The following is a 57671-nucleotide window of genomic DNA, read 5'->3' as shown; positions in this document are numbered from 1 at the left end:
AATCCGAGGGACCCGCTTGAGAATGCGCCCCACGCCTCTATCCACCTCGCTGCCTGCGGGTATGCCGGCTCGTTGCTTTCCTCGGTTCCGGGAATTCCTCCCAGAACACGTCCGGGGAAGCGAACCCGCGGACGCTTCTCACGACCACGGGGCGGCCGGCTTCCCCAAAGGATTTCGAGGGAAGCCGACCGCCCTGGTCGGCACGGTGTCCGTGACCTACTTGCCGCGCAGACCCGCCAGGTAGGCGTTCAGACGAGGTCGGTCGGTCTCGATGCGGTCGAGTACGGCCTCGGCCGTCTCCCGGCGCCGGGTGCCCAGCTCGCGGTACACGAGCCACAGGCCGTTGCGAGCGGCCGTCCGGCACCGGTCGCCGAGATCGGCGTCGCCGAGAGCCGCCTCGTCCGCATCCGCCTCGCCCATCACGATCTGCTGAAGCAGTTCGAGGACCAGGTCACGAGCGTCCGGCGACAGATCGTCGAGGAGCGCGGCCAGCAGCACCTGCACGGTCGGCACAGCCGCGCTGTACAACTGCCCCTGGACCACGACGACGTTCTCGAGCCCCCAGTACGCGCCGAACGCGTCGTCCTCCGTGGTGGCGTCGACCAACTTCCGCAACGCATCGGCCACGGCGCCCGAGCGGTCGCCCGACGCCCTGTAGTCCTGCCATGGAACACGCGCGATCTCGATTTCGGCGAAGCGCTTACTCACCCGGACTCCGTTCGTTTCGTTCCGCCCAGTCTCACCGGGACCAGTCCCCTCCCTCGTCGTACGTGACGTCCGGTGGGAACTGCTTTTTGTCGTACCGGGACTGACACTTCACACATACCGGGATCTCCACCCACCGCTTGGCACGCCAGCCGAACGCCTTGGTGAAGACCACGTGTCGCGGCCCCTTGCCCGCCTGGCGCTCCACGTCCCGCTCGGCGCACCCCTCGGGGTTGGACGAGCAGCCGATGAACACCTGGCCAGGGTTGTCCGGGTCGAAGCCTGCGGTGTACGTCGAGTGGTTACGGCCTCTGTCCTCGTGCCCTTGCAGGTCACGAGCATAGCGAGCCGCACCGGCCGGGTCCTCCTGGCCTTCGCTCCACTCCGCGGCCCGCTGCTGAACCGCGTCCTGCGCCTGCTCCTTGAGCTCGGACTTCACCTCTTCCGCGACCCGTTTGGCGCCCTTCTGCGCCGCCCGCTTCACCTGCGACGGCTTCGGGCGCGGCTTCGGCTGGGAACGGGGCTTGGCGCGGGGCTTCGGGCGGGCCGCCGCCTTGCGGGCGGCCGCCCGGCGCGCCGCCGCCTTCTTCGCCGCCGCCCGGGCCGCGCGGGCGCGGGCCTGGGAGGCGGCCCTGCGGGCTGCCGCCCGTTTCGCCGCCGCGCGGGCCGCCGCCCGCTTGGCCGCCGCCCGCTTCGCCGCGGCCGCCTTGCGGGCCGCTTCCCGCTTCGCCTTCGCCGCCGCGCGCTTCGCGGCCTCGAGGGCGCGCTTGCGGGCGAGGGCCGCCGCCCGGCGGGCCGCCGCCTGGGCCGCCTTGCGGGCCGCGATGATCGCCGCGCGGCGGGCTGCCGCGCGGATCGCCGCCTGGATGGCGATGCGGGCCGCGATGCCGATGAGGATCGGGAAGAACTCGCCGGACGGGTCGGAGAACGTCGCCGGGGCGTTGTTGCTGTAGGCGTACGGGTTCATGGTGGCCGGCTGGCCGTAGTCGACCATCGGGTCGACCGTGAGGAACCGGCCCGTCGCCGGGTCGTAGTCGCGGGCGCCGAGGCGGGTCAGGCCCGTGTCCTTGTCGACCGTGCCGCCGACGAAGCCGCGCTGTCCGGGCCAGGCGGTGGGCTGCTCGCCCCTCGCCTCGCCGAACGGCATCGACTTGCGGCGGGTGACGCCCATCGCCGGGTCGACCATGTCCACGACCGTGTGGGACGTGCCGTGGTGGTCGGCCAGCATCAGTTGGCGGACGCCGCCGGTCGCGCGGACCGTCGTCGAGCCGTCGGGGTGCGGATAGAAGCGTTCCGCCTTCGCGGTCGAGTTGGCCGCGTCGACCGTCAGCTCGGCTTCCGCCAGGTACAGCGTGCGGCTGCCGTCCGCGCCGGTGCGGATGAGGCGTTCGCCGTCCGCGCCGTACAGGTACGACGTGGACTTGGTGCCGCCGCCCTCGACCGGCTCGGTCACCTTGCGCAACTGGCCCTCGATGTCGTACTCGAGGGTCTGGTTGGTGCCGCCGTTCTGGCGGCCGACGGTGTTGCCGGCCTTGTCGTAGGCGAAGGTGTTGAGGCGTTCGCCCTGCGGGCCGGTCGACTTGATCTCGGCCAGCGCGTTGGGGCCGCCGACCCCCGCCTTGCCGTACAGGTACGAGCGGGTGACGTCCTTCGCCGGGTCGCCCGTCGTGTCGTGCTCGACGAGCGTCTTGCGGTTGCCCGCCTCGTCGTACTGGTACGACTGCCAGTAGGCGTCCGGGCCGCCGACCGTGTCCTTGGTCGGGGCCGCCGCGCACTCCTCCGTCCTCGCGGTCCACGCCGAGGTCATCTGGCGCAGCTTGTCGTAGACGAAGCACTGGGTGTCCGTCTTGCCCGCGTCGGGCGCCGCGCTGCCGGGCACGTCGGTGATCTTCGTGACGTTGCCGGCCTCGTCGTAGCCGTACCGGGTCTCGCTGATGCGGGCCGGGGCGAGCGAGCGGTCGAAGGTGGCCGTCTGGAGGCGACGGGTGAACTCGTCGTAGACGTAGGAGCCGTAGACCTTCTTGCCGGCCGGTCCGGCGTCCGTGCGCAGGATCTCGCCGAACGCCGAGTAGTCCACGCCCGCCAGGTAGGCGGAGGCTCCGCCGATGGCGATCGGCAGGCCGTCGGAGTTGTAGCGGAAGACGACCCGTTCGGTCACCAGGCCGCCCAGGCCCGGGACTTCGGCCCAGGCGAGGTTGCCGGTCGGGGTGTACTCGTACTTGTAGGTGTAGGTGCCCGCGAGGCCGGTCTCCTCGACCGGGATCACCGTCTTGGACGACTTCACCCGGTAGGCGTCGTCGTAGCCGGTGATCTCCTCCCGGTACTCACGGCCGCCCTCGTAGCGGATCTGCGCGGTGGGCAGGCCCTTGCCGAGGGAGTCGTACGTCCACTCCAGGCGCTTGGGGCCGGTGTCGCCGCCCTCGCGCAGGGTGGTCGGACGGCCGCCGTCGTCGTACGTGGTGACCAGGGTCCGCTGGAGCGGGTCGACGGTCGCGATCACGTTGTCCGCGTTGTCGTACCGCATCTCGGTGCGGCCGCCGTCGGGGTCGGTGACCGCGGTCTGGCGGCCCCGCTTGTCGTACTCGAAGGAGGTGGCGGCGCCACCGGGCGCGGTCACCTTCCTCAGGTTGTCGAGGTCGTCGTACTCGTAGACGGTGTCCCGCCACTTCGTACGCGCGCTGTCGCTGTACTCGCGCAGCCGCTCCGTGCGGCCCTCGGCGTCCTCGAAGACGGCCGTGACGGTGTCGCCGCCCGGCGGGACCGTCGTGGAGACGTCGCCGTCGCGTTCGGTCGTGGTGCGCAGCTTCTCCGTGCCGCGGTTGTAGGTGATCTCGGCGGTGGGCTGGCCCATGCCGTCGAAGGTGGTGCGGTTCTGGGACGGGACCGCGTTGTCGCCGACCTGGAGGAGCTTGGCCTCGGGCTCAGCCGCGTTGTAATACCCCTCGTTCTGCTTCCAGTTGCGGCCCGCGCTGTCGTAGAAGGTGTCGTTGACGACGCGGCCCGCGCCGACCGCCTCGTCCTGCGTCTGCCGCTCGCGCAGCAGGCCGTCGAGGATCTCGTACGAGACGGCGTACTCGCCGTTGTCCTTCAGCAGGCGCGAGGTGACGATCGTCGGGCCGTCGCGGCGGACGGTGTAGTCGTAGGTGGCCGTCGGGGTCTGGGTCGCCGGGTCGCGGTCGATCTCCCAGACCTTCAGGAGCCGGCCCAGCGGGTCGTACTCCATGGTGGACGACTTGCCGTTGGCGTCCGTCTCGGTCAGCGGCAGGCCGCGGACGTCGTCGAAGACCGTGGTGTCGGTGTGCAGCAGCGGGTCCGTGGCGACCGTCTTCGTCGGCCGGGCCACGGTCGTGGGCGTGTACTCGACGGACGTCTTACGGTTGTCGGCGTCCCAGGTCGTCGTCTCGCGGCCGTGGATGTCGTACGCGGTCCTGTCGATGGTGATGTAGCCGTCGCCGGTGGCGTTCAGCTCCTGGACCTCGGTGGGCAGACCCTTGGTAGGGGCGGCGCCGAAGGCCAGGTTGTCGTACAACGTGCGGGTGTCCTCGACGACTTCGCCGCCGGTGGTCCCGCACGCGCCCAGCGTCGTCCTCTCACGCGACTCCGACTCGATCAGGTGCGCCGTGGTGTTGCGGGCGTAACTGACGGTCGAACAGCGGACCTTGCCGCCGGGCGTCTTCTCCTCGACCTCGTACGGCAGGCCGTAGCCGTCGTACTTGGTGGTCTCGGTGGAGGTGCGCCAGGTGTCGCCCTTGACGCGCTCGCGGGTGCGGGCGGTCTCCGGGCGGCTCATCCATGCCTCGAGAGGCGTGGTTCCGGCGCGGGTTCGGGTGGCGGTCTTCACCGCCCAGGGGGTGGTGACGGTCGCCGAGTCGACGGGGCCGCCGTCCGAGGCGTAGCTGATCTGCTCCAGCAACTGGCCCTGGTACTGCGGGAGATCGGCGTACGTCTTGCTCTCGCTGTCGGTCACGGCCGAACTGCGGGTGCCGGACGGCAACTTGTCGCCGTGCAGGCCGCGGAAGTAGCGGTGCTCGGTGAGCTGCTTGACGTCGTCGCCGGCGCCCTGGCGGGTGCGGACGCGTTCGTAGCCGCGGTACTGCGACCAGGTGCGGTGCTTGTTCGCGGTGAACTCGCTGTCGTCGTACGCCCATCCGGCGCCGCCGAGGAACTCGTACGAGGTCACCTTGGCGGGGCTGTCGGTGACCAGGTCCTCTTCGCGGACCTCGGTGACGAGGTACTTGTGGAACCAGTCCTGCACCGGGTTGAGGGCGCCCCCCGGCGTCCAGTACTGCGGGAAGCAGCGCAGGGTGTTGGACTCGGGGGACGCGGGCAGCCGCTTCGGCTCCAGGGCCTGGCAGTCGCGCGGCGAGTAGGTGACGCCGATCCGGCCGCCGGTCTCGGTGTCGATGGCGTGCACCCGGTAGCGGGAGAAGGGCGGCAGGCCCTCCACGCCGTCGACCCGGTTGTCGAGCTGGATGCCGGCGAAGGTGACCTTCGGCATGGCGGCGGTGGCTCCCGCGCCGTGGCCGGTGCGGGCGATGGCGTCCAGCCACAGGGCCGGGGAGGTGCCGTCGCCGGTGGCCGGGTAGGACTGCTCCAGCGCCCACGAGTCGACGGTCTTCAGGGCGCTGCCGGAGAGCACGCTCGTGGTGATCTTCGTGAGGCGCTTGGTCGTCCAGAACGTCGGGGAGAACTTGTCGGTGCACTTGGCGCCCGACGCGCACTCCTGGTCCAGCGGGGTGTCCGGCCAGTTCTTGGCGTTGGCGGTGGTCCGCTTGGCCTCGGCGCAGTCGAACGCCGTGGTGGGGACGCAGCGTTCGGCGGTGGTGAAGGCGACCCGGCCGGCCGGCAGGACGCCGAACAGCTTGTCGGAGCGCAGGCCGTAGTCGATGCGGGCGAGCTGCGCGGAGCGGGTGTAGGAGATCTGCTGGTCGGCCTTCATGTTCTGGCCGTAGAAGTTGGTCTCCTTGGCCCACCACAGGGTCATGGCGTCGCCGAGCGGGTCGACGACGTAGTCCAGGTTCCAGCGGTACGCCTGCGCGCAGTCGGAGTCCAGGAACGCGGTGGCGTGGCAGGGCTCGCCCGGGTGGTTGCCGAACACCGGAACCGTGAGGGCCGAGTGGGTGACGGTGCCGTCGGGGGCGCCGGGCAGCTTGTTCAGGCCGAAGTGGTACTGGGTGCCGTCGGTGGTGGTCAGGACCCAGTGCTCGCCGTCCTTGGCGCCGTTGGCCGCGCCGGTCCTGCGCTGGAGGCGGGAGCCGTCGTCGTCGGCGGGGCGCCAGTCGTCGGTGCCGTCCTTCTTGACGAGTTCGGTGGTGTTGCCGCCCAGGGACATCACGACATGGTCGGAGCCCCAGCACAGGTCGCCGCTGTCACCGGTGTTGTTGGGCTTCTGCTCGACGCCCTTGTCGTCCTTGATCGCGCCCTTGTCGTCCGAGCAGGAGCGGAAGCGGCGCTCGATGTAGCCGGGCTCGTAGTCCCAGCCCTCGGCGATCCAGGAGGACTGCGCGTTGGTGGAGGCGGTGCGTCCGTCGACCGCCTGGGAGGAGTAGGAGAGTTCGACCTCGGGCTGCGGGCCGCCGGGGACCTCGGGCGCCTCGATCGGGTAGCTCCAGGAGAAGCCGCCGGAGGACGAGCCCGCCGTCCAGGAGCCGGACGGCGACAGCGAGGTCGCCGCGTGACTGCCGCCGGGGCCGGAGGCCTCGGCCGCCGCCGCGAACACGACGGGCGCGGCGCTCGCGGTGACCAGCGCGGCGCTGCCCGAAACGGTGTGCGCGGACGCGTCGTTGGCGCCCGGCAGCGCGGTGCGGGTACGGCAGCGCTCCAGCGCAGGCGTGGTCAGCGCGCAGGCCGGAAGCCGGTAGAGGCGGAGCCGGGAACCCCAGTCGCCGCCGTAGGTGTCCTTGAACGACGCGTAGTCCAGCTCCAGTTCGACGGAGCCGGACGCGGCGGGACCCATGCCGTTCGTCGCGGGAGCCGCCGTGAACAGCAGCCCCTGCACGCCGGCCTTGCGGGCGGCGGCGGCGTCCTTGACCTGCACCTGCACGGCGCTCCCGGCGGCGGCAGCACGGGCCGCCTTGGCCGTCCTGCCCGCCTTGCTCGCGGCGGCGGCGGGCTGACGGACCTTCACCAGGCTGTTCAGTACGGGAGTTGTAGAAGTCGCCCCCGGTACGGCGCCTGCGGCGAGCGGCGCCCGCTTCGGCGGCTTGCCGCTCCGGTCCGTGACCAGGGTCGTGAAGGTACGGGCGGGGACGGTCCCCGCGGCGGGCTTGAAGGCGCCCGTGGCCTCGTCGCGCGTCGCGGGCCGCTTCTTGTCGAAGTCCCGGCCCGGGACGGACGGATCGCGCTTGACGTCGGCGATCCGGGTGCTCCCCGAGGCGGCGCTCGCGTCGTCGGGTATCAGCCCGACGAACAGCACGAGCCCCACGAACAGGGACGTGGATCTGGTCCAGTGCCCGAAATATCGCAACTGTCTTATCAGTTGGTCCACAAACAACCTCCCCGTAGTGAACACAGCTAGCGGACAGTAAGCGCTGTCGATCACCCTGGCAAGTAAAGGCAAGGCAATGCGACAATCCCCACTTCAGCCATGGAGAGGCAAAGTTTTGACCGGGTCGCGGTGTACTGTTCGGCGTCGCGGCCCAGGTCAAGGGCTCGCAGGCAACGGACTCCGGGGGGATTCGCCCATGCCAGAAACATCTCGAAGACAGCGCCGGACGCGCCGGAACAGGCGCTCCGCGGGCTCCGCGCTCGTCGCGGTACTCGTCGGCGGGGCACTCGGGCTGACGCCGGTGACACCACTGACGACTCCGGTGGCGCAGGCCGCGGACTCGACCACCTCGGCCGCGGACGCCGAGCAGGACGCCCTCCGGCAGGCCGCCGAGACCGGCGAGCCCGTGGAGGTGGCGTCCGAGCGCACCGAGACCAGCGAGACGCACGCCCTGCCCAACGGCAACTTCCGCCACACCCAGCACTCGCTGCCCGTCCGGGTGAAGCGCGAGGGCGTCTGGACGCCGGTGGACACCACGCTCGCCGAGACGGCGGGCCGGATCCGGCCGAAGGCGGCGCCCGGCCGGGTCACGTTCTCGGCGGGCGGCGACAACCGTCTCGTCACCCTGTCCGACCGGGGCGGCGAACTCGCCCTGACCTGGCCGACGGCGCTTCCCGAGCCGGTGCTCGACGGCGCGACGGCGACCTACCGGGAGGTCTTCCCGGGCGTCGACCTTGCGGTGAAGGCGAGCCTGGACGGGTTCAGTCAGGCGCTGATCGTGAAGACGCCCGAGGCGGCCGACCGCCCGGAGCTCACGGAGATCGACTTCGGCCTGCGCACCGAGGGCCTGGACCTGCGCAAGGACGCCGAGACGGGCACGCTCACCGCGGTCAACGCGGCCGGCCAGACCGTGTTCGCCTCCTCCACGGCCCGGATGTGGGACTCGTCGGGAACGACGGAGGAGGCGGCGGCCCCGGTCAAGGCACCGGCGGCGGCCTCGGCCGCGAAGTCGGCACAGTCGGCGACGTCGGCGCAGTCGTCCGGCGCGGCGAAGTCGCTGTCGTCCCGCACGGCAAGCACGGCAAGCACGGCGACCACCACCGCCGAGACCACCGACACCACAGGGCCCGCCACAGGCCCCTCCGACGGCCCCGCCGCCGATCCCTCCCCGCTCACCCCGGGCACCAAGAGCAGCGAGGTGGGCGTCGAAGTCGGCGCGAACCACCTCTCCCTGACGCCTGATCAGAAACTGCTCGACGCCCCGGACACCGAGTTCCCGGTCTACATCGACCCGCGGATGACCGGTACCCGCGAGGCCTGGACGATCGCCTACAAGCCGCACCCGACCAGCAGTTACTGGAACGGCACCGGCTGGGACGGCGGTACGACGAGCGAGGCGCGCGTCGGCTACGAGTCGTCCACGGGCGGCACGGCCCGCTCCTTCTTCCGCGTGGGTTCGAAGTTCCTGGCGGGCGTGAAGGTGATCGACGCGCAGTTCCAGATCACCGAGACGCACTCCTGGTCCTGCACGGCCAAGCCGGTCGAGCTGTATCTGACGAACCCGATCAGCTCGTCGACCACCTGGAACAAGCAGCCGACCTGGTCGACGCGCCAGGACAGCCGCAGCGTCGCGCACGGCAACGAGACCTTCGGCTGTCCGAACGCGGCGGTCGACTTCAACGCCAAGGACGCGGCGGTCAAGGCGGCGGCGAACAAGTGGTCGAACATCACCTTCGGTCTGCGCGCCCCGCAGAGCGCGGAGGACAACAAGGACGAGTTCTCCTGGAAGAAGTTCAAGCCGGACGCCAAGCTGATCGTCGAGTTCAACCGCCCGCCGAAGGCCCCGTGGGCGCTGGACACCATCCCCAGCACCAAGGTCGGCACGAACGAGTGCGGCAACGGCTCCTCGTACGTGACGGTCGGCAACACGGACGTGACGCTGACGGCGCAGGTGTGGGACCCGGACGGCGGTTCGGTCAACGTGCAGTTCCACCTGTGGGCGACCGGCAAGCACGCGGTGTCGCCGGGGATCATCTTCGACAAGCGGGTGAAGGTCACCGTCAAGTCGACCGACTCCAAGGGCGCGCAGGCGCGGATCGTCGTGCCCAAGGCGCTGCTCGACCAGCACAAGGGCGCGAGCGGTGGGCAGTTCTCGTGGAAGGCGCAGGCCGAGGACACCGCGGACGCGGCGTTCGCCTCCGACTGGACGCCGACGGCGGGCGCGGCCGGCTGCCGGTTCGGCTTCGACCCGAACGCGCCGAAGGTGATGCCGACGGTCGGCTCCAAGGACGACGTGTATCCCGAGACGACGCCCGACATCGAGCCGGTCGAGGGCGCGTTGGCGCGCACCGAGGGCACGTTCGAGTTCGGCGCGAACGGTGTGTCGGACACCACCGAGTACCTGTACAGCCTGGACCGCACCCCGCCGAGCGGTTCGGCCAAGCCGACGGCCAAGGGCGGCCCGGCGCAGGCGAAGGTCACCCCGCTGACGCCGGGACCGCACACGCTGTACGTGCGGCTGGTGGACGTGGGCGGCAACCCGGGCCCGATCTATCCGTACCGCTTCTACGTGAAGAGCCCGGGGGTCACGGACAAGCCCGGTGACGTCAACGGGGACGGCATGCCGGACCTGTTCGCCGTGGACGGCTCCGACAACCTGCGGCTGTACGGCGGGACAGGCGGCGGCAAGCTGGCGACGACGCTCCCGTTGTCCTCGGGCGGCGGCTGGAACGGCGCGCTGCTGACCCACCGCGGCGACTGGACCGAGGACTTCTACGAGGACCTGGTGGCCCGCCGCTCCGACGGCAAGCTGTGGCTCTACCCGAACAGCGGGCAGGGCGAGTTCACCGAGGACACCAAGCAGGAGGTTTACGTCTTCCCGGACCCGGAGACGGAGGTGGCGACGGACACCGCCGCCATCAGGCAGATCGTCTCGGTCGGTGACATCACGGCCGACGCCGAGGCGAACTACCCGGACTTCGTGGCGGTCATCGGCGACCAACTCTGGTTCCTGCCGGGCAGTTTCAGCGGCACGCTCGACTCCGGCTATCTGATCGGGAACGCGGGCTGGAGCGGGATGCAGCTCGCCTCCCCCGGCGATGTGGACGGCGACGGCTTCACCGACCTGATCGGCCGCAACACGGCCAACGGCGACGTGTGGCTGTACCACGGGCGCAGTCCGGGCGACGCGGACGGCGACGGGGTCTCCGACGGCGGCACCGACCCGGCGTCGCTGGGCGCGGGCTCCAACAGGACGGCGTACGCGACGGGTTGGACGACGGCGGCCCGGCCGCTGCTCACCGCCTCGGGCGACTCCAACGGCGACGGCGTCTCCGACCTGTGGACCACGACCGCCACCACCTCGGCGGGCCTGGACTTCGTACCGGGTCGGGCGAGCGGGCTCGTGGGCACTCCCGTCTCGGTCGGCACGACCGGCTGGCAGGCGATGAAGCTGCTGTCGTGACAGCCGCGCGGTAGGCGAGGAGGAGGCCGGTCGTCCCCTGGGGCGACCGGCCTTCGCCGTTCCCGCTGTGGATCTACTCCCTTGTCCTGCAAGAGACTTGACGGAACGTCACCTTATTTCTCTGACAGTCTCCCGACAGGCTCTCGACAGGAACCGCCCCTACGGTGCCGTGTTCATGACAGACACCTCAGAAACGCGCACCCCCGTCGCACGCCGGACCGTTCTCGTCGCCTCGGGGGCGACCGCAGCGGCCCTGGCCGTAGGCGCCGCTGCCACGTACGAGGCCCCCACCGCCGAGGCGGTCGACGCGGCTCCGGTCGCCGCCGCGGCCGTCTGCACCCTCACGAAGGAGATGACCGAAGGCCCCTACTACCTCGACGGACAGTACGTCCGCGCCGACATCACCGAGGGCAAGGCCGGCGTCCCGCTGAAGCTGACCCTCACGGTCGTCGACGACGACACCTGCGTCCCGCTGAGCAACGCGCTGGTGGAGATCTGGCACGCCGACGCCCTCGGCGAGTACTCCGGCTTCGTCGGCAGCAACGGGCACAGCGAACCGGACGACGGCACCTTCCTGCGCGGCGGCGTCCTCACCAACTCCAGCGGTGTCGCGGCGATCACCACGATCTACCCCGGCTGGTACCGGGGCCGCTGCATCCACATCCACATCAAGGTGCACACCGGCGTCACGCTCACCTCCGACGGCTCCTTCACCGGCGGCCAGGAGGTCCACACCGGGCAGCTCTTCATCAACGAGACGATCACGACCGCCGTCGCGAAGGTCTCGCCGTACTCGACGAACACGGTCGCCCTCACCACCCTCGCCCAGGACTCCATCTACGACGACGGGGGTGCCGCGTCCGGGCTCATGACCCTGACGGCGCTGGGCAGTTCGACGTCCGCCGGGTACGCGGGAACGCTGACCCTCGGCGTCGAGCGCTGACCCGGGCCTGACCCTCATCGGGTAACTCGCGCACTTTCAGCCTTATCTGACTGGGCGTCATCGACACTGCGGTGGCGTCCAGTCGGCGTGTCGCGGACGCTCAAGCCCTGGAACGCGCCGATCACCCGCTGGCTCGGATGTGCTGGTCGGCGGTTCACCGACGCCCTTCTTCCCTCCACCCTCACTCAGTTCGATGAGACACATGTGCGACCGCGCAAGGTCGTCGAACCGGCCCGTCCCGGTCGCGTCCAGGTTTCGTCCAGTTTCGGTCACTTGGCCTTCGCGGTGCCTCTCACGTGCCCGGCTATGGATCGCACGGCGCGTCGATCTCGCCGAAGGCCCGTTTCCACGCCCGCCGGGGCGGCGAAAACACGGCCCCACCCAAGACCGGACGGCCTGTCTCTTCCCGCCCGAAATGACATGCTGCTGAGGTGGTGGATACTGCTGTGAACGGGCAGGACTGGAGAACGGTCGCTGTTGTGGCCAGAACCAGCCATTCCCTGAAGCGGCCTGTTACCGCACCATAAGACGCATGAATAGCGACACTTCCACGCGGGAATTGTCAGTGCCGAGTGTGTTGTGCCCGTTTCCGGTCACATACGACGAGGCGGCGGCCGCCAAGGCGGACGACGAGATCGTCTCCTGGGCGCTGGGCCTCGACCTCTTCCCGGGACAGCGAAGCGAGCTGAGCGGGTACCGGTTCGGCACGTTCGCGGCGCTGACGCATCCGGACGCCGTCGACCACGACCACCTGATGCTCGCCGCCCGCAACATGACCGCGCTGTTCGCCGCCGACGACCACTACTGCGACGAGGGCATCGAGGGCGTCCGGCTCGCGATGAGCGCCTCGCGGCTCGCGGGGGCGCTGACCGCGCTGGAGAACGGTCCCCGGCTGTCCGACTGCCCCTCGACCGAGGACTTCGTCGGCAGCGACCCGGTGACCAGGTCGCTGCGCCTGACCGCCGAGCACCTCACCCGCCTGGGCACGGCGACGCAGGTGGGCCGGCTGCGCCACGAGACGATCGCCACGTTCCTGGCGATGGCGGCGGAGAACTCCTGGCGCATCGCCGGGCACGTGCCCGAACCCGCCGAGTACATGGCGCATCGCAAGTACAACGGGGGGATGGCCTGTCTGGTGCTGATCGACGTGGTCGGCGGCTACGAACTCACCGCCCGCGACTGGGAGGAGCCCGGCGTCCGGTCCCTGTCGCTCGCCGCCTCGCTCATGATCATGCTGGTGAACGACCTGTATTCGGTCGCCAAGGAGAGCGAGGACATCGGCAGCCACAGTCTGCCGACCGTGCTGTCCGCACGCCACGGCTGGTCCCTCGAGCAGAGCATGCGCGCGACCGGCGAACTCCACGACCGTCTCATGTGCGCGTACCTGCGCATGGAGCCCGAGGTCGCGCGCGGAGCATCGCCCGAACTCGCCCGCTATCTCACCGGACTTCGGCACTGGATGCGGGGCAACCTCGAATGGCACACCCTCACCGGTCGCCACAACAACCGCGAGGGACGCCCGACGCCCAGGACGGGACCGCTGGGCCCCACCCATGACCTCACCGAGGTGCGCCCCTCGACCGCCGCCGGCCTGTGCCCCCACTGCGGGGACGACCACCACCAGGACGCGGCCACAGCGGTGGCGTAGGGCGGTCAGGGGGCAACGGCCTGCCGCGTGGGCCGACTTCGCGGTCCACGCGGCGGGGTGAAGGTGACCCTAGGGCCGGGACCGGCCCACTCGGCCGGCTGCTTGGCCGGCTACTTGGCCGACTTGGCGGGGCACTCCTGCCAGGCCATGTGGTAGACGGTGCTGAGGTCGCCGTCGGTCGAGTCCATGGTCATGAAGCTGACCTTGTTCGACGGCGATGAGCCCGCGTTCACCCGGACCTCGGTGTTGATGTTGAAGTTGCGCTGAACTCCACAGGGAGCCCACACGAGTTGGGCCCAGTCGGTGACGTCGGACGCCTGCCAGTTGTCGTTGTACGCGCCGGTGAAGTTGTGGTTCTTGAACACCGTCTGCGACGAGCCCTGGAAGTAGTACGAGGACCGCTGCAAGGCGGTCGCGCCGCGCTGGAGCGAGGCGTAACCGCGGTAGTCCGCCTTGGCGATGGCGTAGGTGAAGCCCGAGGGCACGTGGACGACCAGGTTGAGCTGGCAGTTCTTGCGGAACGCCGTCGGGTTGGAGTCTCCGCCGACCTGCGCGAGGTAGTCGCTGTAGGTCACGGTGAAGGCGGTGTTGTCCTCGGAGACGGCGACCGCCGCCGTACCCGCGGGACAGCCGGAGCCGTTCACCGTCGCGACGTTGATGACGATCTTGTCCGGGGGCGGGTCGACGAACCCGGTGGACGGGTTGTGCGCGGGAACCGCAGCGGTCAGCAGAGCGGCTACAGCGCCGCCCAGGAGCAGCCCACTTGCCATGGTCTCTCCCCTTCGTTCGTTTCGGTGGGGGGTGGAGGTGCCCAGCTCCGCGCACAGCAACTTTGTGAAGGATCAATGGGGTTGCTGTGAAGAAAACAGGGCGCTCGCATCGTAAGGAGAGCACCGCGACGCGCCCAGGTGGAAGTCCGGCCATTCACCCTGGCCCGTTCACACGTCACCCGGCACAATGCCCGAACTTGCCCGTAAACAGCGGGAGTTGACCGCTGGTGACCGTTGGATCCCCAGGTCTCGCACAGCGCAGCGTTAAGGATTTCCTCAGATTCGCTCCTAGCTTTCTCGGCATGACGGAAAACAACAACAAGCACCGGCTCGACACATCCATGAAGCGGCGGCGGGTGCTGATCGGCGGTAGCGCGGTCGCCGCGGCCGGCGGGCTCGCGGTTGCCGGGTTCGCCTCGGCCGATACCCCGGGCGGGGGCACGGGGGTGTCCGCCGAGGTGAAGGCGTCCACGAGCGCCTCTGCGAGCAGCGGTGTCTGCACGCTCAACGCCGAGGTAACCGAGGGCCCTTACTCGCTCGACGGCGCGCTCGTCCGCGAGGACATCCGGGAGGACAAGGAGGGCTTCGAGGTCCAGTACACCTTCACCGTGGTCGACCAGGCCAACGACTGTGCGCCGCTCGCCGACGCCCTGGTGGAGATCTGGCACTGCGACGCCCTCGGCGAGTACTCCGGCTTCGTCGGCGGCAACGGACACACGGAGGAGGACAACGGCACCTTCCTGCGCGGCGGGCAACTGACCGACGCGAACGGCCAGTGCAGCATCACCTCGATCTGGCCCGGCCACTACGTCTCGCGCGCCGTCCACGTCCATATGCGGGTGCACACGGAGGTGACGCTCACCGACGACTCGTACACCGGCGGCGAGGTCATCCACACCGGTCAGCTCTTCTTCGACGCCGACATCAACGAGGAGGTCCAGGCGACCTCGCCGTACTCCACGAACACCACCAAGGAGACCGCCCTCGCCGACGACAGCATCTACGACGACGGAGGGGCGTCCTCCGGCCTCCTCACCCTCACCGCCCTCGGCACCAGCGTCTCCGACGGGTACAAGGCGACGCTGACGGTCGGCGTCAACTCCGCCTGATCTCAACGCCGTTCACAGGCGGCGGCGGTCCGACAGCCGTCGCCTGTGAGCGGAACAGCGCGCCCGGCCACCACATCCAGCGGCCGACGTCCAGGGTCAGCGCCGTGACCAGCACCGACCGGACGACCAGGGTGTCCAGCAGCACCCCGAACGCCACCACGAACCCCAGCTCGGCCGCGAACACCAGCGGCAGCGAGGCCATCGCCGCGAAGGTGCCGGCCAGGACCAGGCCCGCCGAGGTGATCACGCCTCCGGTGGCGGACAGGCCCGTCAGCGCGCCGCGCCGGGTGCCGTGCGCCGGCGCCTCCTCACGCACCCGGGTGACCAGGAAGATGTTGTAGTCGATGCCCAGCGCGACCAGGAACACGAACGCCAGCAGCGGGAAAGAGGCCTCCGCCCCGGCGAAGTGGAAGACATGGTCGAAGACCAGGGCGCTCACCCCGAGGGCCGCTCCGTACGACAGGACGACCGTCGCCATCAGCAGCAGCGGCGCGACGATCGACCGCAGCAGCAGCGCGAGCAGCAGGAACACCGTGACCAGGACGATCGGGATGATCACCCGGGAGTCGCGGGCCGCCGCTCGCTGCGTGTCGACGACGATCGCCGTGCTGCCGCCGACCTGGGCGTTCGCGCCGTCGATCGCGTGGACCGCGGTCCTGACCCGCTCGACGGTGCGCATCGCGGCCCCGCTGCTGGGGTCGTCCGTCAGCTCGCCGAGCAGCATGGCCTCCCCGTCCTCGACGATCGGCGTCGAGACGGCGGCCACTCCCGGCACCCCGGACAGCGCGGCCCGCACCCGCTGCGCCGAAGCCGCCTTCGCCACGACATGGACGGGGTCGCCCGACCCGGCCGGGAAGTGCCGGGACCGGATCTCCTCGCCGACGGCCATCGGCGGCCTGCCGGTGAACTGGTCCGTGTTCGCCAGCCCGTCGGCCTTGAGCCCGAACGCCCCGACCGCCATGACCCCGAGGACGAGCGCGGTGCCGACCCACACGGCCCGGGGCCGCCCGGAGACAGCCCTGCCCACCCGGTCCCACACCCCGCCCCCGCCCCCGCCCTCAGTCTTCACGGCCGTACCGGTCGTTCCGTACGACGGTGTCAGCGGCCAGAAGATCCAGCGGCCGCAGACGACCAGCAGGGCCGGCATCAGGGTGACCATGGCGAGCAGGCCGACGAGGACGCCGACGGCGCAGGCCGGTCCGAGGCTCTGGGTGGAGTTGAGGGTGGCCAGCGTCAGCAGGGTCAGGCTGACCGCGACGGTCGCGGCACTGGCGACGATCGCGGGGCCGCAGCGGTGCAGGGCCTCGGCCATCGCCGCGTGCCGGTCCTCGCGTCGGCGCAGTTCCTCCCGGTACCGCGAGGTGAGCAGCAGCGCGTAGTCGGTGGCGGCCCCGAACACCAGCACCGTCAGAATGAAGCTGGTCTGCTTGTTGACGACGAGTCCGGCGTTCCTCGCCAGCAGGTAGATCACCGCCTCCGAGGTGACCAGGGCGGTGCCCGCGGTCAGCAGCGGCAGCAGGGGAAGCACCGGGCTGCGGTAGGTGAGCAGCAGGATGAGGACCACGACCGACGCGGTGATCGTCGTCAGGGCACCGCCGCCGCCGAAGGCCTTGATCGAGTCCGATGCGTAACCGGCCGGTCCGGTGACATGGAACCCGAGGCCGGGTTCGGCGTTGCGCTCGCCGACCTCGTTCAGCGCGTCGACGACCTCTCCGATCCCCTCCCAGCCCCGCTGGTCCTTGTGGACCTGGACGACCGTCTGGACCGCCTTGCCGTCCCGCGCCGGCGTCGGGCCCTGCGGCTCCCCGACGACGTTCTCGATGCTTCGGAAGGCCTCGGCGTCGGCCCGGGCCCTGGCCAGGTCGGCCGGGGTGACGCCGGTGGGCCGGTCGTAGACCACGATCGCGGGCAGGGTGTCCGCGAGCTGGAACCGCTCAACCCGTTCGACGATCCTGGTCGACTCCGCGTCGGCGGGCAGCCAGGCCGCGTTGTCGTTCTGCTCGACGTCGCCGAGCCTGCCGGCCAGCAGGAGCGCCGGGACCAGCAGGGCCGCCCAGAGCGCGAGGACGACCCACTTCGTCACCCGGCCGCCGGGCAGGGACGCTAGTTTTCGCATGGTGTGCGTCATGTCCTTTGCCTCGGGCCTCAGTTGACGTGAACGAGCTTGTCGGGGTTGGCGACGGTGTAGATCCCGCACACCCGGTCGCCGTCCGGGGTGAGGTCGAGGACCAGGACGGCGTAGGGGGCGTCACCGGCGAACAGCACGGCCGACGGGTCGCCGTTGACCCTGCGGTAGCCGACGGCGAGGCCCGTGCCGGAGCGCGGGGCGAGCGCGGCGAACAGGCGGGCGACCTTGTCCCGGCCGTGGACGGGGTGCAGGCCCGCCGCCCGGCTCTTGCCCCCGCCGTCGCTCCACAGGGTGACCTCCGGAGCCAGGATCTCCAGGAGCGCGTCCAGGTCACCGCCGAGCGCGGCGGCCAGGAAACGTTCCGTCACCTGCTGTCGGACGTGCGGGGCGGGCTCGTAGCGCGGGCGTCGGGCCTGGACGTGCTCGCGGGCGCGGTGGGCGAGCTGGCGGATCGCCGCGGGGCTGCGGCCGAGGATCTCCGCGATCTCGGTGTGCGGGTAGCCGAACACCTCGTGCAGGACGAACACCCCGCGCTCCAGCGGGGTCAGCGTCTCCAGGACCACCAGCAGCGCCATCGACACCGACTCGGCGCGCACGGCCGTATCGGCGATGTCTGCGATATCTGCCATGTCGGAGACCAGCGGTTCGGGCAGCCACGGCCCGACGTACGTCTCCCGGCGGCGGCTGAGGGCGGCCTGGTGGGCGAGGGCCCGGTTGACCGCGATCCGTACGAGATAGGCGCGCGGGTTCTCGATCGGCTCGGCGCTGGACGCCCGGTCCGTGGGCCTCTGGTTCCTGGCCGTCCACGACAGCCAGGTCTCCTGCACCACGTCCTCGGTGTCGGCGATGCTGCCGAGCATGTTGTAGACGATGGAGAACAGCAGTTCACGGTGGGCGCTGAAGGTCTGTGTCACCGAGTCTGGCGGGGTGTCGGACATACGTGGGGCCTCCCGTTGCGGACGTGTTCCGAACCGAGAGCGCACCAGGCGCCCGGAGTGTGACATCCACTCCCGACATGTGACCTACATCGCAAGCCGCACGACAGGTTTCGTATGCCTTACGGGGGTTACGGGTTCTCCCAGGCCGCCGGTTCCGCCGCCAGTTCCCGTACCGGGGCCGGGAGTTGGCCCGCCGCGATGTCGGCGATCGTGACGCCCTCCAGGATCCGGCGCACGTTCGCCCGCAGCGCGATCCACAGCGGGAGCAGGGGCTGCGCGGAGCCCGTGTACGTCAGGCCGGTCGGACGTTCGCCGCGGACGGAGACGATCGGGCCGTCCACCGCCCTGATCACGTCCGCGACCGTGATCTCGGCCGGGTCGCGGGCCAGCCGGTAGCCGCCGCCCCCGCCGCGCCGGCTGTCGACGATCCCGCCGCGCCGCAGGTCGCCGAGGATCCCCTCCAGGAACTTGTGCGGGATGTCCTGCTCGGCGGCGATCGACTCCGCCTTCACCGGGTCGCCGCCGCCGCGCCGTACGGCGAGCTCCAGAACCGCCCGTACCGCGTAGTCCGCCCGTGCCGAGATCCTCATGGCCCCATTGTGGGGTCCGCCGCTCGCGGGGGCCGCTGCTCCCGCTTCTCCCGGGCCCGCAGCGCCGCCCACAGCACGGCCCACGCGGGGACCAGGTACCAGGGCAGCGGCCAGGCCGTACGCCACCAGCCGGCGCTCGGGGAGACGACGGCTTCGACGGCGGCGGACGCCATGGCTGCGGCCAGGGTCCAGCACAGGAGCCTGCCCGCCCACCGCGCCGCCCGGCCCGGACGGTTCATGCCGCCAGTGTGCGGCAGGCGGCGCGGTGATCGGAAGCTCTGTGCCCCGCGCCCCGCGCCCGGTGCCCTCAGGCCGCGCTACGCCAGCCTGATCACGTTCCACGACATCGGTTCCAGGGTCGCCGTGAGCGTGCCGCCGTCCGTCAGCGCCGTGCCCTTCGCCGGGTGCGGGGCGACCCGCTCGGGGTCGGCGAGGGTGTTGCGGGCGTCCGGGTCGGCGTCGGCGAGCACGCTGTGCTCCACGACCGACGTCAAGTCCAGCCCGCTCAGGGCGACTTGGAGGGGCAGCGCGTCGCTGCGGCTGCGGTTGACGGCGAAGACGGTGACGGTGCCGTCGTCGGCGCGGACGGCGGTGGCGTGCAGCAGCTCCGCCTCGCCGTACTTCTTCGTCTCGTACGTCGGCGAGTCCACGCGTACGTCGAGGACCGTGCCCCGGCCGTACTTCGAGGCCTGCGCGAACGGGAAGAACGTCGTCTGCCGCCACGCCGGGCCGCCCGGCTCGGTGAGGATCGGGGCGATCACGTTGACGAGTTGGGCGAGGCAGGCGACCGTCACCCGGTCGGCGTGCCGCAGCAGCGCGATGAGGAGCGAGCCGAAGACGACCGCGTCCATGACGCTGTAGTTGTCCTCCAGCAGGCGGGGGGCCTCCGCCCAGTCCCGCGTGGCGGAGTCCTCGATCGCGTGCCACTCCGAGATGTACCAGACGTTCCACTCGTCGAAGGAGAGGTTGATCTTCTTCTTGGACTTGAGCTTCGCGCCGATGTGGTCGCAGGTGGCGACGACGTTCTCGATGAACGACTCCATGTCGACGGCGGAGGCCAGGAAGGAGTCGACGTCGCCGTCCTGCGGCTGGTAGTAGGCGTGCAGGGAGATGTAGTCGACCAGGTCGTAGGTCTCCGTGAGGACCTTCGCCTCCCACTCGGCGAACGTCGGCATGGACTGGCTGGAGGAGCCGCAGGCGACCAGTTCCACGGACGGGTCCATCTGGCGCATGGCGCGGGCGGTCTCGGCGGCCAGCCGGCCGTACTCCTCGGCCGTCTTGTGTCCGGTCTGCCAGGGGCCGTCCATCTCGTTGCCCAGGCACCACAGGCGGATGCCGAAGGGGTCCTTGTCACCGTGCGCGACCCGCAGGTCCGAAAGGGCGGTGCCGGCCGGGTGGTTGGCGTACTCCTGGAGTTCGAGGGTCTCCGCGACGCCGCGCGTGCCGAGGTTGACCGCCATCATCGGCTCGGTCTGCGGGCCGAGCCTGCGGAGGAAGGAGATGTACTCGGAGAGACCGAAGCGGTTCGTCTCCGTCGAGCGCCAGGACAGGTCGAGGCGGCGGGGGCGGTCTTCGGCGGGGCCGACCGAGTCCTCCCACTTGTAGCCCGAGACGAAGTTGCCGCCGGGGTAGCGGATGGCGGTGACGCCGAGTTCGCGGACGAGGTCGAGGACGTCCGTGCGGAGGCCCTCGGCGTCGGCCGTGGGGTGGTCCGGTTCGAAGATGCCCGTGTAGACGCAACGGCCCAGGTGTTCCACGAAGCTGCCGAAGAGGCGGGGGTTCACTTCGCCGACGGTGAAGGCGGGGTCGAGGGTGAAGCGTGCGGTTCGCATGGGCGCCTTTCCAAAGGGGATGCAATTCCAGAGGGGATGCGATGTTCCGTCGGCGGGTGCGGGCCCGTCGTCGCTGGTCGCGCCCACGCGGCGGAGCCGCGGAGAGACACGGTCCCGCGCCCCCGGGGCACCTGCCAACGTATCCGGCGCGGCCTGCGGGCAGTAGGTCTCGTGATCCCTCAACTGGGCCTCAACGATTCGCGTAGGCTCGAACGACTGTCGCAGGGCGGGTCTGGGAAGGGGAGCGGATGGACATCGCGGGCGTGCGCGGGAGGGCGGCCCGGATCGCCTCGGCGCTGCGGCGCGTGCGGACCGGACCGGCCATACGTGAACTGACCGGTGAGCTCTCCGCCGCCCTGCGGGCCCGTCCCGGGCGGCCGTACGGGGTGCGGGACGTGTGCCGGGCGCTGTGCGAGGAGCTGGCCGCACGGCGCGGCGGGCGGCACGTCGAGGTGCGGTTCGAGCGGTTCCCCGACGAGATCGAGGTGACCGGACTGTGGGTGGAGTTCCAGGACTTCGACCTGGTCATCGTCGAGGAGCGGGCCGAGGCCGTGCAGCAACTGGTCATCCTCGGCCATGAGTTGTGGCATCTGCACGCCGGGCACCACCAGCATCACGGGGCCGGCACGGCCGCCGCCGCGGCCCGCGCGTTCGCCGACCGGCCCGGCTGGCGGGACGCCGCCGCGGCCCTCTCCATCGCCGCCCGCAGCGGCTCCAGGGCGGAGGAGGAGGCCGAGGCCGACGACTTCGGCCACCGGCTCGCCGCCCAGTGCCGCCGCTACCTGGCGGAATCGGAGAAGGAGCGGTCCGACACCGGCGGGCCGGGCGGCGAGACGGCGGCGGTGCAGCGGACCCTCGGCTATCGCGGGGGGCGGGGTCCGGCGCGGTGAGCGACGGGATGTACGTCTCCTTCTGGCTGCCCACCGCCGTCCTGGGGGCCGCCCTCGCCATCAAGCTGCCCAGCATCCTCAAGCTGTGGCGGGACCCGCTGCTGCGTGCCGTCGGGGGCCTGCTGGTCTTCGCCTGCGCGGTGTTCGTGTTCGCCGCCCCGCAGACCATCGCCTGGACCAACCGGGTCACCGGCGTGCCGAACATCGCCGCGCCCTGGGTGTATTCGCTGCTCACCGCGTTGTCCGCGTCCTGGCTGCTGCTGGTCATCGCCTGGCGCAACAACCTCACCGAGCGCGCGGCCCAGACGCGGCGCGCGACGCGCTGGGTGGTCTCCGTCTACGCGGGTGTGGTGGCCCTGCTGTGGGTGCTCTTCGCGCTCGCCGACGTCCCCGTGGAGCAGATCCGCGACCTGGACACGTACTACGCCAACACGCCGTACATGCGCGAGGAGATCCTGCTCTACCTGCTCGCGCACACGGTGGCCTGCTCGGTCACCGCCCGGCTCGTCTGGAACTGGAGCCGCACCACCGGCCTGGACGCCTGGCTGCGCTGGGGACTGCGTTTCCTGGGCGCCGGCTATGTGACGAACCTGCTGTTCAGCGCGGCCAAACTGACGGCCGTCGGGGCCCGTTGGACCGGGCACGACCTGGACTGGCTGAACACCAGCATCGCCCCGTCGGCGGCCTGTATCGCCGCCACCCTGGTCGCGGTCGGCTTCATCGTGCCGCACGCCGGCCAGTACCTCCAGGAGCGGTGGCGGGTGCGCCGCCGGCACCGGAGCCTGCGGCCGCTGTCCCGGCTGATGCGGACCGTCACGGGCGGTCGCGAGCCGTTCGACCTGCGCGCCACCCCGGAACTGCGGCTGATCCGCCGCGAGACGTTCATCCGCGACGCGCTCCTGCAACTGTCCCGGCACCTCGACGACGACCTGCGCATCCGCTCCTACGACGCCGCCGTCGCCCTCGGCGTCGAACGCGGCCGGGCGCAGGCGCTGGCCGCCGCGGTGACCCTGCTGGACGCCATCGAGACGCGCCGCCACGGGCAGCAGCAGCCGACCACGCCGGACACCCCGGACACTCCGGGTTCCGCAGGCACGGTGTGCCCGCCCACCTCCGGCCCGGACACCACCTACCTCCTCCGGGAGATCCTGGACGTGTCCCGTGCCCTTCGGCACCCCGTCGAACTTCAGGCGGTCCGCGCCCGCGCGGTCGCCCCGGCAGAGAGCTTGTCCACGCATGAGTGAACCCTCCAACCCCGCCAGAACCGCCGTAGTCCTGGGGGGATCCCATGCCGGCATGCTCGCGGCACGCGCCCTGACCGGCCTCGCCGGCCTCGCCGACCGGGTCGTCGTCGTCGAGCGTGACGTACTGCCCGACGGCCCCGCCCCCCGCAAGGGGCTGCCTCAGGCCCGGCACGCCCACATGCTGTGGTCCGGCGGTGTGCGGGCGGTGACGGACCTGCTGCCGGGCATCACCGAGGCGCTGCACGGCGCCGGGGCGCGCCGGACGCCGGTCACGACGGACATGGTCGCCCTGGGCATCCGGGGCTGGTTCCGCCGCTGGCCCGAGTCCCACCACGTGCTCCTGGCCGGCCGCGACCTCCTGGACGCGACGATCCGCGCCCAGGTCCTGGCTGACCCCCGGGTCGAACTCCTCACCGGCACCGAGGTGTTGGGGCTGGTGAGCGACATGGCGGTGCGCGCGGGGGCGGTCACCGGGGTGCGGGTCAGGTCGCGGGACGGCGGCGAAGTGCGCGTCGTCGAGGCCGACTTGGTCGTCGACGCGACCGGGCGCGGGTCCCGGGCGGGGCAGTGGCTGGCGGAGTCGGGGTGGGGCGCGGTGGAGCGGCGGGAGGTGGACTCCGGGCTGGCTTACGCCAGTCGGCTCTATCTCGCGCCCGAGCAGGCGCGCTCCGGGTACCCGATCGTCAACGTGCAGCCCGACCTGCGGGACGGTGGCCCGGGGCGGGCCGGGTTTCTGCTGCCCATCGAGGACGGCCGCTGGATCGTCACCCTCAACGGCACCCGGGGCGGCGAACCCTCCCCGGCCAACGACGACTTCGTACGCTTCGCGCGTGAGGAGCTGCGGCATCCCGTCATCGGTGAACTCCTCGAACAGGCCGAGCCGTTGTCCGACGTGTCGTACACCCGGGCGACCGTCAACCGCCGTCACTTCTACGAGCGGATGCCTGCCTGGCCGGAGAACTTCGTGGTCCTCGGCGACGCCCTCGCCGCGTTCAACCCGCTCTACGGTCATGGTCTCGCCGTCGCCGCCCAGAGCGCGGTGCTCCTGCGGGACGTCGTCCGGCGGCACGGGTGGGGCACGCCCGGCCTCACCCGACGTGTCCAGAAGGCGCTGGCCCGGCCGGTCGGCACCGCCTGGGACCTCGCCGTCGGCCAGGACGTGTTCTATCCCGACGCGACGGCCAAGGGACCCACACTCCGGGACCGGCTCGTGGCGGCGTACGTCAGCCGGCTGATGCACACCGCCACCGGCAACGGCCGGATCGCCCGCCGAGTGACAGACGTGACCTCACTGGAACGCGGCCCGGAGGTACTCCTGAGCCCGTCGGTACTGGTGGCAGCCGCGATGGGCCCATGGAAACCGGCACTGACCGGACCACCACTGACGAGCGACGAGCTGAAACGGGCGGGGTTGCGCTAGCGGGGCCAGCGGGGGGCCGGGGCCCGGTCAGCCCGCGAAGGACGGTTGGGCCAGCCCCTTCCCCGCGCCCGGGACCACCAGCAGTGAACCCGCGACCGGGTGCGGGGACGTGAGGCCGACGCGGGCCGTGGTGACGTACAGGTCCGTCAGGTCCGTGCCGCCGAACGCGCAGGCCGTGATCCTGGGGGTGGGGAGGGTGATCACGCGGTCCAGTGCGCCGGTCGGGGTGTAGCGGCGTACCGCTCCCCCGTCCCACAGCGCCACCCACACACAGCCGTCGGCGTCGACGGTGAGGCCGTCGGGGTAGCCGGCGCCGTCCTCGATCTCGACGAAGGGCCGACGGTCCCGGACCCGCCCGTCCGACGCGTCCGCCGTGTAGGTGAAGACGTCGATGCGGCGCGTCGGCGAGTCGATGTAGTACATCAGCGTGCCGTCCGGGCTCCAGCCCGTCCCGTTGCTCACCGCCACGTCGTCGAGGATCGCCTCGGGCGGCCCGTCGCCGGTGAACCGGGACAGTGTGCCGCCGCCCGGAGCCTCGTCGTAGCGCATGGTGCCGGCCCACAGGGAGCCGTCGGGGGCGACGGCGGCGTCGTTGGCGCGGCGGCCGGGGACCGGCTCGTGGTGCAGCCAGCGGAAGCCGTCGTCGGGGTCGAGGAGGCCGACGCCGTCCCGCAGGTTCAGGACCAGGCCGCCGCCCGCGCGGGGCTTGGCCGCGCCCACGTGCTGGTCGGTCACCCGGACCGTGCGGCGGCCGGTCGCGGGGTCGTAGGTGTGCAGGCGGGCGCCGAGGATGTCGAGCCACAGCAGGCGGCCGGTGGCCGGGTCCCAGGTCGGCCCCTCACCGAGGGTCGCCTCGGCCCGCACGGCGACTTCGTAGGACGGGGACGGGGACGTTGTCGTCATGCCACGCTCCGGTAGCCGAGGAGCTCGGACAGCTCGGCGGCGCCCTTGGCCGCGAGCTGCTCCAGCTCGCTGCGGCGCTCGTCGCTCCAGCGGATCATCGGCACCGAGATGGACAGCGCGGCGACGACCCGGCCCGTGCGGTCGCGGACCGGGGCGGCGACGCAACTGACGTCCGGGTTGGACTCCCGGCTCTCGACCGCGACGCCCCGCTCCCGGATCTCCGCCAGGGCCTCGCGCAGCGCGCCGGGGTCGGTGATGCTGTTCGGGGTCATCCGGACGAGGTCGGCGTCGTCGGGGACGCGCGCGCTCAGCTCCGGCTCGGGGAGCGAGGCCAGCAGCATCTTGCCGACGGAGGTGCAGTGGGCGGGAAGGCGACGGCCCGCGGCCGAGACCATCCGGACCGCGTGCGTGGAGTCGACCTTCGCGATGTAGATGACATCGGTGCCCTCGAGGATCGCGACGTGGACTGTCTCGTCACACGTTTCGGCGACCGAGCGCGCGACCTGCTGACCCTCGGCGGCGAGATCGAGCTGCTCGGCGTAGCGGCTGCCGAGCTGGTACGGGCGGACGCCGAGACGGTACCGTCCGGGCTGTCCGGGCACCGCGACGATGTACGACCGCGCGGAGAGCGTGGTCACCAGTTCGTGCACGGTGGTGCGCGGAAGCTGCAGCTTGCGCACGATATCGGGGGCGGAGAGCGAACCGTCCCCGTCGAGGAAGAGCTCGAGAATGTCGAGAGCTCGGGTCACGGCAGGTACGAGACGTCCCACGACCGGCCCCTCCCTTCGTAGTCGTCTTCAGTGGCGGTGCGGTGGCCATACGGTGATCGTGTTCGAGATTTCAACAGGCGATCGGCATGACGAACATGACGACCACAGGCTGTCATAGCGCGTCGCGCCGGGCAATGGTCGTGAATCGTGAGGACAGGTACTTCGCCTCCGCGTTTGGGCCAGGATGGTGCGCATGCCGACTCAGAAACGACTCGCCGGCTCCTTCACGCCGCTCGATTTCGAACTGGTCCTGCTGCGCCGCATGGCCGACCACAACCCGGATCTGGTGGAGAACGCCCGCCACCAACTGGGGGTCTCCCTCGCACAGATGCGAGAGGCCAACAGACGCTGGCAGGCGATGACGCACTCCCCGCACGCCCGGGGCGCCCTCTCCCGCTACCGAGCCGTCCTCGGCGAGCCCACGTCCCGCACGCCCCGCCGCGTCGGCGACCTCGACTGCGAGGCCTGGCTCTGGCCCATGTCCTACTGGCCCGACCTGCACTTCGAGGTCCTGCTCGCGCCGAACGGCAGCGTCTGGAACGAATGGCTGGTCCGGGCCCCCGAAGGCGAGCCGCCGCCCCTCAAGTCCCTCGACGACCTCGCCCCCTGGTCCTGCACGGTCGACGAGGTCGCCCGCGCCTTCGCCCCGGCCCGCCCGCTGGAAGGCACCGCCCCCACCCGCTGGGGCCTGGCCTTCACGGCACCGGACAGACACGGGGAACCCCAGGACGTCATCGCCGAGTTCACCTGGGGCCTGCTGCAACGGCTGACGGTGAGGGAGTAGCCCGGTCCGGAGGCCGGGCAGGGGGTGGCGGCCGTCAGGGGGCGGTCGCCGCCGCCAGGATCGCCGCCGCGACGACCGGCACCGACTCCGGGTGCAGGAACAGGAACAGGTTCGGCTCGACCAGTTCCAGTTCCATCACGCACGGCTGCCCGTCGTCGCCGTCCACGAGGTCGACCCGGGCGTACAGCAGGTCGGGCGACTCCGGTACGGCGGCCAGGGCGCGTTCGGCGACGGCGAGCTCGGCCGGGGTCGGGGTCCAGGGCTCCAGACCCGGGTGGGCGACCTTCACCGCGTCGAAGGCGGTGCCGGGAGCCAGCACCGCCCGCTTACGGCTGGCGTGCAGCAGGCGTCCGCCGAAGTACTGCACGGCCCGCTCACCGCCGGTGTCGATGCCGCGCACATACGGCTGCACCATCGCCGTCAGCCCCTCGGCGTGCATCCGCGCGAGCTGCCGTACGGCAGTCTCGTGCTGGTCGGGCGTGTAGCGGGCGGCATAGCGGGCGCCGGCGCCGGAGGTCGGCTTGACGACGTACTCGTGATCGGCGGGGAGGTCGGCCGGGTCGCCGGGCGCGAGGTAGCGCGTCGGGACGGTCGGCACGCCGGCCGCCGCCAGCTCCCCCAGATACCGCTTGTCGGTGTTCCAGCCCACGACGGCGGCCGGGTTGGCCAGCCGGGTGACGCCCCCGACCTTCCGCGCCCACGCCGTGAACTCGTCCGCACGCCAGGAGTAGTCCCAGGTCGAACGGATGACGACGAGGTCGTAGGACCCCCAGTCGACGTCCGGGTCGTCCCAGAACACCCCGTCCGCCTCGGCCCCGGCCGCCCGCAGGGCCGCCGCCAACACCGGCAGATCCGCGTCCCGGCTGGGCTCGGGCCGGGGGTCATAGGTGACGAGTGCGACACGGGCCACGACGGACTCCCTCTTCGTACGACTGTCCGATACCCGATCATCTCTCGGATCTTCCGCCGCCTGACAGGTGGGGGTGCGGTAGGTGGGGTAGAAAACGGTTTGATCGTGTCCCGCAGCCACCAGGAGCCCGTCCCGTGTCCTCGCCCTCGGCCTCATCCCCGTCGTCGCCTTCGTCCTCTTCATCGCCTTCGTCGCCCCTGTTCCCGGCTCTGACGGGTGCGCCGTCCGGTCGGCCCGCCCTGCGGTTCGGGGCGCGGTCGCTGACGTATGCCGAGCTCGCGGCGGCGGCCGGTGCCGTCGGGGAGCGGGTTCGGGGGGCGGGGCGGGTCGCCGTGTGGGCGACTCCGTCGCTGGAGACGGCCGTCGGGGTGGTGGGGGTGCTGCTCGCCGGGGTGGCCGCCGTGCCGCTGAACCCGAAGTCGGGCGACAAGGAGCTCGGGCACATCCTGTCCGACAGTGCGCCGGGGGCGGTGCTGGCGGCTCCGGGTGATGAACTGCCGGAGGCCTTGCGGGAGTTGGAGCGGATCGACGTCGACGTGGACGAGGTCGGGGCCGGGGCGTCGGGTGGGGAGGTCGAGGAGGGTGACGCGGCGGCGCTCGTCGTGTACACCTCCGGGACCACCGGGCCGCCCAAGGGTGCGGTGATCCCGCGCCGGGCGGTCGCCGCGACCCTGGACGCGCTCGCCGACGCCTGGCAGTGGACCGGGGAGGACGTCCTCGTGCACGGGCTGCCCCTGTTCCATGTGCACGGGCTGGTGCTGGGGGTGCTCGGGCCGCTGCGGCGGGGCGGGTCCGTGCGGCATCTCGGGCGGTTCGACACGGACGGCGTGACGCGGGAGCTGAGCAGCGGCGCGAGCATGCTGTTCGGGGTGCCGACGATGTACCACCGCATCGCCGAGGCGCTGCCCGCCGACCCCGCGCTGGCCAAGGCGCTCGCCGGGGCACGGCTGCTGGTGTCCGGTTCGGCCGCGCTGCCCGTGCACGACCACGAGCGGATCGCGGCCGCGACCGGCCGGCGGGTGATCGAGCGGTACGGCATGACGGAGACGCTGATGAACACCAGCGTCCGTGCGGACGGGGAGGCGCGGGCGGGGACCGTCGGGCTGCCGCTGCCGGGCGTGGAGCTGCGGCTCGTCGAGGACGACGGGTCGGAGGACGGGGCGGATGGTGGGGCGGACGGCAGTGCGGTCGGCGGGTCGGTCGTCGTCGCTTATGACGGGGAGACCGTCGGGGAGATCCAGGTGCGCGGGCCGAACATGTTCACCGAGTACCTCAACCGGCCCGAGGCGACGGCCGCCGCCTTCACCGCCGACGGCTGGTTCCGGACCGGCGACGTGGCGGTGCGCGATCCCGACGGGTATGTGCGGATCGTCGGGCGCAAGGCCACCGACCTGATCAAGAGCGGGGGTTACAAGATCGGGGCCGGTGAGATCGAGAACGCGCTGCTGGAGTATCCGGGGGTGCGCGAGGCCGCCGTCACCGGGGAGCCGGACGCGGACCTCGGGGAGCGGATCGTCGCGTGGGTCGTGCCGGTGGATCCCGAAGCGCCGCCGACGGAGGGCGAGTTGGCCGACCACGTCGCCCGGCGGCTCGCCCCGCACAAGCGGCCCCGCGTGGTGCGGTACCTCGACGCGCTGCCCCGCAACGACATGGGGAAGATCATGAAGCGGGCGCTGCCGTCATGACGACGGCACGGGCGACGGCACGGGCGAGCGCGCGGGAGATCATCGCCTTGGTCGCCGACGAGTTCCACGAACTCCCTTACTCCGAGGCGGACTTCGCGCCGGACGGCCCCCTCGGCTGGCCCGGCTACGACGCCTCGCGCGAGCGCGCCGCCCGGCGCACCGGCGAGTCGGAGTCCGTCGTCTGCGGCACCGCGCGCGTCGAGGGCACCGGGGCCGTCCTGATCGCCTTCGAGTTCGGCTTCCTGGGCGGTTCCCTGGGCGAACGCACCGGCGACCGGCTCGAGGCGGCGTACACGTACGCCCGTGAACACCGGCTGCCGGTCGTGCCGTTGGTCGCCACGGGCGGCAGCCGGATGCAGGAGGGCATGCTCGCCCTCACCCAACTGCAGCGGGTGGCACGGCAGTCGGCGCTCACGAGAGAGGCCGGGCTGCCGCAGATCGCCGTCCTGCGGGACCCGACGACCGGCGGCGGCTGGGCCACCCTGGGCGCGGGAGCCGACGTGATCCTGGCCCTCCCGAACGCCCAAGTGGGCTTCGCCGGCTCCCGAGTCCGCCCCCGGGACGCCGACCCGTCCGCCTACACGGCCGAGTCCCAGGTCGCGACGGGAGCGGCGGACGCGGTGGTGCCTGCGGCGGAGCTGCGGGGCGTGCTGGGGTTGTGGCTGCGACTCCTCACGGGCGGGATGGCGGGGGCGGGCGACGCGGGGCGCGGGATCGAGCCTGCGCCGGTGCCCGAGGCGCTCGGGGGGACGGGGGTGTCCGGCTCCGGGTGGGACGCGGTGGTGCGGGCGCGGGCGGTGGATCGGCCTCGCGCGCCGGCGTACCTGGACGGGTACTTCGGTCAGCGGGCCGGCATCTCCGGGGACCGGTGCGGCGGGGTCGACGCCGACGGGATGCTGTGCGGGTTCGGCGAGCGTCAGGGGCGTACGGTCGCGTACGCCGCGCAGACCGGGGCGGCGACCCGGCCCGCCGGTTACCGTACGGCCGTCCGGCTGATCCGGCTCGCGGACCGGCTCGGGATCCCGGTGCTGACCCTCGTGGACACCCCGGGCGCGGCCAACGACGCGGCGGCCGAACGGCAGGGCGTGGGCGCGTCGATCGCCGAGCTGTTCGGGGCGGTCGCCACCGCGCGGACGCCGATCACCACGCTGGTGATCGGCGAGGGCGGTTCCGGCGGGGCGCTCGCGCTGGCCGCACCCGGCCGTACCTGGGCCGCGCCGGACAGCTACTTCTCCGTCATCGCACCGGAGTCGGCCGCCGCCATCCTCAAGCGGCCACCGGAGGAGGTCGAGGCGACGGCGGACCAACTCCGCATCCGGCCGCAGGACTTGGCGGCCCTGGGCGTGATCAGGACCGACGAGGCCGACTGACCGAATGACTGAACAGGTGAACTGGTGAGCGACTGAACGGGTGAACGGCTGAACTCGGGGGACAATCTCCGGCACCGTCCGTGACAATGGATGTGCACAGAGCCTCAGTTGATCGGGAAGGGTTACGGGGACACCGTGGACGGACTGGTGGAGTTCAAGACCGACGACGGTGCCGTGGTCGCCGTCGAGGCGATCACGGAGCAGCGGCCCGGGTCACGGCTGGTGGCCCGGGGCGACGGTACGGTCCAGGCGGCCCGCACCTTCGAAGGCGCCCTGGAAGGCGTGCGCGCCGCCGCCGAGTCGGCGCTGCGCGTCTTCCGCGACGGGACGTTACGGCCGGACGGCGTGGAGATCGAGTTCGGGGTGAAGCTGTCGGCCGAGACGGGCGCGATCATCGCCAAGGGCACGGCGGAGGGCCACCTCGTCGTACGACTGACCTGGTCACCGCCCTCCCCCTCATGAACCGCACGAACCGCGTGAACCTCACGAGCGGTGTGAGGGGTGTGCGCAGCGCCGAGTGGCACGCCCGGATCGACTGCGCCGGGCAGGTCGCGGGCGCGGGCTTCCTCGTCACCCCGCGCCGGGTGCTGACCTGCGCCCACGTCGTGCACCAGGCCGCCGCCGGCACGCTGACGGTGACCTTCACCGAGCGCCCCGGCTTCCCCGCCGTCCCGGCCCGGGTGGTCGCCGACGGCGGCTGGGGCGGCGGCACGACCGACCTCGGCGACCTCGCCGTCCTGGAGCTGGCCCACGAGGTGCCGATCGCCCCGGCCGCGCTCGCCCCCGTGGACACCGCCCACGGCCACCGGCCCGACCGCCCGGACCTGCCCCGCAAACTGTTCGTCTACGGGTTCCCGGTCGGCTCCGACGAAGGCACCCTCGCCGAATACCGCATCACCGCACCCCAGTTGCTCAACCGCGAGTGGATGCAGTTGGAGGCCTGGCAGCCGGGCGGGCAGCCGCTCGCCCCCGGGTTCAGCGGCGCGGCCGTCACCCTCGTCGAGACCGGCGAGGTCATCGGCATGGTCACCGCGGCCTCCGGCGAGCGGGGCGTGCACAACGGGCGGATGATGCCCACCGAGGTCATGGCCCGCTACTGGCCCGCCCTGGAGGGCCTGGTCCCCACCGCCGACCACCGCACCGCCGACCGCGCCCGACTGCGCGCACTCGTCGAACGCGCGGTCCGGGCCGGCCTGGACGGCGATCCCGGGCGACGCGTACGGCTCTACGAGGCCGCGCGCGGCGCGCTGGACCCGGACGCGCCCGAGGAGGGGTTCGACTCCCTGTGGTCGGCGGCCCTGTTCGTGCTGTGCGAGATCGACGGCGTGGACGCGGCCACCACGGTCACCCGCTTCACGGCCCACCTGGAATCCCTCGTGGCCTCCCGTTCCCCGGCGCACAGCGCCGTCGAGCCGGCCGCCGCACCCGACTGGTCGCCCATCCTCGTCGACCTCCAGCACAGCGGCGCGGGCGACGGGCACGTCCGCGTCGAGGTGTCCGCGTACAGCGGAGGCCGCCGGCATCCGGTCGGCTCCGACACCGTCCCGCAGGCCGGGCTGCGCGCCTACGTGCAGGACCGGATCGAGGCCGCCTTCCGGTATCTGACCCCCGGCTGCGACGAGTTGATCGCGTTCGCGCTGCCCCGCGACTGGATCGACCTGCCCGTCGACCGCTGGGCCAGCACCCCCGACGACGACACCCCGCTCGGCTGCGTGTACCCGCTCGTCGTCACCGACCAGGCCCGCCGCCGGGCGAGCGTCCGGCACCAACTCACCCGGGTGTGGAAGCGGTTGGACTCCGTGCCCGGCGCGCGCGTGCACCGCGTCGAGTGCGGCAGCCCCGAGGAGCCCCGCCGGCTCCGGATGCGACTGCGCCAGGACGACGCCTGCCTCGCCGGCTTCGCCACCGCCCCGGCCGCGCCCCGCACCCGCCCGCACTTCGACACCTCCCTCAACGCGCCCGCCCCGATGGTGATCTGGTCCCGCGAGGGCTGCGCCGCCGGGCCTGACGAGCCCTGCGCCGGCGGGGACGGCTGCGCGGGCAAGACCTTCCTGGACGAGCTCGACACCTGCCTGACCGACATCCCGCCCGCCCAACTCCCGCGCCGGGTGCTGGCGTTGCGGGAGGAGGCCGACGCGGAGGACGGCCACTGGGCGCACGCCATCCAGCTCCTGTGGGACGACCCGCGCGTCTTCACCGACCCGCACGGCGAAGCACCCGCCCACACCCACTCCCCCGTGGCCTGAGCCACCCCCACCGCCAAGTCACGTAGAGCCGCGCCGAGTTCGGAGAACCATGCCCCACTGGTCCGTCTACACCGGGAACAGCGAGCCGCACGACGGCATCGACCGGCTGCCCGCGCCGCCGCCCTGGCGGGCGTTCGACGGCGAGCCCGTCGTACCGCCGCCCCTGGACGCCGACGACGAGGCCGCCGTCTCCCCCGACCGGGTCCACCGAGCCCGCTCCTACGTCGCCACCCCGGAGAGCGTCCAACTCGTCAACGCGGCCCTGGTGCTGCGCCGCCCCCTGCTGGTCACCGGCCCGCCCGGCACCGGCAAGTCCTCCCTGGCGTACGCGGTGGCACGGGAGTTGGGGCTCGGGCCGGTGCTGCGCTGGAACATCACCAGCCGCTCCGCGCTGTCCGACGGCCTCTACCAGTACGACCCGCTGTCCCGGCTGTACGCGGCCCGGCAGGCGGCCCGCACGGGGCAGGACGTCCAGGAGGCCGGCGGCGTCGAGGACCACCTGCGCCTCGGCCCCCTCGGCACGGCCCTCCTCCCGTACGACCGTCCCCGCGCCCTGCTGGTCGACGAGATCGACAAGAGCGACCTCGATCTGCCCAACGACCTGCTGAACGTCCTGGAGGAGGGCCAGTACGACATCCCCGAACTCCTGCGCGCCGCCCGCCACTCCGCCGCGGACGTCACCGCCGAGGTGCTGGCCGACGGCTCGGACTCCCCGGTCACCGTCACGCGCGGCCGGGTCCGCTGCCGCGCCTTCCCGTTCGTCGTGCTGACCAGCAACGGCGAGCGCGAGTTCCCGCCCGCCTTCCTGCGCCGCTGTGTCCGCCTGAAGCTGCGCCGCCCCGACCGCGCACAGCTCACCGAGATCGTCCGGGCCCACCTCGACACCCCGCCCGGCGAGGCGGAACGCCTCATCAGCCGCTTCCTGACCCGCGCCGCCGACGGCGAACTCGCCACCGACCAACTCCTCAACGCCCTCTACCTCACCGGCGTCACCGGCCTCGACACGGACTCCCGCGACGCCCTCGCGGAACAACTCATGCCCTACCTGAGCACCACGGCGGACGGCGATGGCTTCTGACGCCCCGCCGCCACAGGACACTCCGCCGCCGGAAGCCGTGCAGTCAAGGGACACCTCTGCCCTCGCCCGGCTGACGGCTCTACTGACCGACACGTCGGACACCGCGCCGACGGCCCGCGAACTGGCCGAACTGCTGTGGCTGGCACGGGAGTTGGAAGCCCCGGCCCCGATGGAGACCTCCGGCGACCCGAACCCGGACCCGGACGCGAACACCGACCCGAACGGCACGGTGGCCCCACCGCCCCTCACTCAAGTCGCCCCCGAGGAACGGCAGTCAGCGCCCCAGCCCCCGTCCCCCACCAACACCGCCACCCCGACGCCCACTCCCACCGCCCGAGTCCCCCTGCACCTCCCCACCCCGCACCCGCCGACGGACGACACCCTTGCACGCACCGCCACCAGGCACCTCCTCGCGCCCGCGCCCCCGATGCTCCCCCACCCCCTCGCCCTGCAACGGGCCCTGCGCCCGCTGAAGCGCACGGTGGCGTCGGCGCGGGCCCGGCTCCTCGACGAGCGGGCGACGGCCGACCGCATCGCCCGGCTGGGCGCGCACCCCGACGTCTGGCTGCCCGTCCTGCGTCCCGCGCGCGACCGCTGGCTGCGCCTGAGCCTCGTCCACGACACGGGCCCGACGATGCCGGTGTGGCGGCCCCTCGTCCGTGAACTGCACACCGCCCTGGCCCAGTCGGGCGTCTTCCGCGCGATCACCCTGCACCCGGCGACGCCCGACGGCCGGGCCCGGCACGTGCCCGACCCGGCGGACGGCCGGACGGTCACCCTGGTCGTCAGCGACTGCATGGGCCCGCAGTGGCGCCCCGGCCCGGCGGGCGACCTCTGGTACGCCACCCTGCGGCACTGGGCGACGCGGATGCCGCTGGCCGTCGTACAGCCGCTCCCCGAGCGTCTGTGGCCCACGACGGCCCTGCCGGCCGAGCCGGGTCTGCTGTCCTCCCCCACCACGGCGGCCCCGCTCGCCGCCCTCACCTTCACCCCGTACGACCCCGAGGCCGAGCCCGCACCCGCCGCCGCGTTCCCGCTGCCCGTGCTGGAACCGGGCGCGCCCTGGCTGGCCAACTGGGCGGCGCTGGTGGCGGGACCCGGCGGCGGTCACGCCCCGGGCGCGGCGGCCTGGCTCCCGCCGGCCCCCACCCCGCCCTCGCCCGCCGAACCGGGGACCCCCGACCCGGCCTCCCTCCCCGCCCAGGACCTGGTGCTGCGCTTCCGGGCCACCGCCTCCCCGGAGGCCTTCCGGCTGGCCGGTCACCTCGCGCTCGCGGTGCCGTCCGTGCCGGTGATGCGGCTGGTCCAGCGGGCCGTGAACCGGGATCCGCGCCCGCAGCACCTGGCCGAGGTGATCCTCAGCGGCATGCTCACCACCGCCCCCGGCCCACCCGGCTCCTACGACTTCCGCCCCGGCGTACGCGACCTCCTCCTGCGCACCCTCCCCCGCACGACCCGAGGCCGCACCCGCGAACTCCTCGACCGCATCGGCGGCCTGATCGACGACCAGGCGGGCTACGCGACGGGCGGGTTCCCCGCACAGGCAACCACCCCCGAGGCCAACGGCACCGACGCCCACGCCGACTCCGACACCGCCCCGGCGTTCGCGAGGGTGAGCGAGGAGACCGTGCAGCGGCTGGCCGGGGACGGCGAGGAACCCCCCGTACCCCCCGTACAGGAGCCCGACGGCCCCCTGCACATCCGGATGCTGGGCCCGCTGCACATCAGCCGATCCCCGGAGCCCCTCCCCACGTCCCCACCCGCATCCCTCCCCCTCCCCTCCCCCGAAGCCCAGGCGCTCCTGTGCATGCTGCTCCTCGCCCCCGGACCGCAGGCGACGACCTACGACGACCTGGCCACCGGCCTGTGGGAGCAGCCGCCCGGGAGCGTGGAGTCCGTGCGCCGGATCGACGCGCTGGCCAGGGAGGTCGGCGACCTGCTGGGCCCCGCGCGCCTGACCCGCACCCCCGACGGCTACACCCTGGACACCACCGGAACCACCGGCACCGGCACCGGCATCGAGGTCGACGCCGTCGTCTGCGAGGACGTCCTCGCCCACCCGCACCAGGACCCGCAGACCCAACGCGCCCGGCTCGAACACGCCCTCGCCCTCTTCCACGGCGACCCCCTCGACGGCCTCCCCGGCCCCGCCGCGCGGGAGTCCCGTTCCCGGTTGCGCTCCCTCCGCGACAGCCTCCGTACCGCCCTGGCCACGCACCACCCCGCGATCCTCTTCGAGACCGACGCCGACCTCGTCGCCCACCCCGAGACCCGCATCACGCTCGAACTGGCCGTCCACGAAGTCCTCACCCGTGGCGACCTCACCCCCCAGCAGTACGAGGTCCGCGTCCGCAGGAACGGTTACGTCGTCCAGGTCCACCCCGAGGCCTATTTCCTCCCCGTCCTCGCCGCCGCCCTCCGCTGGCTCCCCGGCCCCCTCGCCACCGTCGCCGACCGCACCGACGTCGCCGAACCCCCGTGCCTGCGCGTGACGTTCAGGAGCGGCCCGGCACCGGCGCCCGCACCCCCGAAGACCACCGCCCCGGTCCTCCTCACGATCCCGCCCGCCCTCTACGACGACTTCGCCCACAGTTCCGCCGCCTCCGGACCCCACCGTTTCCGCCCCCTGTACGGCGACGCCCCGGACGGCCCGCCGCTCGCCTGGTACTGCCGGCTGCCGGCACCGCGCCCCGAGGACGGCACCGGGGACGGGGGCACGGACGACGCGCGGGACCTCGTACGGGGACCGCTGCTCACCCCGGATCTGCGGCAGCTCGGGATACCCGCCCCCGGCCGCACCGCGATCGTGCACACGGGTCCCGACGGCCCGCTCACCCTCCTCAACCCCGCCGACCCGTACGGCGGACACGCGACGCGCGCGGCGACGTACTACGAGGTCGACCTCACCCCGCACCACGCCGTCCGCCAGACGACGCTGCCCAGCTCCGGCAAGGGCGCCTTCACCGCCGCCGTGGAACTGACCTGGCGGGTCGCCGACCCGGTGGCGTACGTACGGGCATACCTACGGGCGTCAGGACCGGCATCCGGAGAGGCGGGGGCGGCCGGTGTGGCCGAGCGGCTGATGGCGCATCTGGTGACGGCGGCAGCCCGGGTCACCGGGCACCACTCGGTCCGGCGGGCGGCCGGCGCGCAGCGGGCCGTCAACGCGCAGCTCGGCCGGTGGCCGGTGCCGGGGCTGGCGGTGACCTGCGCGGTCACCCTCGCGCCGGACTACGCCCCGCCCCCCGAGGTGCGCCGGCCGACCGCCCCCGCCGCCCGCCCGCTGGCGGGCCTGCTGGCCGACGCCGAGACCGTCCTGTTCGGCTTCGACGGCCCGCTGACCCGCCTGTTCACGGCGAACAGCGCCCGCGAGGCCGCCCTCGACCTGCTCGCGCTGGTCGCCGAGCACCGGCACCCCGAGGACGCGCTGACCGGGCAGCCGTTGGGCGGCGGCGGGGCGCGACGGGAGCTGTTCGTGCACCCCCTGGACGTCCTGCGCGCCTTCGCCCACGACCCCCTCGGCCCGCTCCTGCGGGACCGTCTCGACGAACTGGAGCTGCGGGCCGTACCGGACGCGCCGACGACGCATCACTCCGTCACGCTCGTCCGCACCCTGCACGACAGCGGACGCCGGGTCGGGGTGGCCACGGACGTCAGCACCCAGGCCGTCCACCGCTACCTGGAGTCCCACCCGCTCCCCCTCGCCCGCGCCCACTGCCGCAGCGACGACATCAGCCGGCTCATGCCGCATCCCGACTGTCTGCTGCGCGCCCTGCGTCCGCACGGCACGCCCGCCCTCACCAGCGTCCTGATCGGCGCCACCCTCCCCGAGCTGACCGCCGCCCAGCAGGTCGGCCTGCGCTTCATCGGCCTCGCCCGCAATCCCACGGTCGAGGCGAGCCTGCGCGAGGCGGGCTGCGAGGTCACGGTCCCCTCGCTCGCCCCGGTACTGGAAGCAGCACTGAACATTACGTAAGCTTCATTTCCGACATATGACGCAAAAACCCCATTCAGTCGCGCCCCGCCCGGCCCCCTCCAAGGGGCGGCGACCGCCCCGCCCCCGCAGGATGCGAGGGAGGCCGGCCGACCGGCGGCCCCCACGGTCTGTGCTCTCGGGAGGACCTGCCATGACCGCCAGTCTGGAGCAGCTACGCCGCTGCCACTTCGCCGTCGACCTGGGTGCCGCGCGGACCCGGGTGTATGTGAAGGGGGCCGGGCTCGTCGTCGACCAGCCGTCCGCCGCCGCCGTGAACACCCGCACCGGCGCGCTGATCGCGGTCGGCGAGTTCGCCGAGAAGATGACCGGACGCACCCCGCACTACATCCGCGTCGTGCGCCCGGTCTCCGGCGGCACGGTCGTCGACATCGAGATGGCGCAGCGCATGCTGCGGCACCTGCTCGGCGACAAGATCCGCCGCCAGTTGCGCCGCAAGCCGTTCCTGCGCGGCGCCGCCTGCACCCCGCACGACGCCGACCCGCTCGCCCAGCGCGCCGCGATCGAGACGCTGGTCGGACTCGGCGCGCGGCGCGTGGAACTCGTCGACACGCTCATCGCCGCCGCCGTCGGCTGCGGACTGCCCGTCGAACGCCCCGAGGCCACCATGATCATGGTGTGCGGGGCGGCCGCGACGCAGGTCGCCGTGCTCTCCCTCGGCTCGATCGTGACCGCCGAGCGGATCCCGGTCGGCGGCGAGGCCGTGGACCACGCGATCGTCCAACACCTGCGCCACGAACACGAGTTGATGCTGCCCAGCCAGTCCGTACGGCCCTTGCAGGTGGCCCTCTCCGGCAACGGTCTCACCCCGCACGGGCCCACCTCCACCGAGATCCACGGGCGGGACGTCGCCACCGGCCTGGCCCGCTCCGTGCGGGTCGACACCGCGGCCGTACGGGACGCCATCGAGACCCCGCTGACCGCCGTCCTGGACGGCATCGGCCGGGTGCTGCGCGAGTGCCCGCCCGACCTAGTGGCCGACCTCGCCGACCGCGGGATCATGATGGTCGGCGGCTCCGCCCTGCTGCCCGGCTTCGACCAGATGCTGCGCCAGGCCACCGGCATGCCGGTGCACATCGCCGAACGGCCCGACATCTGCGCCGCCCAGGGCCTGGGCGCGATGCTGGAGGGCAAGATCGAGCCACTGACCCTGGAGCCGATCGCCACCACCTGAGCGACCTGAACCACCTCAGCGACCTGAATCACTCGAGCCACCTGAGCCACCGCCGAACCGCCCAGGTGGCAACAGCCGACACCGGACGACAGCAGACGGCAACAACCGACAACAGACGTTTACCCGCGTGAAACCTTGACGATCACCCGGCCGGGTGCCACGATTCCGGCGCCGCCATGTTTACGTAAACATCAGCCATCGCGGGGCTCCGATGTTTACGCAAACATCAGAGCCGAAAGGGCACCCGTCCATGCGTCACACCCCCGCCAGCGCCTCCCGCTCCCCCCGCCTGCGCGCCGCTCTCGTCGCGGTCGCCGTCGCCGCGGTGACCGGCAGCACCCTCGCCGCCACCCCCGCCTCGGCCACCGTCTCGGCCAGTGCCCGTCCGGCCATGGACACGACCCAGTTCAAGGGCGTGAACTGGGCCGACCCGCGCGACAACTTCGCGGACGACTACCTCCAGTTGTCCGGCCTGTCGACGACGGACACCTACCGGCAGACGTACGCGAAGGCGACCCGGATCATCTCGGCGTTCCGCGCGAACCTCGGCGCGAACACGGTCCGCCTGCCGATCAACCCGTACACGGTCAACGGCGCGTACTGGAAGTCGTACCGCGGAGTCATCGACGCGGCCTCCGACCAGGGCTTCAAGGTCATCGTGTCCTACTGGGAGGGCACGGGCGACCGCAAGGACGGCTTCATCGACGACACGGCCACCTACTGGCCGATGTGGGACACCGTCGTCAAGGCGTACAAGAACGACAAGCGCGTCTACTTCGAGCCGATGAACGAGCCGCACGGCTACACGGACACCGAGTGGGCCGACATAGCGGCGAAGTGGCTGACCACGTACAAGTCGGTCCCGCGCGACCGGGTCTTCGTCAGCGGCGCCGGCTACAACGACCACGTGACCACGGTCTGCGCCGACCCCCGCCTCAAGGGCACGTACCTCTCCCTGCACCACTACGGGTTCTGGAAGGAGTACGCGACCTACGACCAGTGGGTGGCCGACCTCAAGGTCCGCATCGGCGACTGCGCGAACCGGACCGTGGCGGACGAGTTCGGCGCGCCGATGACCGACGGCCTGAACTACAACGTCAAGACCCCCGACAACAACTTCATCAACTACGTCCAGGCGGTCACGGACACCTTCCGCGAGCTGAAGATGGGCTCGGTGTACTGGCCGGGCCTGCGCACCGACGACATCTACTCCCTCCAGAAGCTCGTCGGCCCCACCGACCGCCCCTGGCTGACCACCACCAACCAGTCCGGCGCAGACCGCCTCGCCTGGGCCTGGGGCGGCGGCAAGCCGGTCAAGAACTGACCCCGGCCACCCCGAGCCGCTCACCCCACAGGTTCCGACACATGACGAACGGGAACGCGAACGTGACGAACGTACGGATCGGTGTCGTGTACGACCGGGACTGGGCGCCGGAAGGGCTGCCCGGGTTCGCGCGGGAGGCCGAGGGGCTCGGGGTGGACGATCTGTGGGTGGTCGAGGATCTCGGGTGGAACGGCGGGGTGTCGGCGGCGGCCGTGGCGCTCGGGGCGACCGAGCGGCTGCGGGTGGGGCTCGGGATCGCGCCGGCGCCGTTGCGCAGTCCGGCGCTGCTGGCGATGGAACTGGCCACGCTGGCCCGGGTATTCCCCGGCCGGCTGGTGGCCGGGGTCGGGCACGGGGTGCGGGAGTGGATGGTGTCGGTCGGTGTCGCGCCCCGGTCGCCGCTGGCCCTGCTGGAGGAGACGATCACCTCCGTGCGCGCGCTGCTGCGCGGGGAACGGGTCGAGCTGGCGGGGCGTGAAGTGCGGCTGGACGGCGTCCAGTTGGTGCATCCGCCGGTTCAGGTCCCGCCGGTGGTGGCGGGTGTGGTCAGGCCCCGGTCGCTCGAACTGTCCGGCCGGGTCGCGGACGGCACCCTGGTCGCCGAGGGGCACGGCCCGAGCGACCTCGAGAACACCCGCGCCCTGACGGCGAAGGGCGGCGCGGGCCCCGACCACAGCCTGACGGTCCTCTCCTTCGCGTGCGTCGGCGACGACCCCGACGACGTCGCCCGCACCCTCCACCCCCACACCGAGGGCCACGCCGCCTGGCTGGGCCGCCCGCAGGAAGAGGTGTTCACCGTCTCCGGCACGCCCGCGCAGGCCGCCGGCGACATCCACGCCCTGGCGGAGTCCGGCGCGGACACGGTCGTCCTGCGTATCGTCGGCACGGAACCGCTCCGTCAGCTCGAAGCCGTGCTGGAGGCCCTCGGCCGCCGGTGACGACCGCGGGCCGACGAGGGACCGGACCGTACAGGGAGAAGCGGGGTAGGCATGGCACGTTTCCTGGTCATCGGCGGCGGTATCGCCGGCACGGCGGCGGCTCTGGCGCTGCACAAGGCGGGCCGGGAGGTCGCCGTGTACGAGGCGCATCCCGACTCCGCCGAGGACATCGGCGCGTTCCTCACCCTCGCGAGCAACGGCCTGCGGGCCCTCGCCCAACTCGACGCCACCGCCGCGGTCACCGAGCTCGGCTTCCCGCTCACCTCGATGCGCGTACTGGACCACACGGGCACCGAGTCGGCGCACGTGCCGCTCGGCGAGGCCGACGACCCCGCGCTGCGCTTCCGGTGCCTGCGCCGCGGCGAACTCGGCGCGGCCCTCCAGGCGGAGGCGGTGCGGCGCGGCATCCCGGTCGTTCACGGCGCGCGTCTCGCCGCCGTCGAGGACGGCCCCGACGGCGTCACCGCCCACTTCGCCGACGGCAGCACGGCGTCGGGCGACCTGCTCATCGGCGCGGACGGCCTCAACTCCACCGTCCGCCGCACCACCACCCCCACCGCACAGCCCCGTTACGCGGGACAGCACGTCTTCTACGGCTACACGGACGCCGCCCCGAAGTCCGGTACGGACGACACCGCGTGCATCACGATGACGCGCGGCAGCACAGCCGCCTTCGGCCATACGACGTCACCCGGCGGTGAGACGTACTGGTTCGCCCGGGTATCCGCCCCCGAACCCCTCACCAGCGGCGAGTTGGCCGACGCCGGCCCCACTCACTGGCGCGACCTGCTGCTCCCGCTGCTGCGCGAGGACCCCACCCCGGCCGCAGGCGTCGTCGAGGCCACCACGGCCCCCGTCCTGGTCACCAACGCCACCGAGCTGCCCAACGGCACCTCCTGGCGCACCGGCCGCACCCTCCTCGTCGGGGACGCGGCCCACGCGGCCTCCCCCGCGACCGGACAGGGCGCTTCCCTGGCCCTGGAGGACGCGGTGATCCTCGCCAAGTGCCTGCGCGACACACCGGACTTGGACTCCGCACTTTCCCGCTACGAGGCACTGCGCCGCCCCCGCGTCGAACACAACACCACCGCCAGCGGCAACATCTCCCGCGGCACGCAGCCCCCGCCCCGCCCCACGGGAGCCACCTCCGCGCCCGCGCCCGCACCCCGCCCCGGCGACGCCGAACTCATCCGCCAACTGGACTGGGACTCCCGCATCCCGTCCTCCCCCTGATCACTCGCGCCGCTGTGTTCCCGGCAGTTCGATCGACTGGGCGTGGCGGAAGACGTTCCGTGGGTCCCAGTAAGCCTTGGCGCGCTGGAGTCGGGCGTAGTTGGCGCCGTAGTAGAGGTGGTACCAGGGCTGGTCGGAGGCGTTGTGCGCGCTGTCGCCGAGGTCGACGTCCGGGTAATTGACGTAGCAGCCGTCGGTGTTGACCTCGTCGAGCACATTCGGGTCCGGATTTCGGTCCTGGTCCGGGTCCGGGTCCGGGACTACCGGGACGCCGCCGGTCTCCATGTACACGTCCTCGTAGAAGTCGCGGATCCAGGTCAGGTGGGGCTCGGCGATGGACGGGTCGGCAAGGGCGTCCTGGTAGTCGTAGACGCCGTCGTGGTTGGCGTCCTCGCCCCAGGTCCAGTACGCCTGGTACTGGAGTTTCAGCACGGACGAGCGCTGCGGGACCGCCGTCGCGGACGGGTCGACGTCGTTGATCCGGCCGCCGTAGGAGTCCACCTGGAGCAGCGCCTGATCGTTGGTGTACGTCTCGTCGGTGAGGCGGTCGAAGATCGCGTCGAGCTGGCGCTCGGTGAAGTTGGCCGTGTGGTAGGCGGACTTGTACTTGCCGCACCGGCTCGGGCCGGAGCCGTTGAGGTTCTGCGTCGCCGTGAGCCAGGGCAGCCGGGTGGGGACGAAGTGGTCGTAGAGCGCCGGGTGTTCGCCCACCTGAACGTCGAACGGGGTCTGCGGGTAGGTGTCTTCGGGGGCGAGCCAGTCGAGGAAGCGGTTGAGGCGCTCGATCGAGTCCTCGCGGGTGCCGTCGAGTTGGAGGACGAGGCCGACCTTTCCGGCCGCGTGGTTGGTCAGTTTGAGCAGGGTGAACATGTCGTGCCAGTCGAACTCCCGCAGGATGTCCGGCCCTTCGCCGGTGCGCTCGCCCTCGAAGAACTCGCCGTAACGGCGCACCAGGCCCTTGAACTTGTCCCGGTCCCGCTTGAACATCCCCCAGTCCCACGACAACGCCCGGGTGAGCACCTGCGCGGGCGGCTGGGGAAGACCGCGGAACCAATACCTGGTGACCACGCCGAAGTTGCCGCCCCCGCCGCCGGTGTGCGCCCACCACAGGTCGCGCAGCGCGGGCTCCGACGAGTCCTTGCGGGCCACGGTGACCTCGGCGTGGGTCAGGTCGCGGACGGTGACCACCTCGACGGCGTAGAGGTGGTCGACGGTGAGGCCGTGCAGCCGCGACAGCAGGCCGAAGCCGCCACCGGAGATGTGACCGCCCGCACCGACCGAGTAGCACGAACCGCCGGGCACGGCGAGGCCGTAGCGGCGGTGGAGCTGGGTGATGGTCTCCCAGTTCGTCGCGCCCGCCTCGACGCAGTAGGCGTCCATCCGGGGGTCGTAGTAGACGCCGTTCATGCTGCTGACGTCGATGATGACGGCGACGTCGTCACCGCAGACGAAGTTCTCGTAGCAGTGCCCGCCGGAGCGGACGGTGATCCGGCCCGGCGACGATCCCCCGGCGGTGCGGGTGAGGAAGGTGCCGAGGGCGGCGACCACGTCGGCGGTACCGGCGGCCACCACGACGTACTCGGGAGAGGCGATCCAGCGCTGGTTGAAGCCCCGGCGCAGCGCCTCGTAGCGCGCGTCGCCCGGCCCGACCTCGGTCGGGCCGACGGGCCCGGAACCAGAAGCAGGACTGGGACCGGGAGCGGGACCGGGAGCGGGACCGGTGGATGCCGTGGTCATGTCGTCGATACCTCCACGTCAGGCTGTGGTCGTCCGTCGTCGACAGCCTCGCGCGGTGACGGGGTCGGCGGCTCCGCCATCCGGGTGGCGGGCACGGGCGCGAGGAAGCACCGACGGCACCGCGCCGCGCGCCGGAGCGGCCGCACGGGGCAAGTCGGCGTCGGCGCACTTCGCCGTGACGGGCACGGAGTCAACTGCTGCGGAGGCGGGCCGCCAGCGCGGCGAGGGTCTGGGCGGTGTCGGTCAGGGACTGCACGGCCGCCTCCAGGTCCAGGGCCACCTCGGTCGCGTCGGCGCCGGTGGTCTTCGGCGCGGGGACCGGCGTACCGCGATAGCCGATGGGGCCCTCGTTGTGGCGCTGGTAGTAGCCCACGAAGCCCTGACCGGCGGGGGGTTCGACGAAACGGACCTGGGCGAGCTGGGTCTCCTCCGCGCCGGAGTTGGCGCTGATCTCCAGCCGATAGTGGCGATAGGCGGTGGCGCGGGCGGCGGCCCGCAGGACGAACTCCCTGTTCTGGAAGCGGCTGTTGAAGGTTTCCCCGGTACGGGAGTCCAGCGGCGTCCAGGTGTGGCCGTCGAAGGAGCCGAGGAGGGTCCAGTCGCGGGGGTCGCGGTCGGGGCAGTCGTTCGCCGACGTCAGGGAGTACGACGCGAGGGCGGCGGGGCGGGCGAGGGTGAAGTCGAGCAGGGCGCTGTCGTCGAAGGTCAGCCACTTGTTGCGGGAGTCGTTCAGGAGGTTGGCCGCGATCTCCCATCCGCCGTCGTGTTCCTCGCTGGCCTCCACTTCGGTGACCTTGACGTCGCCGCCCGTCGCGGCCTGGAGCATGACCGCACCGGAGTTGCCTCGCTGGTCGCGCCAGGACACCCGCTCGACGGGAGCCGCGCCGTCGTCCACCAGCAGCCGCAACTCGGGCGAGGCGTGCCAGCCGCCGCCCCAGCCCTCCTCCGTGCGGAAGCGGTGCGTACGGGACTCCGGGGCGTCGTCGAGACCCTCGAGGGACGTCCAACTGCCGGTGAGGCGACCGCGGTACTCGTAGACGGCGCCGTCGGCGGCACGGTGACTGCCGTGGAAGTCGGACATGTTGGACTGGAAGCTGATGGCCGACTCCGCGCCGTCCGTCCCCCGCCAGTTGAGCTGCGCGGGCAGCGAGTGCTCGTCCCGGTCGATGTGGAACAGCAGCGGCGGCCCCGCCTCCCACGACGAGGAGGACGAGGAGTGCGATGGGGATGACGGGGAGGCGTCGGCGAAGGGGGCGCGGATTTCGGAAAGAAGGGTCGATGCCGACCACCGGGGGCGGGCTCAGCGGGGCTCTTCGCCCTGGGCGACCTCGACCTCGTGGTGGAAGGCGACGACACCGGTCGCGGCGGCGGTGGCTGACAGGGTCGCGCAGGTGGCGAGGAGGAGGGCGATCCAGCACATCGACCGCCGGGGGCGGCCCGCAGGGGCGGCGAGGAGGGCCGCGACGCGGCGGGGCACAGGGCCGGTGGTCGCCCCGGGGGCGAAGTCCGGGCGGGTGGGAGGGGTGGTGCGGGCGGCCTGGCCGGCGAGGGCGGCGCGGGCGATGGCGCGGGCCAGCAGGCGGCGGTCGCCCACGGCGGCGGCCGCGGCCTCGTCGGCGGCGCGTTCCGCGGCCAGGCGGATGGCGGTGCGGACCGGGCGCAGCGCGGGGTGGCAGTGGGCGGCGAGTTCGGCGGCGGCCAGGAAGTAGTGGTGGCCGCTCCGGTTGTGGGCGCGTTCGTGGGAGAAGAGGGCGTCGCGCTCGTCCGGGCCGAGACTGCGCAGCATGGCGGTGGTGACGACGATGCGGTGCGGGCGGCCGGGAAGGGCGTACGCGTCCGGCTGTGGCGAGTCGACCACGCACAGGTCGCCCGCGGCGGGCCGCCGGTCGGCCTCGGCGCGGGCGGTGCGGAAGGCGCGCGTCTGGCGCAGGGCCGAGCGCGCGAGGGTCCAGGCCCCGACGGTGAGCAGGCCGGTGGCGAGCGCGGCCGCGGGCAGCACCGGGTAGCCCGCCGGTGTGCGCAGGGGGTGGACGAGTTCGCCGAGCGCCGCGAACGCGGGCAGCTCGAGCAGTCCGGTCAGGACGAGCGCGCCGAGCGCGGCCACACACGCGCCCGCCAGTACCAGGGCGGCGGCGGTGAGCGCCCACAAGGCGGCGGCCGGGGCCAGCCGGTCCAGGGCCCGCCGGGCGAGCGGCGGCATCGCGAAGGGCAGCAGGAGCGGAATCAGCAGCAGGGCGGTCATCGGTCGTCGGCCTCCAGCAGCCGGCGCAGGAGCTGTTCGTCGTCCGGATCGAGCTGGGCGACGAAGCGGGCCAGGACGGTCTCGCGGTCGGCGTCACGGTCCAGCTCGGTGTGCATGCGGCGGGCGGTGAGGCCCTGGGCGTCCTGCACGGGGTGGTAGGCGTAGCCGCGGCCCTGCGGACGGCGGTCGACGACACCCTTGTCGTACAGGCGGGACAGGGTCGTCGTCACCGTCGTACGGGCCAGGTCGGCGGCGAGTTCGACCTGCACCTGCCCCGGGGTGAGGGGCGCGTCGGCGGCCCACAGGGCCGCCATGACGGCGGCTTCGAGCTCGCCGGCCGGTCGGCGTTCGTCCTTCGCGTCGGTCATGGGAACGATCCTCACCCCATCTTCGTCTACAGTTCAGTAGACCGTCTACAGAATTGTAGTCACCCGGTCGCCCCGCCTCCGCGTGCGCCCGCACTTCCAGTATGAGAGGACTCGCGCCGATGACCGCCCCCCTGTCCGCGGCCTCCGGTACGTGGACGCCCCTCGCCTTCGACGGCTCGTCCATCGACGGCTCCGCCTACTCCGATGTGGTGAATCTCGCTCACCGCTCGCCCGGCTGGCTGGACGACGGGGTGGCGGCCTGGTCGACGTACGGACTGGCGGTGTTCGCCGTGCTGATGGCCGTGGCCTGGTGGCGGGCCCGGCGGGTGAGCGCCACGGCCGCGGTGAGCGCGCTGGCGGTGCCGGTCGTCGTGGTCGCGGGGTACGGGGTGGACGCCGCCCTGAAGCTGGCGGTGCGCGAGGACCGGCCCTGCCGGAGCCTGCGCGTGGCCACCCTGGAGGCGTGCCCGGCCCCGGGCGACTGGTCCTTCCCCAGCAACCACGCGGCCGTCGCCGCAGCGGCCGCGGTGGCCCTGTGGTTCGTCTCCCGCCGGCTCGGCGCGGTCGCGGCCGTGGCCGCCTGCGCGATGGCGGCCTCCCGGGTCTGGGTCGGCGCGCACTACCCGCACGACGTCGCCGCAGGAGTGGCCGTCGGCGCCCTCGTCGCGGCACTCGCGATGATCACGCTGCGCCGCCGCCCCGACGCCTTGGTCCGCCGGCTCACCGGCACGCGACTACGTCCCCTGCTGGCGGCGTCATGAAACGCGGCGACCTGCGCGACCTGGCGGGCGTCGTCGGCCTCGGCGCGTGGACGGCGTTCGGCGTACTGGCCATGATCGTGATCGGCGACGGACAGCCGCTGTACGGGGACGAGGACCTGCTGACCTGGTCCGTAGCCCACCGCCCGGACGTGGCGGTGGCGCTCGCCCGCGGCCTGACCGCCACCGGCACCGGAGTCGTCCCGTACGTCCTCGCCGTACTGGCGGGGATCATCGCCGCGCGCACCCCGCGCCGGCAGGCGATCGCCGCCGCGCTCTGCCTCGGCTGCCTCGGCGCGGCGCAGGCGGCGCGGTACGGAGTGATGGCGCTCGTCGCCCGACCCCGCCCCGACCCCGTGGACTGGGCCACGCACGCCTCGGGGTGGGCGTTCCCCTCCGGCCACACCACGACGGCCGCGGTCACCGCCGGCCTCCTCGTCATCGCCGTGTACGCGCGCGCCCCACGCGGCAGAACCCTGATCGCCCTCGTCCTCGGCTGCTGGGGCGCGCTGGTCGGGCTCACCCGCGTCTATCTCGGGGTGCACTGGTTCACCGACGTCGTCGGCGGCTGGCTGTTCGCGCTGGGCTGGCTGGGCCTCGCCCTGTACGCGGCCGCCCGGTGGCTGCCCGAGGGGTTCACCACAGACACGACGGACCCAGACCCAGAGCCTACGGAGGACCATGCGCCCCAAGATCCTGGTCGTCGAGGACGATCACGCCCTGCGTGACGTCCTGCTGCGCGGCCTGCGCGAGGAGGACTTCGACCCGGTGCCCGCCCCGGACGGGGCAACCGCCCTGCGGCTGACCACCGGTACCGGCACCGGTGCCGATGGCTGCGCTGGTGGCGGTGCCATCGCCGCGGCCGTCCTGGACGTAGGCCTGCCCGACGCGGACGGCCGGGACGTGTGCCAGGCGATGCGCGCGAACGGATTCCTGGCCCCCGTCATCTTCCTGACCGCCCGGCACCGGCTCACCGACCGGCTGTCCGGGTTCTCCGCCGGGGGCGACGACTACCTGCCCAAGCCGTTCCACCTCGCCGAACTCGCCGCCAGACTGCGCGCGGCCGTCAAACGCGCCGCGCCACTTCCCGTTGCCACGGCCGGTGACCTGGTCCTGGACGCCGTCCGGCACAGCGCCAGCGCGCACGGCACCCAGGTCGACCTCACACCGACGGAGTTCCGTCTCCTGGCGGCGCTCATGACGGCGTCCGGGGGCATCGTGCGCCGCCGCGAACTGCTCAGAGCAGGCTGGCCCGAAGGAGCCCAGGTCAGCGACAACACCCTCGACCAGTACCTGACCCGGCTGCGCCGCAAGCTGCGCGAGGCGGACAGCGCCCTGACGATCACCACCGCCCGCGGAATCGGCCACCGCCTGTCATGAACTCCCGGTTCCCCCGACTCACGTCGCGCTCCCGGTCCCCCCTGTTCCCCCTTTTCTCCCGGCTGGCACCGCGGACCCTGCGCGGCCGCCTCTCCCTGGTGGCCCTGACCACAGCCACCCTCCTGATGGTGATCCTCACCGTCGCCTTCAACACGGTCATCCGCCACCGCCTCCAGCACCAGGCAGACGACGAACTGCGCACCCGGGCCGCCGCCGTCGCCACCACCATCGACACCGGCGGCCCCACGGTGCGCGTCCTGGAGGCCTCCGACGACCGGCTCCTCGACACGAACGTGTGGATCTACACGGGCACCCGGCTGCTCGAACAGCCACCGTCCACCACAGCCGACAGCACTCTCGCCCGCGCCGCCGACCGGCTCGCGCGGCAGCACGGGGCGCATTGCCTGACCTCCGCCGAACCGGCCCCCGCCCGGCTGTGCAGCATGCCCGTCTCCGGCACCCGGAACACCGCGACCGTCGTCACCGCGCTGGACCTCACCCCCTACCAAAGCTCGGCCGACACCCTGCTGCTGGCCTCGCTGTGCCTGGACGCCGTCATGCTCGCCTGCACCTACCTGCTGACGCGGCTCGCGGTCGGACGCGCGCTGCGTCCCGTGGGCACCATGACCGACCAGGCCACCCAGTGGAGCGCCGTAACGTCCGAGGAACGCTTCGGCGCTGTCCATCGCCCGGCCGAACTCGCCCGCCTGGGTGGGTCGTTGGACGCGCTGCTGGACCGCATCCGCGCCGTCCTGCGCCATGAGCAGCAGTTGACCGGCGAGTTGTCCCACGAACTGCGCACCCCGCTCAGCCGGATCATCGCCGAACTCGACTGGTGGCAGGCCCGACCGCGCTCGGCCGCCGAAACCGAGGCCGCCCACGAGGTGATCGCCGACGCCGCCCGCTCCATGCGCACCATCTGCGACACCCTGCTGGACGACGCCCGCGAGACCACGACCACGGCCCCCGGCACGGCCGAGATCCTGCCGACCCTGCACCGACTAGCCACCGGTCTGGAGACACCGGGCGCCGTGACGGTCGACGTACGAGGCGAGGGGGCGGCGCTGAAGGCCGGAGTCCAGACGGCCCTCCTCGAACGCATCGTCAGCCCGCTGCTCGCCAACGCCGTCCGCCACGCCACCTCGCACGTCACCGTCACCGCGCGCCGCGAGCCCGACGGCGTACGCATCGACGTCGCCGACGACGGCCGCGGGGTACCCGAGTCGTTCACGGCGCAGCTCTTCCAGCCCGGCCGGCGGGCCGACCCCGGCGACGGACACGGCGGAGCGGGCCTGGGGCTGCCGCTGGCGCGACGCCTGGCCCGCTCCGCCGGCGGTGAGGTGACGTACGACCCCGGTCACAAGCCCGGGGCCAGGTTCACCCTCAGACTGCCCGCCGGGTGACGGCCTCCTGCTCGACCGCCTCCTGCCGCGAGACGGCGGTCCGGCGCTCCTGTACCTGGGCGTACGCCATGAGTCCCACCAGGACGGCCAGCAGGACGGCCGACGAACCCGCCGTACCGAGGTCGAGGCCGCCCTTGGCGACCGGCTTGGTGAGGAAGTCCCCCGCGGTGGCGCCCAGCGGGCGGGTCAGCACGAAGGCGAACCAGAACAGCAGCACGTTCGGCACCGCGGGCACCCGCATCAGGACGAGCAGCCCCGCGAGCGTCCCGGAGACGAGCAGCGCGCCGCCCGCGTAGCCGAGGCCGGAGCTGTCGGACAGGAAGTCGCCCATGGACGTGCCGAGGGTGTTGGAGACGAGGATCGCCGTCCAGAAGAGGGCCTCTCCGCGGAAGGTGACGATGTCGCGGATGACGAACGTCATCCCGGTCAGCTTCCACACCGCGAAGACGACGATCAGGACGGAGACCAGGATCGCGGCGCCGGCGGGGTAGCCGAGGCCCAGGCCCTGCGGGCCCCAGCCGAGCGACGTGGCGCCGTTCGAGAGGTACTTGGCGCTGCCGTCGCGGTTCATGAAGTCGGACATCGTCGTGCCGGCCGTGCTGGTGGACAGGATGACGGTCCAGTAGCAGAACGGGTTGTAGCGGCGGGACCCGAGCTGGACCACCAGGGTCACGACGAAGATCAGGAACAGGGCGATCGTGGTGAGGAAGTAGCCCAGCTTCAGGGTCTGGGCGAACAGGTCACCGGCGGTCTCGCCCAGGGTCGTGGCCGCGATCTTCATGATCCAGAAGGCGAGGGTGACCTCGGGCAGCTTCTTCGTCACCGAGCCGGTCTCACCGGCGGGATCCAGGTCGGCGAGCAGTTCTAACTTCTTCAAGGGGAGTGCTCCTGTGTGTGAGGGAGGAGGTGGTGCCGTGAGCGCGTCAGAACGCCTGCGGGCGCCTACTCCGTGCGGGCGATCGGCTCCGGCCCGGTGACGTCCTTGCGCGTCACCGCCAGGAACACCACCAGGCCGAGGACGACCGCGAGGAACAGCACGCTGGTCACCACGGTGCCCAGGCCCAGGCCGCCGTCACCGGTCGGCTGGGAGAGGTAGTCGCCCGTCGACGCGCCGAACGGGCGGGTCAGGACGTAGGCGATCCAGAAGCTCCACACCGCGTTCGCGCCGAGCGCGAAGCGCGCCGCCGCCGCCGCGGCGATGGCCACGGCGAACAGAGCCGCGGAGACCCAGTAGCCCAGGGCCAGGCGCTCGGCGACCAGGTCGCCCGCCGCGGTGCCCAGCGCGAAGGTGAACAGGACCGCCAGCCAGTAGAAGGACTCCCGGCGCGGGGTGTCGACGCTGTGGATGGACAGCGTCCGCTCGCTGCGGTGCCAGGCGACGAACACGATCGCGAGGACGACGGCGAACACCGTGGTGCTGACCGTGAGCGGTACGCCCATGTTGTCGGTCAGGTTGTCACTGACCAGGGTGCCGACGACGCTGATCAGGGCAACGGCCGTCCAGTACACGCCGGCCCGGTACGCGGCGGTCCGGAACTGGACGACGAGCACCACCGCCAGGAGCGCGCTCATCAGCAGCGACACACCGGTCAGGCCCAGCCCGGCCTTCTCGTTGAGCAGGTCGGCCGCGGTCTCGCCGACCGTCGTGCACAGCACCTTGATGACCCAGAAGTACACGGTGACTTCGGGCACCTTGTTCCAGCGCGGACGGTGGCCGCGGGCGGTCGGGGCGGACCGGCGCGCCACCGTCGCCTTCGCCGTCACCGTCACAGAGGCCTCAGAAGCCTCGGAGGCCTCGGACGTCATCTCGGATGTCATGAGGCCCGACCGTGCCACCGGGAACCTGAACACATCCTGACTGCCGCGTCGGCAGGCCGCTGCTCGTCGGTCCGGCCGGGCGGTGTCAGCCCGGGAGGGTGAGGCGGAAGACGGTGTGTCCGGGGCCGCTGGTGACCGTGGCCGTTCCGCCGTGGGCGGTGATGACGGCGTGGACGATGGCGAGGCCGAGACCGGTGCTTCCGGTGCTGCGGGAGCGGGCGTGGTCGGCTCGGACGAAGCGTCCGAAGACCTCGGGCTGGAGTTCGGCGGGGATTCCCGGTCCGTCGTCGCTCACGCTGACGCGAACGCCGGCCTGATCGGTGGTGAGAGTGATGGTCACCCGGGTGCCGGGCGGGGTGTGGATGCGGGCGTTGGCGAGGAGGTTGCCGATGGCCTGTTGGAGCCGGTGGGCGTCGCCGGAGACGACGACGGCTTCCTCGGGGAGGTCGAGGAGCCAGTGGTGGCCGGGGCCCGCGGCCCGCGCGTCGTCCATCGCGTTGAGGATCAGCAGGGTCAGATCGACCGGCTCGTGTCCGAGGGGGCGTCCGGCGTCCAGGCGGGCGAGGAGCAGCAGGTCGTCGACGAGGTGGGTCATGCGCTGCGACTCGGCGTCGATGCGCACCAGGGCATGGCGTACCTCGGCGGGGACGGGGCCGTCGTGGCGCAGGGCGAGTTCGGCGTGGCCGCGGATGTTGGCGACGGGGGTGCGCAGTTCGTGGCTGGCGTCGGCGGCGAAGTGCCGGAGTCTCTCCTCGCTGGCCTGGCGGCGGGTGAGGGCGTTCTCGACATGGCCGAGCATGTGGTTGAGCGCAGTGCCGACCTGGCCGACCTCGGTGCGGGGGTCGGTGTCGGGCAGTGGCCCCGGCATGGCGATCTCACCACTGGCGAGCGGCAGTCCGGCTACCTCCGCCGCCCGGGCGGTGACCCGTTGGAGCGGGCGCAGTGAGGCTCGTACCCACAGGGCCCCGGCGATGCCGGTGACCGTGAGGGCTGCGCCGAACAGGACCGTTTCGACGGCTTCGAGACGGTGGACGGTCTCCTCCAGCGGGTGCAGGGGCAGCCCGGTGATCAGGATGTCCCGGTCGTCGCCCTGGACGGCCGCGAGGCGGTACGCCCCCAGAGCGGACAGGTGGACGCTGTGTCCGCTCCCGTCGGCGGGGAGCCCCGTCAGGGCGCGGCGGTCCCCGGCGGTGAGCCGGACGAGGCGGTCGTTGGCGTCGTCGATGACGGCCGCCTGGGTGACGGTGCCCTTCAGGAGGCGGGCGCCGAAGGTCGACTCGGCCTGACCGCGCGTGTCCGGGCGGTTGTCGGCGTCGGGCCGGGCCTCGTGTTCCAGGCTGGCGGCGAACCTGCCGCCGGAGGAGGAGAGCTGTTCGTCCAGGCGCCCCGTCAGGAAGCCTCGCAGGGCGAGGGCGGTGACGGTGCCGACGGCCAGACAGGCGAGGGCGAGCAGGGTGACGAGGCCGGCGGTGAGCTGACCCCGCAGGGTGCGGGGCGGCAGACGTCTCACGGGGAATCCGGCTTGAGGACGTAGCCGACGCCGCGCACGGTGTGGATCATCGGGGTGCGTCCGGCGTCGATCTTCTTGCGCAGGTAGCTGATGTAGAGCTCGACGACGTGCGCCTGGCCGCCGAAGTCGTAGGCCCAGACCCGGTCGAGGATCTGCTCCTTGGACAGGACCCGGCGCGGGTTGCGCATCAGGAAGCGCAGGAGTTCGAACTCGGTTCGGGACAGGTCGACGACGACTCCCGCGCGCCTGACCTCCCTGGCCTCCTCGTCCATGGACAGGTCCCCGACGGTGAGCCGGTTGGTGCCCGGCTCGGCGGCCATTCCGGCCCGCCGGAGCAGCCCGCGCACCCGGGCCAGGACCTCTTCCAGGCTGTAGGGCTTGGTGACGTAGTCGTCGCCGCCCGCGGTGATGCCGGCGATACGGTCCTCGACCGCGTCGCGGGCGGTCAGGAACAGCACGCACACGTCGGCTGTCTCACGCCGCAGGGCGCCCAGGACCTGGAGGCCGTTCAGGTCGGGCAGCATCCAGTCCAGGACCACGGCGTCGGGCCGGAAGTCGCGGGCTGCGGTGAGGGCGCTCGCGCCGTCCGCGGCGGTGCGGACCTGCCAGCCCTCACCGGTCATCGCTCCGGCCAGGACGTCGGTGACGTCGGGTTCGTCGTCGACGACGAGGATCCGTACCGGTTCTCCGTCGGGGCGGTGCAGAAGGGATGTCGTACGAGGTGTGTCCATGGTCCCTCCAGCATCCCCCGGAGTCGGGGGACGCAGGGCGAGGCATGTCTCTGAGTTTCCTCTGAATCGGCGCCGAGGGCGGTCGGCGGGGCCGTTTCAGAAGGTACGCAGAGGTTGGGCTGTGAGGCTGGCCGCCCATCGCCGGAGCGAGTCCGGGCCGAAGGAGCCTCATGACCACGACGTTCACCACCAGCACGGACACGACCCGCGGGACACGCCGCCGACGCCCGCGCCACAGCGCCGTGCCCTTCCTGGCGCCGCTGGTCATCTGGGCCGGAGCCGCCGGGGTGCTCGCGCTCTGGTGGAGCGACACGACCTCGGTGGTCGGCCCGGCGGGCTGGCTCACCGGCGCGGGACGCATCACCGGGCTCCTGGCCGGGTACGCCTGCGCGGTCCTGCTCGCCCTCATGGCCCGCGTGCCCCTGCTGGACCACACCGTCGGCACCGACCGGCTCGCCCGCTGGCACGCCTTCGGCGGCCGCTGCACCGTCTCGCTCGCCCTGGCCCACACCCTGCTGATCATCTGGGGCTACTCGCTGACGTCCCACACGAACGTGGTGAGCCAGACCTCCACGCTCGTCCTGCACTACCCCGACCTCCTCAAGGGCACCGCCGGCTTCCTGCTGTTCCTGGCCACCGGAGTCCTCTCGGCCCGCGCGGCACGCCGCAGGATGAGTTACGAGACCTGGCACTACCTGCACTTCGCCACCTACCTGGCCGTCTTCCTGGCCTTCGGCCACCAGCTGTCCAACGGCGCCGACTTCGTCGGCAACCGCCTCGCCCAGGCGGCCTGGTACACGCTCTTCCTCGGCGTCGCGGCGCTGGTCGCCTGGTACCGGTTCGCCGTCCCGCTGCGGCGCGGACTGCGCCACCGCCTGCGCGTCACAGCGGTCCGCCCCGAGGCGCCGGGCGTGGTCTCCGTCCACCTCACCGGCGAGCACCTGGACGAACTGGGGGGCGAGCCCGGGCAGTTCCTGCGCTGGCGCTTCCTGGCCCGCGGGCTGTGGTGGACCGCCAACCCCTACTCCCTCTCCGCCCCCGCGCACCCCCGTCACCTGCGGATCACGGTGAAGGCCGCCGGTGGCCACAGTGCCGCGCTGGCCCGCCTGGCGCCCGGCACCCGGGTGTGGGCCGAGGGACCCTACGGCGGCTTCACCGCGAACCGCCGTACCGCCCGCAAGGTCCTGCTCCTGGCCGGCGGCGTCGGCATCACCCCGCTGCGCGCGCTCTTCGAGACGCTGCCGGGCCAGGTCACCCTCGTCTACCGGGCCCGCCACCGCGAAGACCTCGCCCTGCGCGGTGAGATCGACGCCATCGCCGCTCGCCGGCGAGCCACCGTGCACTACGACGTCGGCGAGCCCGCCGGACGCTCCTCCCCCCTCACCGCCAGGGCTCTGACCGCCCTGGTCCCGGATCTGGCCGCGCACGACGTCTACCTGTGCGGGCCGCCCGGCATGACACAGGCCGCCGTCCGGGCCCTGCGCGACGCCGGCGTCCCGGCGCGGCGTATCCACCACGAGTCGTTCGCGTTCTGAGGAGAACCCGCCGATGCGCCGAGCCGTCCTCGCCACCACCGGGACCAGCGCCCTGATCGTCGCGCTGCTCGCCCTCAAACCCCACCAGTTCCCCGCCCTCGCCGGTGTGAGCCCCCGATCCCCCACGGCCTCCTCGCCCCCGGGCACCGCCGCGGGCACCTCTCCGGGCCCGTCCACCGGGACGGGCACCTTCACGGGGGACCCCGTCGACACCCGGTACGGGACCGTGCAGGTCGCCGCGACCCTCGCCAAGGGAAAGATCACCTCGATCAAGGTCCTCCAGGCACCGGACCAGAACGGACGCGACCAGCAGATCGCCTCCTACGCGCTGCCCCGCCTCACCCAGGAGGCGATCGGTGCGCAGAGCGCGCACATCGACGCCGTGTCGGGAGCCAGCTACACCAGCCAGGGCTACGTCGAGTCCCTGCAGAGCGCCCTGGACCAGGCACATGCCTGACACCGCGCACGGGCTGCGCCACGTCGAGCACGTCATGGGCACCGTCTTCTCCTTCGACATCCGCGACAAGCCCACCGCCGCCATCCACCGCGCCCTGGCCGAGGCCGTGCGGTGGCTCCACCGGGTCGACGCCGTGTTCTCCACCTACCGGCCGGACAGCCACATCAGCCGTCTCGGCCGCGGCGAGATCCACCTCGGCGACTGCCCGCCCGAGGTCCACGAGGTGCTGTCCCTGTGCGAACGGGCGGCCCAGGTCACCGACGGCTGGTTCAGCATCGTCCCGGCGGGCGTCCTCGACCCGTCGGGGCTCGTCAAGGGCTGGGCCACCGAAGCCGCGTCCCGGCTCCTTCACGAGGCCGGCGCGCACCACACCTGCGTCAACGGCGGCGGTGACCTCCAGCTCCGCGGCCGGGCGGCCCCCGGCACCCCGTGGCGCATCGGCGTCGCCCACCCCCTGCGCCCCGGCGAGCTCGTCACCGTCGTCACAGCCCACCACGACCTGGCCGTCGCCACCTCCGGCACCGGCGAACGCGGCGCCCACATCATGGACCCGCACCACGGCACACCCGCCGGCGCGTTCGCCTCCCTCACCCTCGTCGGCCCCCGCCTGACCCTGACCGACGCCTACGCCACGGCGGCCTTCGCCGGCGGCGACGCAGCCCGGAACTGGCTGGACACACTGGAGGGTTACGAAGCTCTCGCCGTACTGCCCGACGGCCGGGAATGGCGCACCCCGGGATTCGGCCGCTACGGGTCATGAGGTGGACGCCGGCCACCGCACCGCCCCGCCCCGGCCCCTTCTGATCCGCGAACCCACGTCCGCCGAGGAGTTCCACAGCCGGCGGCGACGAAGGACATGACACCCGCGGGGACCGGGCGCGGGTACCGGGCGAACAGGCGGCGTGACAGACGTCATTGACAAGCCGAATCCGCCAAGGTTGTCGTGTGCACATGCTCCGATGCCCTGGACCCCGCCGCACTCGCCGAGCCGACGGCACCGCTGTCGGCGCCGGTCGCGGCCCGTCGCCGGGCGGCGCGTGCGCGAAGACCCCGGGTGCCGTCCCCAGCGCAAAGGGCGGGCGGCTGCCATGGACGTACGGTCACTGACCGGGCGCAGCGAGCTGCTCGACACCGCACGGGCCGGGTTGACGGCCCG

44 protein-coding genes and 1 pseudogene (1 of these 45 running past the window's edge) are annotated in these 57671 nt (G+C 72.4%); 25 read left to right on the top strand and 20 right to left on the bottom strand.

Annotation, left to right across the window (positions count from 1 at the left end; translation table 11 throughout):
- From BMZ82_RS23180 to BMZ82_RS23170, 3 genes are all read right to left on the bottom strand, one after another.
- On the bottom strand, positions 1-33 hold the 5' portion of the coding sequence (locus tag BMZ82_RS23180; RefSeq protein WP_143098897.1) for a hypothetical protein. The gene continues 441 nt to the left of window position 1, outside the view; only the first 33 of its 474 coding nucleotides appear in the window; it begins with the start codon at positions 31-33; its stop codon lies beyond the left edge, outside the window.
- A gap of 183 nt (positions 34-216) precedes the next feature.
- On the bottom strand, positions 217-708 hold the full coding sequence (locus tag BMZ82_RS23175; protein ID WP_093778813.1) for a hypothetical protein: 492 nt from the start codon (positions 706-708) through the stop codon (positions 217-219).
- A 31-nt stretch (positions 709-739) separates the two neighbouring features.
- Positions 740-7192, bottom strand: coding sequence for an RHS repeat domain-containing protein (locus BMZ82_RS23170; RefSeq protein ID WP_256252062.1), 6453 nt, complete (start codon positions 7190-7192; stop codon positions 740-742).
- A 196-nt stretch (positions 7193-7388) separates the two neighbouring features.
- On the opposite strand from BMZ82_RS23170, the gene BMZ82_RS23165 reads away from it, so the two are divergent.
- The 3 genes from BMZ82_RS23165 to BMZ82_RS23155 all read left to right on the top strand — a co-directional run bounded on the left by BMZ82_RS23165 (position 7389) and on the right by BMZ82_RS23155 (position 13246).
- Positions 7389-10655, top strand: a complete 3267-nt coding sequence (locus BMZ82_RS23165; RefSeq protein ID WP_143098896.1) for a VCBS repeat-containing protein — start codon at positions 7389-7391, stop codon at positions 10653-10655.
- Between the two features lie 175 nt (positions 10656-10830).
- On the top strand, positions 10831-11598 hold the full coding sequence (locus BMZ82_RS23160) for an intradiol ring-cleavage dioxygenase (protein ID WP_093778946.1): 768 nt from the start codon (positions 10831-10833) through the stop codon (positions 11596-11598).
- 532 nt (positions 11599-12130) lie between these two features.
- Positions 12131-13246, top strand: a complete 1116-nt coding sequence (locus BMZ82_RS23155) for a terpene synthase family protein (RefSeq protein WP_256252061.1) — start codon at positions 12131-12133, stop codon at positions 13244-13246.
- A gap of 110 nt (positions 13247-13356) precedes the next feature.
- On the opposite strand, the gene BMZ82_RS23150 is transcribed toward BMZ82_RS23155, so the two are convergent.
- Entirely contained in the window at positions 13357-14016 is a 660-nt protein-coding gene (locus BMZ82_RS23150) for a DUF4360 domain-containing protein (protein WP_093778807.1), read from the bottom strand.
- Between the two features lie 302 nt (positions 14017-14318).
- Here BMZ82_RS23150 and BMZ82_RS23145 point away from each other — a divergent pair, with 302 nt between their 5' ends.
- Positions 14319-15125: an intradiol ring-cleavage dioxygenase gene (locus BMZ82_RS23145; RefSeq protein WP_093778805.1), complete on the top strand. Its 807-nt coding sequence runs from the start codon at positions 14319-14321 to the stop codon at positions 15123-15125.
- Here BMZ82_RS23145 and BMZ82_RS23140 read toward each other — a convergent pair.
- The 5 genes from BMZ82_RS23140 to BMZ82_RS23120 form a co-directional block, all read right to left on the bottom strand.
- Positions 15112-17241 carry an MMPL family transporter gene (locus BMZ82_RS23140; protein ID WP_093778942.1) on the bottom strand — a complete coding sequence of 710 codons (2130 nt, stop codon included), beginning with the start codon at positions 17239-17241 and terminating at the stop codon, positions 15112-15114. The two genes, BMZ82_RS23145 and BMZ82_RS23140, sit on opposite strands and share 14 nt — an antisense overlap.
- A gap of 29 nt (positions 17242-17270) precedes the next feature.
- A complete protein-coding gene (gene sigJ, locus BMZ82_RS23135) occupies positions 17271-18191 on the bottom strand; it encodes an RNA polymerase sigma factor SigJ (RefSeq protein ID WP_093778803.1) in 921 nt (306 codons plus the stop codon).
- A gap of 128 nt (positions 18192-18319) precedes the next feature.
- Positions 18320-18781, bottom strand: a complete 462-nt coding sequence (locus BMZ82_RS23130; RefSeq protein WP_093778801.1) for an RrF2 family transcriptional regulator — start codon at positions 18779-18781, stop codon at positions 18320-18322.
- Positions 18778-19020: a hypothetical protein gene (locus BMZ82_RS23125; RefSeq protein WP_093778799.1), complete on the bottom strand. Its 243-nt coding sequence runs from the start codon at positions 19018-19020 to the stop codon at positions 18778-18780. The genes BMZ82_RS23130 and BMZ82_RS23125 overlap by 4 nt, the downstream gene beginning before the upstream one ends.
- A gap of 78 nt (positions 19021-19098) precedes the next feature.
- A complete protein-coding gene (locus tag BMZ82_RS23120; protein ID WP_093778797.1) occupies positions 19099-20613 on the bottom strand; it encodes an arabinosylfuranosidase ArfA in 1515 nt (504 codons plus the stop codon).
- A gap of 248 nt (positions 20614-20861) precedes the next feature.
- Between BMZ82_RS23120 and BMZ82_RS23115 the strand changes: the two genes are divergently transcribed.
- Genes BMZ82_RS23115 through BMZ82_RS23105 form a run of 3 tightly spaced genes read left to right on the top strand, consistent with a single transcriptional unit; the run spans position 20862 to position 24167 of the window.
- Positions 20862-21503: a toxin-antitoxin system, toxin component family protein gene (locus BMZ82_RS23115; RefSeq protein WP_177244616.1), complete on the top strand. Its 642-nt coding sequence runs from the start codon at positions 20862-20864 to the stop codon at positions 21501-21503.
- An 8-nt stretch (positions 21504-21511) separates the two neighbouring features.
- Positions 21512-22747 carry an MAB_1171c family putative transporter gene (locus BMZ82_RS23110; RefSeq protein WP_093778795.1) on the top strand — a complete coding sequence of 412 codons (1236 nt, stop codon included), beginning with the start codon at positions 21512-21514 and terminating at the stop codon, positions 22745-22747.
- Positions 22748-22799: 52 nt separating this feature from the next.
- Complete coding sequence (locus BMZ82_RS23105; RefSeq protein ID WP_093778793.1) at positions 22800-24167, top strand: NAD(P)/FAD-dependent oxidoreductase; 1368 nt, start codon at positions 22800-22802, stop codon at positions 24165-24167.
- 27 nt (positions 24168-24194) lie between these two features.
- Here BMZ82_RS23105 and BMZ82_RS23100 read toward each other — a convergent pair whose 3' ends face one another.
- Positions 24195-25070: an SMP-30/gluconolactonase/LRE family protein gene (locus BMZ82_RS23100; RefSeq protein ID WP_093778791.1), complete on the bottom strand. Its 876-nt coding sequence runs from the start codon at positions 25068-25070 to the stop codon at positions 24195-24197.
- Entirely contained in the window at positions 25067-25840 is a 774-nt protein-coding gene (locus BMZ82_RS23095) for an IclR family transcriptional regulator (RefSeq protein WP_093778789.1), read from the bottom strand. The genes BMZ82_RS23100 and BMZ82_RS23095 overlap by 4 nt, the downstream gene beginning before the upstream one ends.
- Positions 25841-26024: 184 nt before the next feature.
- Here BMZ82_RS23095 and BMZ82_RS23090 point away from each other — a divergent pair, with 184 nt between their 5' ends.
- Entirely contained in the window at positions 26025-26624 is a 600-nt protein-coding gene (locus tag BMZ82_RS23090) for an RNA-binding protein (protein WP_093778787.1), read from the top strand.
- A gap of 34 nt (positions 26625-26658) precedes the next feature.
- Here BMZ82_RS23090 and BMZ82_RS23085 read toward each other — a convergent pair whose 3' ends face one another.
- The gene (locus BMZ82_RS23085; RefSeq protein WP_093778785.1) at positions 26659-27534 is read right to left on the bottom strand and encodes an ATP-grasp domain-containing protein; all 876 of its coding nucleotides are present in this window, start codon (positions 27532-27534) and stop codon (positions 26659-26661) included.
- Between the two features lie 134 nt (positions 27535-27668).
- Here BMZ82_RS23085 and BMZ82_RS23080 point away from each other — a divergent pair, with 134 nt between their 5' ends.
- From BMZ82_RS23080 to BMZ82_RS23035, 10 genes and pseudogenes are all read left to right on the top strand, one after another.
- Positions 27669-29219, top strand: coding sequence for an acyl-CoA synthetase (locus tag BMZ82_RS23080; protein ID WP_093778783.1), 1551 nt, complete (start codon positions 27669-27671; stop codon positions 29217-29219).
- Positions 29216-30589, top strand: coding sequence for a carboxyl transferase domain-containing protein (locus tag BMZ82_RS23075; protein ID WP_093778781.1), 1374 nt, complete (start codon positions 29216-29218; stop codon positions 30587-30589). The genes BMZ82_RS23080 and BMZ82_RS23075 overlap by 4 nt, the downstream gene beginning before the upstream one ends.
- 135 nt (positions 30590-30724) lie before the next feature.
- Complete coding sequence (locus BMZ82_RS23070; protein WP_093778938.1) at positions 30725-31051, top strand: CU044_2847 family protein; 327 nt, start codon at positions 30725-30727, stop codon at positions 31049-31051.
- Complete coding sequence (locus tag BMZ82_RS23065; protein ID WP_256252060.1) at positions 31048-32835, top strand: serine protease; 1788 nt, start codon at positions 31048-31050, stop codon at positions 32833-32835. Before BMZ82_RS23070 ends, BMZ82_RS23065 begins: the two co-directional genes overlap by 4 nt.
- A gap of 49 nt (positions 32836-32884) precedes the next feature.
- Complete coding sequence (locus BMZ82_RS23060; RefSeq protein WP_093778779.1) at positions 32885-33913, top strand: AAA family ATPase; 1029 nt, start codon at positions 32885-32887, stop codon at positions 33911-33913.
- On the top strand, positions 33903-37889 hold the full coding sequence (locus tag BMZ82_RS40820) for an SAV_2336 N-terminal domain-related protein (protein ID WP_177244614.1): 3987 nt from the start codon (positions 33903-33905) through the stop codon (positions 37887-37889). Before BMZ82_RS23060 ends, BMZ82_RS40820 begins: the two co-directional genes overlap by 11 nt.
- Before the next feature lie 151 nt (positions 37890-38040).
- A complete protein-coding gene (locus tag BMZ82_RS23050) occupies positions 38041-39081 on the top strand; it encodes a rod shape-determining protein (protein ID WP_093778777.1) in 1041 nt (346 codons plus the stop codon).
- 250 nt (positions 39082-39331) lie between these two features.
- A complete protein-coding gene (locus BMZ82_RS23045; protein ID WP_093778775.1) occupies positions 39332-40405 on the top strand; it encodes a glycoside hydrolase family 5 protein in 1074 nt (357 codons plus the stop codon).
- A gap of 62 nt (positions 40406-40467) precedes the next feature.
- A complete protein-coding gene (locus BMZ82_RS23040; protein WP_093778934.1) occupies positions 40468-41343 on the top strand; it encodes an LLM class flavin-dependent oxidoreductase in 876 nt (291 codons plus the stop codon).
- A gap of 45 nt (positions 41344-41388) precedes the next feature.
- Positions 41389-42576: pseudogene (locus BMZ82_RS23035) on the top strand (FAD-dependent oxidoreductase); the annotation flags it as partial.
- On the opposite strand, the gene BMZ82_RS23030 reads toward BMZ82_RS23035, so the two are convergent.
- The 4 genes from BMZ82_RS23030 to BMZ82_RS23015 all read right to left on the bottom strand — a co-directional run bounded on the left by BMZ82_RS23030 (position 42577) and on the right by BMZ82_RS23015 (position 46923).
- Positions 42577-44313, bottom strand: coding sequence for an FAD-binding oxidoreductase (locus BMZ82_RS23030; protein WP_093778771.1), 1737 nt, complete (start codon positions 44311-44313; stop codon positions 42577-42579).
- 190 nt (positions 44314-44503) lie between these two features.
- Positions 44504-45574: a hypothetical protein gene (locus BMZ82_RS23025; RefSeq protein WP_256252064.1), complete on the bottom strand. Its 1071-nt coding sequence runs from the start codon at positions 45572-45574 to the stop codon at positions 44504-44506.
- 39 nt (positions 45575-45613) lie between these two features.
- Positions 45614-46555, bottom strand: coding sequence for a M48 family metalloprotease (locus BMZ82_RS23020; RefSeq protein WP_093778767.1), 942 nt, complete (start codon positions 46553-46555; stop codon positions 45614-45616).
- Complete coding sequence (locus BMZ82_RS23015; protein ID WP_093778765.1) at positions 46552-46923, bottom strand: BlaI/MecI/CopY family transcriptional regulator; 372 nt, start codon at positions 46921-46923, stop codon at positions 46552-46554. Before BMZ82_RS23015 ends, BMZ82_RS23020 begins: the two co-directional genes overlap by 4 nt.
- A 119-nt stretch (positions 46924-47042) precedes the next feature.
- Here BMZ82_RS23015 and BMZ82_RS23010 point away from each other — a divergent pair, with 119 nt between their 5' ends.
- From BMZ82_RS23010 to BMZ82_RS22995, 4 genes are read left to right on the top strand one after another with little or no spacing between them, the layout of a single operon-like run.
- Positions 47043-47684, top strand: a complete 642-nt coding sequence (locus BMZ82_RS23010; protein ID WP_093778763.1) for a phosphatase PAP2 family protein — start codon at positions 47043-47045, stop codon at positions 47682-47684.
- Positions 47681-48409 (top strand): phosphatase PAP2 family protein, encoded by a 729-nt coding sequence (locus BMZ82_RS23005; protein WP_093778761.1) that lies wholly within the window; start codon positions 47681-47683, stop codon positions 48407-48409. The genes BMZ82_RS23010 and BMZ82_RS23005 overlap by 4 nt, the downstream gene beginning before the upstream one ends.
- Positions 48363-49061 (top strand): response regulator transcription factor, encoded by a 699-nt coding sequence (locus tag BMZ82_RS23000; RefSeq protein WP_093778759.1) that lies wholly within the window; start codon positions 48363-48365, stop codon positions 49059-49061. The genes BMZ82_RS23005 and BMZ82_RS23000 overlap by 47 nt, the downstream gene beginning before the upstream one ends.
- On the top strand, positions 49058-50464 hold the full coding sequence (locus BMZ82_RS22995) for an ATP-binding protein (RefSeq protein WP_371271289.1): 1407 nt from the start codon (positions 49058-49060) through the stop codon (positions 50462-50464). Before BMZ82_RS23000 ends, BMZ82_RS22995 begins: the two co-directional genes overlap by 4 nt.
- On the opposite strand, the gene BMZ82_RS22990 is transcribed toward BMZ82_RS22995, so the two are convergent.
- From BMZ82_RS22990 to BMZ82_RS22975, 4 genes are all read right to left on the bottom strand, one after another.
- A complete protein-coding gene (locus BMZ82_RS22990; RefSeq protein WP_093778757.1) occupies positions 50445-51341 on the bottom strand; it encodes a COG4705 family protein in 897 nt (298 codons plus the stop codon). The two genes, BMZ82_RS22995 and BMZ82_RS22990, sit on opposite strands and share 20 nt — an antisense overlap.
- A 65-nt stretch (positions 51342-51406) precedes the next feature.
- Positions 51407-52270, bottom strand: a complete 864-nt coding sequence (locus BMZ82_RS22985; RefSeq protein WP_093778930.1) for a COG4705 family protein — start codon at positions 52268-52270, stop codon at positions 51407-51409.
- A gap of 97 nt (positions 52271-52367) precedes the next feature.
- Positions 52368-53792, bottom strand: a complete 1425-nt coding sequence (locus tag BMZ82_RS22980) for a sensor histidine kinase (protein WP_093778755.1) — start codon at positions 53790-53792, stop codon at positions 52368-52370.
- A complete protein-coding gene (locus BMZ82_RS22975; RefSeq protein WP_093778753.1) occupies positions 53789-54523 on the bottom strand; it encodes a response regulator transcription factor in 735 nt (244 codons plus the stop codon). The genes BMZ82_RS22980 and BMZ82_RS22975 overlap by 4 nt, the downstream gene beginning before the upstream one ends.
- A gap of 170 nt (positions 54524-54693) precedes the next feature.
- On the opposite strand from BMZ82_RS22975, the gene BMZ82_RS22970 reads away from it, so the two are divergent.
- The 3 genes from BMZ82_RS22970 to BMZ82_RS22960 are packed head-to-tail and all read left to right on the top strand — an operon-like array spanning position 54694 to position 57275.
- Positions 54694-56058, top strand: a complete 1365-nt coding sequence (locus BMZ82_RS22970) for a ferredoxin reductase family protein (RefSeq protein WP_093778751.1) — start codon at positions 54694-54696, stop codon at positions 56056-56058.
- Positions 56059-56071: 13 nt separating this feature from the next.
- Complete coding sequence (locus BMZ82_RS22965; RefSeq protein ID WP_093778749.1) at positions 56072-56515, top strand: FMN-binding protein; 444 nt, start codon at positions 56072-56074, stop codon at positions 56513-56515.
- Positions 56508-57275 (top strand): FAD:protein FMN transferase, encoded by a 768-nt coding sequence (locus tag BMZ82_RS22960; protein WP_093778747.1) that lies wholly within the window; start codon positions 56508-56510, stop codon positions 57273-57275. Before BMZ82_RS22965 ends, BMZ82_RS22960 begins: the two co-directional genes overlap by 8 nt.
- The last annotated feature ends 396 nt before the right edge of the window (positions 57276-57671 follow it).

The organism is Streptomyces sp. yr375 (assembly GCF_900110755.1).
In the GTDB taxonomy this organism is placed as follows: Bacteria; Actinomycetota; Actinomycetes; order Streptomycetales; family Streptomycetaceae; genus Streptomyces.
This window is presented reverse-complemented; position numbering and strand designations above follow the sequence as displayed.

What these genes read in the sequence shown, in the direction of transcription:
- BMZ82_RS23165 (WP_143098896.1), top strand. Translation starts at nt 7,389, where the DNA reads ATGCCAGAAACATCTCGAAGACAGCGCCGGACGCGCCGGAACAGGCGC.
- BMZ82_RS23160 (WP_093778946.1), top strand. Translation starts at nt 10,831, where the DNA reads ATGACAGACACCTCAGAAACGCGCACCCCCGTCGCACGCCGGACCGTT.
- BMZ82_RS23155 (WP_256252061.1), top strand. Translation starts at nt 12,131, where the DNA reads ATGAATAGCGACACTTCCACGCGGGAATTGTCAGTGCCGAGTGTGTTG.
- BMZ82_RS23150 (WP_093778807.1), bottom strand. Translation starts at nt 14,016, where the DNA reads ATGGCAAGTGGGCTGCTCCTGGGCGGCGCTGTAGCCGCTCTGCTGACC.
- BMZ82_RS23145 (WP_093778805.1), top strand. Translation starts at nt 14,319, where the DNA reads ATGACGGAAAACAACAACAAGCACCGGCTCGACACATCCATGAAGCGG.
- BMZ82_RS23140 (WP_093778942.1), bottom strand. Translation starts at nt 17,241, where the DNA reads ATGCGAAAACTAGCGTCCCTGCCCGGCGGCCGGGTGACGAAGTGGGTC.
- sigJ (WP_093778803.1), bottom strand. Translation starts at nt 18,191, where the DNA reads ATGTCCGACACCCCGCCAGACTCGGTGACACAGACCTTCAGCGCCCAC.
- BMZ82_RS23130 (WP_093778801.1), bottom strand. Translation starts at nt 18,781, where the DNA reads ATGAGGATCTCGGCACGGGCGGACTACGCGGTACGGGCGGTTCTGGAG.
- BMZ82_RS23125 (WP_093778799.1), bottom strand. Translation starts at nt 19,020, where the DNA reads ATGAACCGTCCGGGCCGGGCGGCGCGGTGGGCGGGCAGGCTCCTGTGC.
- BMZ82_RS23120 (WP_093778797.1), bottom strand. Translation starts at nt 20,613, where the DNA reads ATGCGAACCGCACGCTTCACCCTCGACCCCGCCTTCACCGTCGGCGAA.
- BMZ82_RS23115 (WP_177244616.1), top strand. Translation starts at nt 20,862, where the DNA reads ATGGACATCGCGGGCGTGCGCGGGAGGGCGGCCCGGATCGCCTCGGCG.
- BMZ82_RS23110 (WP_093778795.1), top strand. Translation starts at nt 21,512, where the DNA reads ATGTACGTCTCCTTCTGGCTGCCCACCGCCGTCCTGGGGGCCGCCCTC.
- BMZ82_RS23105 (WP_093778793.1), top strand. Translation starts at nt 22,800, where the DNA reads ATGCTCGCGGCACGCGCCCTGACCGGCCTCGCCGGCCTCGCCGACCGG.
- BMZ82_RS23100 (WP_093778791.1), bottom strand. Translation starts at nt 25,070, where the DNA reads ATGACGACAACGTCCCCGTCCCCGTCCTACGAAGTCGCCGTGCGGGCC.
- BMZ82_RS23090 (WP_093778787.1), top strand. Translation starts at nt 26,025, where the DNA reads ATGGTGCGCATGCCGACTCAGAAACGACTCGCCGGCTCCTTCACGCCG.
- BMZ82_RS23075 (WP_093778781.1), top strand. Translation starts at nt 29,216, where the DNA reads ATGACGACGGCACGGGCGACGGCACGGGCGAGCGCGCGGGAGATCATC.
- BMZ82_RS23065 (WP_256252060.1), top strand. Translation starts at nt 31,048, where the DNA reads ATGAACCGCACGAACCGCGTGAACCTCACGAGCGGTGTGAGGGGTGTG.
- BMZ82_RS23060 (WP_093778779.1), top strand. Translation starts at nt 32,885, where the DNA reads ATGCCCCACTGGTCCGTCTACACCGGGAACAGCGAGCCGCACGACGGC.
- BMZ82_RS40820 (WP_177244614.1), top strand. Translation starts at nt 33,903, where the DNA reads ATGGCTTCTGACGCCCCGCCGCCACAGGACACTCCGCCGCCGGAAGCC.
- BMZ82_RS23050 (WP_093778777.1), top strand. Translation starts at nt 38,041, where the DNA reads ATGACCGCCAGTCTGGAGCAGCTACGCCGCTGCCACTTCGCCGTCGAC.
- BMZ82_RS23045 (WP_093778775.1), top strand. Translation starts at nt 39,332, where the DNA reads ATGCGTCACACCCCCGCCAGCGCCTCCCGCTCCCCCCGCCTGCGCGCC.
- BMZ82_RS23030 (WP_093778771.1), bottom strand. Translation starts at nt 44,313, where the DNA reads ATGACCACGGCATCCACCGGTCCCGCTCCCGGTCCCGCTCCCGGTCCC.
- BMZ82_RS23020 (WP_093778767.1), bottom strand. Translation starts at nt 46,555, where the DNA reads ATGACCGCCCTGCTGCTGATTCCGCTCCTGCTGCCCTTCGCGATGCCG.
- BMZ82_RS23015 (WP_093778765.1), bottom strand. Translation starts at nt 46,923, where the DNA reads ATGACCGACGCGAAGGACGAACGCCGACCGGCCGGCGAGCTCGAAGCC.
- BMZ82_RS23010 (WP_093778763.1), top strand. Translation starts at nt 47,043, where the DNA reads ATGACCGCCCCCCTGTCCGCGGCCTCCGGTACGTGGACGCCCCTCGCC.
- BMZ82_RS23005 (WP_093778761.1), top strand. Translation starts at nt 47,681, where the DNA reads ATGAAACGCGGCGACCTGCGCGACCTGGCGGGCGTCGTCGGCCTCGGC.
- BMZ82_RS23000 (WP_093778759.1), top strand. Translation starts at nt 48,363, where the DNA reads ATGCGCCCCAAGATCCTGGTCGTCGAGGACGATCACGCCCTGCGTGAC.
- BMZ82_RS22995 (WP_371271289.1), top strand. Translation starts at nt 49,058, where the DNA reads ATGAACTCCCGGTTCCCCCGACTCACGTCGCGCTCCCGGTCCCCCCTG.
- BMZ82_RS22985 (WP_093778930.1), bottom strand. Translation starts at nt 52,270, where the DNA reads ATGACGTCCGAGGCCTCCGAGGCTTCTGAGGCCTCTGTGACGGTGACG.
- BMZ82_RS22975 (WP_093778753.1), bottom strand. Translation starts at nt 54,523, where the DNA reads ATGGACACACCTCGTACGACATCCCTTCTGCACCGCCCCGACGGAGAA.
- BMZ82_RS22970 (WP_093778751.1), top strand. Translation starts at nt 54,694, where the DNA reads ATGACCACGACGTTCACCACCAGCACGGACACGACCCGCGGGACACGC.
- BMZ82_RS22965 (WP_093778749.1), top strand. Translation starts at nt 56,072, where the DNA reads ATGCGCCGAGCCGTCCTCGCCACCACCGGGACCAGCGCCCTGATCGTC.
- BMZ82_RS22960 (WP_093778747.1), top strand. Translation starts at nt 56,508, where the DNA reads ATGCCTGACACCGCGCACGGGCTGCGCCACGTCGAGCACGTCATGGGC.